42 protein-coding genes and 1 pseudogene are annotated in these 44,785 nt (G+C 67.5%); 18 read left to right on the top strand and 25 right to left on the bottom strand.

The features are described 5' to 3' along the window. Positions 1-69 precede the first annotated feature (69 nt). The 5 genes from RZ1_RS26555 to RZ1_RS26535 are packed head-to-tail and all read right to left on the bottom strand — an operon-like array spanning position 70 to position 3,576. Positions 70-1,083: an aromatic/alkene monooxygenase hydroxylase subunit beta gene (locus RZ1_RS26555; RefSeq protein ID WP_072815615.1), complete on the bottom strand. Its 1,014-nt coding sequence runs from the start codon at positions 1,081-1,083 to the stop codon at positions 70-72. 1 nt (position 1,084) lies between these two features. Beyond that, a complete protein-coding gene (locus RZ1_RS26550; protein ID WP_072815614.1) occupies positions 1,085-1,396 on the bottom strand; it encodes an MmoB/DmpM family protein in 312 nt (103 codons plus the stop codon). Positions 1,397-1,405: 9 nt separating this feature from the next. Further along, entirely contained in the window at positions 1,406-1,792 is a 387-nt protein-coding gene (locus RZ1_RS26545) for a Rieske 2Fe-2S domain-containing protein (protein ID WP_072815613.1), read from the bottom strand. Then, on the bottom strand, positions 1,792-2,037 hold the full coding sequence (locus RZ1_RS26540; RefSeq protein ID WP_072815612.1) for a toluene-4-monooxygenase system B family protein: 246 nt from the start codon (positions 2,035-2,037) through the stop codon (positions 1,792-1,794). The genes RZ1_RS26545 and RZ1_RS26540 overlap by 1 nt, the downstream gene beginning before the upstream one ends. A gap of 12 nt (positions 2,038-2,049) precedes the next feature. After that, a complete protein-coding gene (locus RZ1_RS26535) occupies positions 2,050-3,576 on the bottom strand; it encodes a ferritin family protein (protein ID WP_072815611.1) in 1,527 nt (508 codons plus the stop codon). A 448-nt stretch (positions 3,577-4,024) separates the two neighbouring features. On the opposite strand from RZ1_RS26535, the gene RZ1_RS26525 reads away from it, so the two are divergent. Further along, a complete protein-coding gene (locus RZ1_RS26525; RefSeq protein ID WP_072815609.1) occupies positions 4,025-4,693 on the top strand; it encodes a YoaK family protein in 669 nt (222 codons plus the stop codon). 109 nt (positions 4,694-4,802) lie between these two features. Further along, positions 4,803-5,205, top strand: a pseudogene (locus RZ1_RS26520) (thiamine pyrophosphate-requiring protein); the annotation flags it as partial. A gap of 322 nt (positions 5,206-5,527) precedes the next feature. Here RZ1_RS26520 and RZ1_RS26515 read toward each other — a convergent pair. The 3 genes from RZ1_RS26515 to RZ1_RS26505 all read right to left on the bottom strand — a co-directional run bounded on the left by RZ1_RS26515 (position 5,528) and on the right by RZ1_RS26505 (position 7,265). Beyond that, positions 5,528-6,028: a hypothetical protein gene (locus tag RZ1_RS26515; protein WP_072815608.1), complete on the bottom strand. Its 501-nt coding sequence runs from the start codon at positions 6,026-6,028 to the stop codon at positions 5,528-5,530. After that, the gene (locus tag RZ1_RS26510; protein ID WP_072815607.1) at positions 6,025-6,609 is read right to left on the bottom strand and encodes a hypothetical protein; all 585 of its coding nucleotides are present in this window, start codon (positions 6,607-6,609) and stop codon (positions 6,025-6,027) included. The genes RZ1_RS26515 and RZ1_RS26510 overlap by 4 nt, the downstream gene beginning before the upstream one ends. Positions 6,610-6,710: 101 nt before the next feature. After that, entirely contained in the window at positions 6,711-7,265 is a 555-nt protein-coding gene (locus tag RZ1_RS26505) for a COG4315 family predicted lipoprotein (RefSeq protein ID WP_072815606.1), read from the bottom strand. A gap of 210 nt (positions 7,266-7,475) precedes the next feature. Between RZ1_RS26505 and RZ1_RS26500 the strand changes: the two genes are divergently transcribed. From RZ1_RS26500 to RZ1_RS26470, 7 genes are all read left to right on the top strand, one after another. Next, positions 7,476-8,033 (top strand): TIGR03086 family metal-binding protein, encoded by a 558-nt coding sequence (locus RZ1_RS26500; protein ID WP_072815605.1) that lies wholly within the window; start codon positions 7,476-7,478, stop codon positions 8,031-8,033. A 103-nt stretch (positions 8,034-8,136) separates the two neighbouring features. Further along, the gene (locus RZ1_RS26495; protein ID WP_072815604.1) at positions 8,137-8,712 is read left to right on the top strand and encodes a TetR/AcrR family transcriptional regulator; all 576 of its coding nucleotides are present in this window, start codon (positions 8,137-8,139) and stop codon (positions 8,710-8,712) included. A gap of 10 nt (positions 8,713-8,722) precedes the next feature. Continuing rightward, complete coding sequence (locus RZ1_RS26490) at positions 8,723-9,382, top strand: hypothetical protein (RefSeq protein ID WP_072815603.1); 660 nt, start codon at positions 8,723-8,725, stop codon at positions 9,380-9,382. 76 nt (positions 9,383-9,458) lie between these two features. Further along, positions 9,459-10,448 carry a tRNA glutamyl-Q(34) synthetase GluQRS gene (gene gluQRS, locus RZ1_RS26485; RefSeq protein WP_072815602.1) on the top strand — a complete coding sequence of 330 codons (990 nt, stop codon included), beginning with the start codon at positions 9,459-9,461 and terminating at the stop codon, positions 10,446-10,448. A 45-nt stretch (positions 10,449-10,493) separates the two neighbouring features. Beyond that, positions 10,494-11,405: a hypothetical protein gene (locus RZ1_RS26480; RefSeq protein ID WP_072815601.1), complete on the top strand. Its 912-nt coding sequence runs from the start codon at positions 10,494-10,496 to the stop codon at positions 11,403-11,405. 93 nt (positions 11,406-11,498) lie between these two features. Continuing rightward, positions 11,499-12,437: an RDD family protein gene (locus RZ1_RS26475; protein WP_083583932.1), complete on the top strand. Its 939-nt coding sequence runs from the start codon at positions 11,499-11,501 to the stop codon at positions 12,435-12,437. 99 nt (positions 12,438-12,536) lie between these two features. Continuing rightward, complete coding sequence (locus tag RZ1_RS26470) at positions 12,537-13,289, top strand: queuosine precursor transporter (protein ID WP_072815600.1); 753 nt, start codon at positions 12,537-12,539, stop codon at positions 13,287-13,289. Here the strand turns inward: RZ1_RS26470 and tgt are convergent, their stop codons facing one another. Next, the gene (gene tgt / locus RZ1_RS26465) at positions 13,290-14,564 is read right to left on the bottom strand and encodes a tRNA guanosine(34) transglycosylase Tgt (protein ID WP_072815599.1); all 1,275 of its coding nucleotides are present in this window, start codon (positions 14,562-14,564) and stop codon (positions 13,290-13,292) included. It abuts the gene before it with no gap. An 85-nt stretch (positions 14,565-14,649) separates the two neighbouring features. Then, positions 14,650-17,373: a calcium-translocating P-type ATPase, PMCA-type gene (locus RZ1_RS26460; protein ID WP_072815598.1), complete on the bottom strand. Its 2,724-nt coding sequence runs from the start codon at positions 17,371-17,373 to the stop codon at positions 14,650-14,652. Between the two features lie 104 nt (positions 17,374-17,477). Between RZ1_RS26460 and RZ1_RS26455 the strand changes: the two genes are divergently transcribed. Both RZ1_RS26455 and RZ1_RS26450 read left to right on the top strand, forming a co-directional pair. Continuing rightward, on the top strand, positions 17,478-17,894 hold the full coding sequence (locus RZ1_RS26455) for a pyridoxamine 5'-phosphate oxidase family protein (RefSeq protein WP_072815597.1): 417 nt from the start codon (positions 17,478-17,480) through the stop codon (positions 17,892-17,894). Positions 17,895-17,927: 33 nt separating this feature from the next. Beyond that, positions 17,928-18,791 carry a cation diffusion facilitator family transporter gene (locus tag RZ1_RS26450; protein ID WP_072815619.1) on the top strand — a complete coding sequence of 288 codons (864 nt, stop codon included), beginning with the start codon at positions 17,928-17,930 and terminating at the stop codon, positions 18,789-18,791. A gap of 11 nt (positions 18,792-18,802) precedes the next feature. Here the strand turns inward: RZ1_RS26450 and RZ1_RS26445 are convergent, their stop codons facing one another. Beyond that, on the bottom strand, positions 18,803-19,405 hold the full coding sequence (locus RZ1_RS26445; RefSeq protein WP_072815620.1) for a LysE/ArgO family amino acid transporter: 603 nt from the start codon (positions 19,403-19,405) through the stop codon (positions 18,803-18,805). Between the two features lie 72 nt (positions 19,406-19,477). Between RZ1_RS26445 and RZ1_RS26440 the strand changes: the two genes are divergently transcribed. Next, positions 19,478-20,386 (top strand): LysR family transcriptional regulator ArgP, encoded by a 909-nt coding sequence (locus tag RZ1_RS26440; protein ID WP_072815596.1) that lies wholly within the window; start codon positions 19,478-19,480, stop codon positions 20,384-20,386. 163 nt (positions 20,387-20,549) lie between these two features. Continuing rightward, the gene (locus RZ1_RS26435) at positions 20,550-21,173 is read left to right on the top strand and encodes a class I SAM-dependent methyltransferase (protein ID WP_072815595.1); all 624 of its coding nucleotides are present in this window, start codon (positions 20,550-20,552) and stop codon (positions 21,171-21,173) included. Between the two features lie 18 nt (positions 21,174-21,191). Here RZ1_RS26435 and RZ1_RS26430 read toward each other — a convergent pair whose 3' ends face one another. From RZ1_RS26430 to RZ1_RS26405, 6 genes are all read right to left on the bottom strand, one after another. Then, on the bottom strand, positions 21,192-22,475 hold the full coding sequence (locus RZ1_RS26430) for an ROK family transcriptional regulator (RefSeq protein ID WP_083583931.1): 1,284 nt from the start codon (positions 22,473-22,475) through the stop codon (positions 21,192-21,194). Between the two features lie 71 nt (positions 22,476-22,546). Further along, the gene (locus tag RZ1_RS26425; protein WP_072815594.1) at positions 22,547-24,445 is read right to left on the bottom strand and encodes an ABC transporter ATP-binding protein; all 1,899 of its coding nucleotides are present in this window, start codon (positions 24,443-24,445) and stop codon (positions 22,547-22,549) included. Continuing rightward, positions 24,442-26,169, bottom strand: a complete 1,728-nt coding sequence (locus RZ1_RS26420) for an ABC transporter ATP-binding protein (protein WP_072815617.1) — start codon at positions 26,167-26,169, stop codon at positions 24,442-24,444. Before RZ1_RS26420 ends, RZ1_RS26425 begins: the two co-directional genes overlap by 4 nt. A 42-nt stretch (positions 26,170-26,211) precedes the next feature. After that, positions 26,212-28,551: an MMPL family transporter gene (locus RZ1_RS26415; protein WP_072815593.1), complete on the bottom strand. Its 2,340-nt coding sequence runs from the start codon at positions 28,549-28,551 to the stop codon at positions 26,212-26,214. Between the two features lie 39 nt (positions 28,552-28,590). Then, complete coding sequence (locus RZ1_RS26410) at positions 28,591-29,190, bottom strand: TetR/AcrR family transcriptional regulator (RefSeq protein WP_072815592.1); 600 nt, start codon at positions 29,188-29,190, stop codon at positions 28,591-28,593. An 87-nt stretch (positions 29,191-29,277) separates the two neighbouring features. Beyond that, positions 29,278-29,739 (bottom strand): RrF2 family transcriptional regulator, encoded by a 462-nt coding sequence (locus RZ1_RS26405; RefSeq protein ID WP_072815591.1) that lies wholly within the window; start codon positions 29,737-29,739, stop codon positions 29,278-29,280. A gap of 144 nt (positions 29,740-29,883) precedes the next feature. Here RZ1_RS26405 and RZ1_RS26400 point away from each other — a divergent pair, with 144 nt between their 5' ends. Further along, positions 29,884-30,816, top strand: coding sequence for a sterol desaturase family protein (locus tag RZ1_RS26400; protein ID WP_072815616.1), 933 nt, complete (start codon positions 29,884-29,886; stop codon positions 30,814-30,816). On the opposite strand, the gene RZ1_RS26395 is transcribed toward RZ1_RS26400, so the two are convergent. The 4 genes from RZ1_RS26395 to RZ1_RS26380 all read right to left on the bottom strand — a co-directional run bounded on the left by RZ1_RS26395 (position 30,797) and on the right by RZ1_RS26380 (position 33,630). Further along, the gene (locus RZ1_RS26395) at positions 30,797-31,483 is read right to left on the bottom strand and encodes a YceI family protein (protein ID WP_072815590.1); all 687 of its coding nucleotides are present in this window, start codon (positions 31,481-31,483) and stop codon (positions 30,797-30,799) included. The two genes, RZ1_RS26400 and RZ1_RS26395, sit on opposite strands and share 20 nt — an antisense overlap. 39 nt (positions 31,484-31,522) lie before the next feature. Continuing rightward, positions 31,523-31,738, bottom strand: a complete 216-nt coding sequence (locus RZ1_RS26390) for a hypothetical protein (RefSeq protein WP_139281997.1) — start codon at positions 31,736-31,738, stop codon at positions 31,523-31,525. Between the two features lie 14 nt (positions 31,739-31,752). Further along, on the bottom strand, positions 31,753-32,067 hold the full coding sequence (locus tag RZ1_RS26385) for a hypothetical protein (RefSeq protein WP_072815588.1): 315 nt from the start codon (positions 32,065-32,067) through the stop codon (positions 31,753-31,755). Between the two features lie 63 nt (positions 32,068-32,130). Further along, positions 32,131-33,630: an amino acid permease gene (locus tag RZ1_RS26380; protein WP_072815587.1), complete on the bottom strand. Its 1,500-nt coding sequence runs from the start codon at positions 33,628-33,630 to the stop codon at positions 32,131-32,133. Positions 33,631-33,764: 134 nt separating this feature from the next. Here RZ1_RS26380 and RZ1_RS30225 point away from each other — a divergent pair, with 134 nt between their 5' ends. After that, positions 33,765-34,076, top strand: coding sequence for a hypothetical protein (locus RZ1_RS30225; protein ID WP_139281996.1), 312 nt, complete (start codon positions 33,765-33,767; stop codon positions 34,074-34,076). A 601-nt stretch (positions 34,077-34,677) separates the two neighbouring features. Here the strand turns inward: RZ1_RS30225 and acnA are convergent. Genes acnA through RZ1_RS26350 form a run of 4 tightly spaced genes read right to left on the bottom strand, consistent with a single transcriptional unit; the run spans position 34,678 to position 40,107 of the window. After that, complete coding sequence (gene acnA, locus RZ1_RS26365; protein ID WP_072815584.1) at positions 34,678-37,272, bottom strand: aconitate hydratase AcnA; 2,595 nt, start codon at positions 37,270-37,272, stop codon at positions 34,678-34,680. Then, on the bottom strand, positions 37,272-38,132 hold the full coding sequence (locus RZ1_RS26360; RefSeq protein WP_072815583.1) for a citryl-CoA lyase: 861 nt from the start codon (positions 38,130-38,132) through the stop codon (positions 37,272-37,274). The genes acnA and RZ1_RS26360 overlap by 1 nt, the downstream gene beginning before the upstream one ends. Then, positions 38,129-39,334, bottom strand: coding sequence for a CaiB/BaiF CoA transferase family protein (locus RZ1_RS26355; RefSeq protein ID WP_072815582.1), 1,206 nt, complete (start codon positions 39,332-39,334; stop codon positions 38,129-38,131). Before RZ1_RS26355 ends, RZ1_RS26360 begins: the two co-directional genes overlap by 4 nt. After that, positions 39,331-40,107, bottom strand: coding sequence for an IclR family transcriptional regulator (locus RZ1_RS26350; RefSeq protein ID WP_072815581.1), 777 nt, complete (start codon positions 40,105-40,107; stop codon positions 39,331-39,333). The genes RZ1_RS26355 and RZ1_RS26350 overlap by 4 nt, the downstream gene beginning before the upstream one ends. Before the next feature lie 155 nt (positions 40,108-40,262). Here RZ1_RS26350 and RZ1_RS26345 point away from each other — a divergent pair, with 155 nt between their 5' ends. The 3 genes from RZ1_RS26345 to RZ1_RS26335 are packed head-to-tail and all read left to right on the top strand — an operon-like array spanning position 40,263 to position 44,590. Then, a complete protein-coding gene (locus tag RZ1_RS26345) occupies positions 40,263-41,666 on the top strand; it encodes an FAD-binding protein (RefSeq protein WP_072815580.1) in 1,404 nt (467 codons plus the stop codon). A gap of 25 nt (positions 41,667-41,691) precedes the next feature. Continuing rightward, positions 41,692-43,038, top strand: a complete 1,347-nt coding sequence (locus tag RZ1_RS26340; protein WP_072815579.1) for an MFS transporter — start codon at positions 41,692-41,694, stop codon at positions 43,036-43,038. A 28-nt stretch (positions 43,039-43,066) separates the two neighbouring features. Beyond that, the gene (locus tag RZ1_RS26335; RefSeq protein WP_072815578.1) at positions 43,067-44,590 is read left to right on the top strand and encodes an aldehyde dehydrogenase; all 1,524 of its coding nucleotides are present in this window, start codon (positions 43,067-43,069) and stop codon (positions 44,588-44,590) included. The last annotated feature ends 195 nt before the right edge of the window (positions 44,591-44,785 follow it).

Genomic DNA, 44,785 nt, shown 5'->3' with positions numbered 1-44,785 from the left:
CCGGGCCGGACGACGAACGAATCACCCGACGGCTCGACCGTCACGCGGTAGTGCCCGACCACCGCCGGGTCAGATAGCGGTGCCAATGATGAACTCATCGCGAGTCGCCACCGCCCTCTTCACGACAGCCGCCGGGTCGAGCGGGACCGGAGCCTGGCCGAGGGCCGGAGCCAGCGCGGCGACCGCCTCGTCGGCGACCGGGACCCACTTCGAGACCCACCCTTCGAGCACCTCGGACAACGAGGGGTCCCGCTCGAGCGCATAGGTCGTCAGCGCCTGCGTCCAGTCCCGGCTGCGGGCCGAGTCGCGGGCGAACTCCGCGGCCAGCTCGGCGACGAACCGGTCGCCGTTCTGTGCTGCGAGGTCGCTCAGGCAGTCGTTGAACAGCGTGTCCACCGTGGGCTTGACGACGACGCAGAGGGCCGTGAAGGCCTCACCCCAGTCATAGCTGATCAGGAGGGTTTCGAGTGCCTTGCGCAGGGGCTGCCAGGCGGGGTCGGACTCCCAGATGTCCCGGCTCCGCGCGGTCTCGGCGATGTCGTCACCGTGGGTGTTGGCGAGCACCTTGGTCCAGTAGGCGATCCGCTGGATCCGCCGCATCTCGTCAGCGGCCTGGAAGTGGGCGCAGTTGGTGATGTAGGACGACGGGGCCATCTGGCCGACGTACAGGCTCACCATCTGCAGCACGTGGATCGGGAAGCGCAGCGGTACGAAGACGTCCGCGAGAGTGGCGACCCACGCCGGGTCCAGGCCGCCGACGAGGCCGCTGGCCTCCGAGCGGTCCACCAGCGAGTCGACGAAGATCTCGCGCTCGTGCTGCATCGCGACGTAGTCGCGGTAGGTGAGCTTGTAGGGGTCGCGGAACGCCTCCCAGTCGTCGACCTGGAACGGCGAGCCCTCGCGGTTGTTCAGGTACCAGGTGTTGATCGGCGTCGCCGGGTCGAGCTCGAAGGGAGCCGGCTCGCGGCGGAAGTGGTAGTGGAACTTGCCGGTGACGGCTTCGTACGGGGTGGGCTTGCGCTTCACCTCGCCGAACTGGCTCCAGGTGCGCTGCTTGCGGCGGCCTGCAGGGGTGGTGGTCATGTCAGTTGTTCCTCTCCAGGTACCACTCGATGCTGTCGTCGGAGGTGAGGACGCGGCCCGAGAACGAGGCCAGCGCCTGCTCGAGTCGCGTGATCGGGTAGGTGTAGCCGAGCTCGTCCTCCAGGGTGGCGCGCGTGAGCACACACCGGCCGGGAGTGTGGATTCGGACGTAGCCGCCCTGGTCGTCGACGGTCACCGGCAGGTCGGGGTTGTCCCGCTCGACGGCGGCCATCACGGCCTCGGCCAGGTCCGGGTCGAAGCCGCGGATCACCGGGCCGACGAGATGTGTTGCGGCGCTGTGGTTGTCGGTCATGGGTGGCCTTCAGCTCTCGTAGGACTTGTTGTAGTGAGTTTCGCCGTCCTGCGGGATCCCGACCCGGACGACCCCGTCGTTCTCCTCGACCCGGTAGCGGTACAGCGTCGAACCCTTCGGGTTGATGCCGTCGCCACACTTCATGTCGAACTCCCACAGGTGGCCCGGGCAAGCCAGCACACAGGTCTCCTCGTCCCACTTGCCGTCGGCCAGGAGCACCTCCTGGTGCGGGCAGAGGCCCTGGAAGGCTGCGTACGTGCCGTCGAGGTGGTGCACGATGACGACCTGCTCACCCTCGACCTCGGCATCGACGATGTCGCCTTCCCAGATGTCGTGCGCCTCGGGAACTTCCACCCACTTGATGTCGACGTCTGCGGCGACGTTCGCCTCGGTCATCACAGGTACCCCACTTCCACGACGTCCATCGGACCGAAACCGGCGCCGGTGACGGTGACGTCCGGCGCGACGGGGACGGAGTTGTAGCGGACCTGCATGGGACGGTCCCGGGCGGGGACGCGACGTCCGACCACGTGGTAGGCCACCTTCTCGGCGACCTGGGTCATGGTGTCCTGGTCGTCGACCGGGACGAGCATCAAGACGAAGTCACCGTCGAACATGCCCTGCAGCGGGAAAAGTGCCATGTTCCGTCTCCCTCACTTGTCCGCGCCGACAGGCAACTTGCCAGGCACGTAGGCCTCGGCGGCCCATTCGTAGTTGGTCGCGTCCTGGCCGCATTCCTCGGGCGAGAGGCTCATGTAGGCGAGCGCGCCACCCAGGTCCGGCGGCTGGATCTCGCCGCCGAGGAACCGGTCGATCACGCTGGTGTGCCCCTTGAACCGGTCCGGGGACTCCTCGAAGATCCACTTGCAGGGCACCGAGCAGAAGTTGTACTGGCGTCCGTCGTGGACCAGCGTGTGCGGCAGCGGGCTGTCGAGTTTGCCCGCGTTGAAGCCGGCCGGCGTGCAGATCGGGATGTGGCACATGTTGCAGACCATCGGCAGGGTCTCGGGCAAGGTCGCCTCCGGCTTGCCCGCCCGGATGTTGTCGCCCATGACGTCCCAGTGCCGTCCGAAGTTCTCGTTCCAGCCCGGGTACTTCTGCTCCAGCCAGTCCCGCTCCTCCGGCGAGGCCCCGGCATCGGGGTTCCACCAGACCGTCGGACGCCAGTTGTAGACACCGAGGTGGTACGCGTGATGCAGCCAGTCGAGCTCCGGCAGGAAGTATTCGTCCCAGTACCACGGCTTCTCCAGGCCGAAGTCGCGGAACTGCTCCAGGAACTGCTTGACGATGAACTCGCTCATGAACTCCTTGAAGGAGTGGGCGCGGTGCTCCAGCGGCGTGTAGTAGTCCATCGACAGTCCGGTCAGCAGCGCGAAGACCTTCCACGAGCGCCAGAACATGTGGTCGACCAGCTTCTGGGCAACATCCTTGTGCCCCTGCTCGATGAGGATCTTCACCGTCGGCTCACCCTGCTGGGAGTGCCGTGCCTCGTCGGTCTGAATCGAGGAGATGAGCGAACCGAAGTCCACGTCGCCGACCCGCATCGCGTCGGCCGCCATGCCCAGGAACTGCAGGTTGGTGAAGCCGGTCTCGAAGGTGAAGGTCAGCTGGATCGCGGTGGACACCGCATCGTTCGCGCCGAACATGTCGTCGAACAGGCTGCGGGCGGCGAGCGCCCCCCACTCGTTGGTGTGGAAGGCCTTGTGGGCCCAGTCCGCCCGCGGTTCCTTCGCCAGAAGGCCGTAGGGGAAGTACGTCTGGATCTGGCCGTGCCGGGTCTCGTCGAGGGTGCCGTACAGCGCCATGTTGCGCCACGCGGCGGCGCGGCCGAAGCGTCCCATCCGGGATTCACCGATGCCGGCGGTGTACTCGGGGACTGCGATGGCGCCGTAGTGGGCGATGATCGCCGACTTCCAGCCGGGGTCGAGGGACTCGAAGATCTTGGAGCGGCCGACGACCGCGTTGACGGCGTAGACCGAGGCGTCCTTGCCGAACTGGTTGTGGACGTACTCGGTGTAGGTCACCTTGTAGGGCTCGTCCCAGGACCACCAGTCCTCGGCGGCAACGCCGTGGCTGTTGGAAAGCTCCTCGGGAAAGACGTCCTTTTCGTCGACGTAGGTGAACGTCCAATTCATATCTCGCGTGAGGTCGTACCACTGCGACCGCTCAAGGCTGGGCACCTGATGACTCCTTCGAATGGGGCCGACGCGCGCTGCGTTGGGGTTCCCGAATTAGAGCACCGGGTGATGGGCGTCACAACGACGCTCTTCCATTCAGCGGAAGTCGATTCCGCCGGCCCCGAACAGGGGCCCGCACACCGGGCCAAGCGCGGCCCAACGCGGGGTCGCGGGGTCGCACCTGCGGGGGTGCCGATCCGCCGGGTCGACGTCGGCGACGAGGCACCGGCCGAACGCGGACCGGTCGGCCTCGCCGCCGAAGCCGCCCTCGATCCGCGGACTGATCGAAAGAGGTTCTGCCGCAACAGAAGAGAATCCCGGTTGGCCGGACTGGGATGCTCGTCGATCCGCGGTGTGCACCCCCGGCGAATCCCGGCTCGATCAGGCTTCGAGGAAAGCGGAATCGGCGGTGTCGTGTGCCTCATCCCTGCCGAGTCACTAGCATTCGAGCGTGGTCGGATACGGAAGGAAACTCCAGGGGTTGGCAATCGCCCTGTCCGCCCTCGCGGGGTTCGTCGACGCGCTCGGTTTCGTCACCCTCGGCGGTGTGTTCGTCTCGTTCATGAGCGGCAATTCCACCCGCATGAGCGTGGGCATCGCCGACGGCAACTGGTCGCAAGCCGCACTCGTCGCGGGGATCATCGGACTGTTCCTCCTCGGCGTCGTGCTCGGCGGCGTCGTCGCGGAAGCCACCGGCCCGGACCGCCGCACCCGAAAAACGTCCGTTCTGGCCGCGGTGTCCACACTGCTGTTCGTCGGTGCGGTGGCCGCGGGGCTCGGCTGGACGCCGGTGGCGGTCGTCGCCATGACCCTGGCGATGGGTGCGGAGAACAACGTGTTCCGGCGCGACGGCGAAACCAGCGTGGCGCTGACCTACATGACCGGCGCGCTGGTCAAGATCGGACAGCGCCTCGCCGCAGCGATATTCGGAGGACCCCGGTGGACCTGGCTGCCCTACCTGGGACTGTGGGCCGGGCTCGTGTCCGGGGCCACTCTCGGCGCGCTCGCCCACCGCATGTTCGGTCTGCACGCGCTGTGGATCGCGACCGTGGGCGCGGTCACGCTAACCGTCGCCGTGCGATTCCTCCCCTACAGCACCGGGCCCACCCGGCCGATGTGAACATCGGGCCCCGCCCGCGAGGGTACGGGCCTTCGACTGCCGTGGGGCGGGTCGCGCAATGGTTGCGATGACGCAACAGTGGGGGACGATGAGCGGGTGAATCCGCCACGGCGTCCCCGGGGCCCACCGGGAGATCGAGCAGGTCGCAGACACTCTCGGCGCCTGAGCCGCCAAAGCGCTGCTGGGCAAAGACGTGCTGTCCGACGAAATGCCTTGGGTCACCGGATTCATCGGCCTCCCGGGTACCCGGCCCCAGCTACGAGATGATGCGTGAGTGCGACACCCTCCTGACGATCGGCTCGAGCTTCCCGTACACCCAGTTCCTGCCCGACTACGGCCAGGCCCGCGGGGTGCAGATCGACATCGACGACCGGTTGATCGGCATGCAATATCCCAACGAGGTCAACCTTGTGGCCAATTCACGCACCGCACTGACGGCCCTGATTCCGCACCTGCGACGCAAGGAGAATCGCGCATGGCGTGAAAAGATCGAGTCCGACGTCGCCCGATGGTCCCGTGGGTCGCTTCGTGCACGGCCATGTAGACCAGACACATGAGCAGGGTCACCGGGACGGTGACGACCGGGCTCCAACCGGAGGTCAGCGGCACATCGAGCAACAGGGCTGCCGCCACGGCGCAGAGCGCCACCAACACGAAAAGGCCCTGGACCGCGACGGCAAATTTCCTGTCCTTCTCGAGATCGACGGTTCGATGGATCCGGTAGCCGGAAGGGAGTTCCGCGGCGCTTCGCAACCCGCGCCGACCCCGCATGCCGTCTCCTTCGAGTTCGTCCCGCTCTCCCGGTGCCGGACCCGTCGTCCCGACCGGTCCCGTTCAGACCGAGAGCAACCGCTGGAAGAACTCACGGTAGCGCTTCAACGCGAGACGAAGATCCTCCGTGGACGCTTCGTCGCCCCGATCCCATTGCTCCTCGAGCCGCGACCGCGCGTCCGCGAAGCCGCTCGTGAGCCGCTCGACGACATCGGACACCAGACCGTCCGCCTTCCGGACGCAGTCCCTGGGATCGTCGACGAACCCCGCCTGGACCTCGTCCCAGCGGGACCTGAGCCCCGACAACTCGACCTCGGCGAAAAGTTCTTGCCGAGAATCGGATTCGGTCCCCGCGGACGTCGTCTCGGCGTGCGCGGTCGGCGCGCCGATGTCGCCGGTCGACGGACCGGCGCTCGCCGTCGCCGCAGCCGCCTCTCCTGCCGAGACTCCGCTTTTCCCTGGCGCAGAGTCGATTCGGTGCGTCGACGATCGGGCGCCCTCACTCGATGGTTCTGCTCCCCCGGCCGTTTCGGTGCTCCCGGGATGCGGATCCTGGGTGGTCATGCGCGCGCCTCCTTCGGGTTGTCCTGATCGTTTTCCCGCGCGAGTAGCGACTCGAAGAGCGTTCGATAGTGGACGAATGCCTCGCGCTGGTCCTCCGTGCGGACAGTGCCGTTCTGTTGCGTCAGATAGACGCCGTGCGCGGCGCGGTAGTTGTCGACGACCGTCGGGTGATCGACCGAGATGTCGGCCGCGCGCCTGTCGAAGTCGTCGACGGGGTAGCCACGCTGTCGCATGACGTCGGTGACGAGGCGGTCCGCAGCACCGACCGCACTCGAGGGATCGTCGATGAACGCGGTCTGCACCGTCCGCCAGGACTCCTGATACTTGTCGCGCGCCTCGGGCGAGAGCGACACGATGTCGAGGGCTTCCCGCTTCTTCTCACGCGCCGCGAGCTCGTTCTCCGCGGCGCGCTGTTCCCCGACCTCGCCGACGGTCCGCTCGTACTCGGGACCGAACCGCTCCTTCAGGTGCTCCGTCCGCGTGCGGCCGCGCGCCGCGCGCGCAGCGACGACCGCCGCAACGACCGCGACCACGGCGATCGCCGCAAGCACCCCGATCAAGATCCATCCCCACACAGGCATCTCGTCCGACCTCCTCGTCCCCGACCGGATACCCGAACGACGGATGCGGAAACGGAGAAGTATTTTCGGTCCCGTGTGCGGACCCGAGTCGAACTCCGGGGTCAGTTCTCCGTGGTGACCTTCTGACCGGCAGCGTCGAGAACCCACCACACGCCGCCCTCACCCTGACCGTCGACCTCACCGGGGGCGGTGTCGTCGACATAGAAGTAGAGCGGCCATCCGTTCACCGTGATCTGCTGGGTGCCGTCCGGCCCCGGAATCGTGCCGATCTCCCCGCCCACGCCGGCGACCTGCGGGGTGGACGTGTCGGTGGTGACCGGCGGCCACTCGACGAGGCACTCCCCGGTGCACGCGCTGGCCCCGGAGCCGGGTGTGTCGCGGTCGAAGATGTAGACGGTCATCCCGCGGCCGTCTACGACGATGTCGCCCAGTTCGGAGCCCGCGACCGCAAGCGCCGCGCCCGCCGTCTCTGCCGGTGCGGTGGGCGCGCTTTCCGTCGTGCGAGCACTCTCGGTGGTACGCGTCGCCTGGTCGTAGGCTCCGCTGTCGGTGTCGGTGTCGCCGCCGTCGTCGCTGCAGCCGGCCAGCACCAGGACGGCTGCGATCGCCACCGGCGCCGCGGCCCGCGCATATCTGTTCCGTGCGGATCTGCTCATGGGATCGGGTCCTTCTTCCTTGTCGGTGCCCGTACCTGCGACCGCGAGGCAGGGGCCGGAATCTGGCGGACGTACCGTCCACCGACCTCGACGAAACCCTGATGGAGGCCTGTCCATCCTCCCACCGGCACGTTCGGATCGGCGCGGATCGGGGACTGCCATCCGGAGATTTCGCCCCGGGGACGTGGCCCGCGGCGAACAATCGACCCCATGACGAACGCCGTGTCCCCTGCCGACCACTACCGCGATCTCGCCGCCAAGTTCACCGCCATCGTCGACGCGGTCCCCACCGACCGGTGGAGTTCGCCGTCGCCGTGCGACGGCTGGACCGCCCGCGACCTGGTGCAGCACGTCGTCGACACCCAACGCGAGATCGTCACGAGGGTCGGCCTCGAGTTGCCGCCCGGGCCGTCGCCGGAAGCCGACCCGGTCGGGGCGTGGGCCGCGACCCGCGACGGGGTACAGGAGATCCTCGACGACCCGGCCCGCGGAAACCTGGAATACGACGGCCATTTCGGGCGGACATCCCTCGCGGCGACGGTCGACACGTTCTACACCTTCGATCTGGTGGTGCACGGATGGGATCTGGCGCGCGCGACGGGACTCGATGAAACCATCGCCGCCGCCGACCTCGATTTCGTCGAGTCCGCGGCGGCCGGGATGGGTGAATCGATCCGTATGGAGGGCGTGTGCGGCCCGGCCCTCGAGGTACCCGAGGGCGCCGACCGCACCACCCGGGTCCTCGCGTTCCTGGGCCGGCAGGCCTGATCGTCACTTGCCGGCGTCGTGCCTGGTCGTCGTCGTGCAGACGGTCGCCGACGGGCGGCACCCATACCGTCGTATGTCCGATTGATGCAGGTACGGTGCATCCATGCGCGCCCGCCCGTACGCCACCACGAACCCCCACCGGCTCGCCGCTGCCTTGCTCCAGGTCGCAGCACGCAGCGGCCTGGACTCGGCGAGCGTGCGCGAGGTCGCGAGCGAGGCCGGGGTGTCGATCGGCGCGGTGCAGCACCATTTCCCGACGAAGGACGAGATGCTCGCGTTCGCCTTCCGGGCACTCGCCGACCGGGTCCTGGGGCGGCTGAGCAGCACCGATCCCGATATCGACCCCTCCCGGACCCTTTTCGCCGCGCTGAGCCAGCTGCTGCCGCTCGACGAGCAGCGAGCCAGCGAAGCGCAGGTGATGGCGGCGTTCGCGGTCCGCGCGGCCACGTCTCCGCCGCTCGGCGCGATCCGCCACGCGACACTGTTCACGATGCGCACGGGGTTGTCGGCGGTCCTGATCCGGATGGGCACCCCGGAGCCGGAGACCCGGGCGACCTTGTTGCTCGCGGCTGTCAACGGCCTCGCTCTCGACGCGATCGCGAGCCCGGCGCTGTATCCGCCGGAGTTCCTCACCCACTCCCTGCACACCCAGATTCAGCTGGCCCTCGCCGACGGGTGATGGCGCCGCGATGAGCGAGGATTCACGTTCCCCCCGCGCGGAACAACGCTGGACCGCCTCGGCGTTCGTGCTCGTGTCGATGTCCGTGCCGTTCCTGCTTCCGTCGCACTACTCGCCGGGTACCCCCTGGTTGCTTCCCGCGATCGAGGGGTTCGTTCTCGTCGCTCTCGTCATCGTTGACCCCGGTCGTATCGACCGGCCGGGGCGATGGGTGCGGGCGCTGTCCGTTGCATTGGTGGTCGCGATCGCGGCGGGGGCAGCGTGGAGTGCGGCGCGGCTGGTGTGGGATCTGCTGCACGGATCTCCGGCGACGACGGTCGCGACCGCCCTGCTGGTGTCCGGTGCGCTCGTGTGGATGCAAACCGTACTGGCGTTCGGCTTTCTGTACTGGGAACTCGACGGGGGCGGTGCCGTGAACCGGCACCTGCGACCACGGGCCCATCCCGACCTGGCGTTCCCCCAGCAGCTCGAGCCCGGACTCGCGCCCCGAGGGTGGCGACCCGTCTTCGTCGACTACCTGTTCCTCGCGCTGACCAACGCCACCACGTTCGGTCCCGCCGACGTCCTTCCCTTGGCTCGGTGGGCCAAGCTGACCATGGCCGTGCAGTCCCTGCTGTCGGTGGTGATCCTCGGTCTGGTCGTGGCGAATGCGGTGAACCTGCTGAATTGATCGTGTGCCTGTCTGGCGGTTCCGACCGCCCCCGAGGCTTACGGGCGGCAAAGCCGCACACCGATAGGGTGCACGAATGTCGTATTCGGACGCCGAGGCACCGGTGGGGGCCGGGCGGTTCGCGCCCAGCCCCTCCGGCGACCTGCATCTGGGAAATCTGCGAACCGCAGTGCTCGCGTGGTTGTTCGCCCGTAGCAGCGGACGCCGATTCCTGGTGCGCGTCGAGGATCTCGACCGCGTCCGGCCCGGCGCGGAGCAGGGCCAGCTCGCAGATCTGGCGGCGCTCGGCATCGATTGGGACGCCGAGGTCGTCCATCAGTCGCGGCGGCGTCGGCTGTACGACGACGCGATCGACCGTCTCACCCGGGCCGGGCTGACCTACGAATGTTTCTGCACGCGGCGCGAGATCCAGCAGGCGACCTCCGCTCCGCACGCGCCGGCCGGCGCCTACCCGGGCACCTGCCGCGCATTGTCGGCGACCGAGCGGGAGGAGAAGAAGGCATCGGGCCGCCCACCGGCCGTGCGACTGCGGGCCGCGACGGACTTCTTCACGGTGCACGATCTGCTGCACGGCGATTTCACCGGGATCGTCGACGACCTGGTGCTGCGCCGCGGCGACGGGACCCCCGCCTACAACCTGGCGGTCGTCGTCGACGACGCCGCACAGGGGATCGATCAGGTCGTGCGCGGCGACGACCTGCTCGCATCCGCACCCCGGCAGGCGTATCTGGCTGCGCTGCTCGACCTTCCGGCCCCCGTCTACGCGCACGTCCCGCTCGCGCTCAACGAGGAGGGCCAGCGGCTGGCCAAACGCGACGGCGCGGTGACCCTCGCCGATCAGCGCGCCCTGGGACACACCCCGGCCGAGGTGCTGGGCCGGATCGCGGTGTCCCTCCGCCTCGCGGACCCCGGAGAGCCGGTGACGCTGCCGCTGCTGCTGGATCGCTGGAACCCGTCTCTGCTACCCCGGCACCCGTGGGTGTTCGAGACCGAGCCCGCCCGACGCGACGACACCGGGACCTCGGACGAAGTTGATCTTCGTGCACAACGCCCGGATCGGACGTAGGGTGCGGAATTGACTTCCCGCTCAGCCGCCCCGAGAGGACGAGCCATGACGACCGGCGGTTTCGACCCCAATCAGGACCCGTACAGACCGGGCAACAGTCCCGACAACCCGGATCCGAAGAATCCACAGGGTGGCTACCCGCCACCTCCGTCCGGCGGCTATCCGCCGCCCGGGAACTACCCCCCGCCGCAGGGCAACTACCCGCCACCTGGGAATTACCCGCCCCCGCCCGGGAACTACCCGCCCCCGCAGGGGAACTATCCTCCGCCGGGGAACTACCCGCCTCCCCCCGGGAGCTTCTCGTCGCCGTCTCCCGGCTACTCCCCCGCCCCGACGCAACTGAGCGTGGGGGACGCGATCTCGTACGGATGGTCGAAGTTCAGCCAGAACGCCGGGGTGTGGATCGGCTTCATGGTCGTCGCCTTCGTGATCCAGGGTGTGATCAACCTCATCTTCGGCGGTTTCGACACCTCCGGCGAGTTCACGCTGTGGCGCGCGATCGGCGCTGTCGTCGGCGCGATCGTCGGCTATCTCATCCAGGCCGCCTACGTCCGTGGAGCGCTGCACGAGATCGACGGCAACAAGCCCGCGTTCGGATCCTTCTTCCAATTCACCAACGTCGCCGCGGTGATCATCGCGAGCGTGATCGTCGCCCTCGCCACGATCATCGGCTTCGTGCTTCTGATCATCCCGGGTCTGATCGTCCTGTTCCTGACCTGGTGGACGCTGCCGTTCGTCATCGATCGGAACCAGGATGCGATCGCCGCGATCAAGTCCAGTGTTCAAGCAGTCTCGTCCAACGTGGGCACGCTGCTGCTGCTCGCGCTGGCCGTCGTGGGCCTCAATATCGTCGGTGCGTTGCTCTGCGGCCTCGGATTGCTCGTCAGTGTTCCGGTGACGATCATCGCGTCGACCTATGCGTACCGAGTGACCACTGGGGGTCCTGTGGCACCCTGATCGTGCAGCGTGCGGACATATCGACCATATCGACGAGTGCTGCACGGCCGATGTACCGTGCAGCATCCGCACGCCCGACGACAAGGGAGACACATGACCACCGGGGGATATCCGCCTCAGTCCGATCCGCACAGTTCGGGGGCATACCCCGCACCCCAGTACGGCGGGCAGCCGGCAGCCGGGCAACCGGCGGATTACACCACGCACTTCCCGAACCCGATCACCTCCGGTTACGAGCCGCCGCAGCAGAACCCCCCGCAGTACGGCGCCCCCGCCGGCGGACAACAGTACGGTGCCCCTGCCGGGCAGCAGTACGGCGGCGGGCAGCAGTACGGCGGACAGCCCTCGACACCCCAGTACACCGCGCCGCCCGCCGGACCCCAGTACGGTGCGCCGCCCCAGTACGGCGACCCCCAGGCCCCGCAGTTCGGTAACCAGCCGACGCAGCAGTTCGGTGCACCGCAGCAGCCCGGCCAGCAGTTCGGCGCTCCGGCCGCCGGACCCCAGTACGGGGCCCCGCAGTACGGCGCTCCGCAATACGGCGCTCCGCAATACGGCGCTCCGCAACCCACCTTCGGCCCGGGTGCCGGGCAGCCGGGCGAGCTGCTCCCGCGGCTCGGCGCGCGCATCATCGACGCGCTCATCATCGGTGTCCCGTTCGGGATCCTCACCGGGATCGTCTCCCTCGCCGGCAGCACGTTCCTGACCGTGGTGCTCGGGCTGCTCACGGGCCTCGCGCTGCTCGGCTACGCGGCGTACTTCGAGTCCACGAAGGGCTGGACCCTCGGCAAGAAGGTGCTCGGCCTGTCGGTGACCGGCCCGGACGGCGGTCTCCCGACACTCGAGCAGGCAGTGAAGCGCAACGCCTACCTGGGACTGCAGGCATTCGCCGGCATTCCGGTCCTCGGCTGGCTGTTCAACATCGCCTCGCTCGCCGCGTTCATCGGCATCGCCGTCACGATCGGCCAGAGCCCGACCAAGCAGGGCTTCCACGACGCGTTCGCGGGCGGCACCCAGGTCGTCAAGTCCTGATCGCACCGCACCCGCCGCGGGCCTCGTCCAGCACGGACGGGGCCCGCGGCGTTTTGTCCGTACTTCGCGTTGCCGCGCCACGGATGCTTGGATGACCGGGTGACAGAGCACGCACCGACCCCGAAAATCCCTGCCTCCGGACCGGCCGCCGCACCCGATCATGCGGCGTTCGCGCACGTGGCCCGCAGCTACTACCCGGGGATCGTCGCGCTGTTCACGACGGTGCTCATCATCTCCAACATCTGCGCGACGAAGGGCGTCGCGTTCTTCGGCGACACCGACGTCGCGATCGGCTCACTGCAGGTCCTGCCGATCCTCACCGACGGCGGGTTCTTCCTGTTCCCGCTCGCCTACATCCTCGGCGACGTCCTGAGCGAGGTGTACGGGTTCGCGGCGACGCGACGCGCGGTGTTGTTCGGGTTCGGGGCGGTCGCCTTGGCCGCGCTGTGCTTCTGGATCACCGGTCTGCTGCCGCCCGCCGACTTCTACGAGAACCAGGCGGCGTTCGACGCCGTCCTCGGCGTCGTCCCGCGCATCCTGCTCGCCGGTCTCGCCGGTTACCTCGTCGGCCAGTTGCTGAACTCGTACGTGCTGGTGCGGATCAAGGAGCGCACGAAGGAGAAGCACCTGTGGGCCCGGCTGATCGGCTCCACGGTGGTCGGCGAGTTCGCCGACACGCTGATCTTCTGCGCGATCGCGGCGGGTGCGATCGGCATCTCGACGTGGAGGGACTTCGCCAACTACGTGATCGTCGGGTTCCTGTGGAAAACGCTCGTGGAGATCGTGGTCATGCCCCTCACATACCGGGTGATCGCGCACGTGAAGAAGCACGAACCGAGCTACTCGGCCTGACTACGGACGGGCGGCACCCGAATAGAACCGCCCGAGCGTGTCCGCCTTGTGCTCGGCGAAGTAGCCGCCCTCGATCGAGGCGCGGATCTCGTCGACGAGCCGGACGGTGAACCGCTCGTTGTGGATCGTGCACAACGTCGACGCGAGCATCTCCTTCGCCTTGAAGAGGTGGTGGATGTAGGCGCGGGTGTAGTTCGCGCACGTGTAGCAGTCGCAGTTCTCGTCGATGGGTGTGAAGTCCCGGCGGAAACGGCTGGTGTTGATGTTGAAGCGGCCGTCCGGATGGTAGATGGCGGCGTTGCGCGCGACCCGCGACGGATTCACGCAGTCGAACGTGTCGGCACCGTGTTCGATCGCGACGAACATGTCGTCGGGTTCGCTGATACCGAGCATGTGGCGGGGCTTGTGGGCGGGCAGTTCCTCGGTGCACCAGCGCACGATGGTTCCCAGGTTCTGTTTCTCGAGCGCCCCGCCGATCCCGTATCCGTCGAATCCTCGCCCGGATTCACCGACGATGGATTCCAGTCCCCGGCATGCCTGCCGGCGCAGATCCTCGTACTGCGCGCCCTGCACCACCCCGAACAGCGCCTGGTACGGACGGTGCGCGCGCTCGGCCGTGAGCTTCTCGTGCTCGGTGATGCAGCGCACCGCCCACGCCTGCGTCCGCGCGAGCGACTCCTCCTGATAGCGCCGGGTGTTCATCAGGGTGGTCAGCTCGTCGAACGCGAACATGATGTCGGCGCCGAGCTGATGCTGGATCTGCATCGACACCTCGGGCGTGAACCGGTGACGGGAGCCGTCCAGGTGTGATTTGAAGGTGACGCCGTCGTCGTCGACGTGCGCGAGCCGTTCCTTACCCTTCGCGATGACGTCGTCGGACCGCACCCCGACCGCCTCCATCGCCAGCACCTTCTTGAATCCCACGCCGAGCGACATCACCTGGAATCCGCCGCTGTCGGTGAACGTCGGGCCGTCCCAGTTCATGAACTTGCCGAGTCCGCCGGCCTCGTCGACGATGTCCGGTCCCGGCTGCAGGTAGAGGTGGTAGGCGTTGGCGAGAAGCGCCTGCGCACCGAGATCCTTCATCGCCTCGGGCAGCACTGCCTTGACCGTCGCCTTGGTGCCGACACCGACGAACGCGGGCGTGCGGATGTCGCCGTGCGGGGTGTGGATGGTGCCGGTGCGGCCCAGGCCGTTGTCCAGCCGGGCGCCGACGGTGAAGAACGGATCGGGCGGGGAGGGGACGGCCGGGTCGGTGCTGCGTGGGGCGTTCACCCGACGATTGTGCCAGCTCACCGTTGACCGGGCACCGACCGGCCGGGGCCGGCTCGGGTGCGTCGCGTGGACGCTTCCGCGACCGCTACGTCCGGGCATTCTCGGCGCTCCGCCGGCGCGACACGCGTCTGGCGACGGCCTTGCCGACCTCGTCGACCCACAGGACGATCGAACCCACCGCGACGGCCAGCGCCCACTGTGCCAGGGTCAGCGACGTGGTGTCGAAGAATCCTTGCAGCACAGCGGCCTGGACCACGCAGACCTGCAGCACGATCACGGCGACGATCGCGATCCAGACGGTGTGGTTGGTGAACGTCTGCAACGAGAAGACCGATCCCAGGTTCGATCGCACGTTGAACAGGTTGAACACCTGGAAGAACACGAACGTCGTGAACGCGAGAGTCGTCGCGAACAGCGGGTCGCCGGCGCTGTCCGGGAACAGGTCGGGCGCGAAGTGCAGCACCGCGATCGTGCCGGTGGCCATCACGATCCCCAGCCCCAGGATGCGCTGGACCCGGGCCCGGTTCAGCAGGGCCTCGCGGGCCGCTCTCGGCGGTCGTTTCATCGTGCCGGGCTCGGCAGGGTCGACGCCGAGCGACAGCGCCGGCGGGCCGTCCATGATGATGTTCACCCACAGGATCTGCAGCGCGGTGAACGGCGCGCCCCCGGCCAGCCCCAGCGCGCCGGCCGCGAGGAAGATCAGCACGAACCCCCACGCGGTGGTGAGCTGGAACTTCACGAACTTGACGATGTTGTCGTAGATGCCGCGACCCTCGGCGACCGCGGCGACGATCGTCGCGAAGTTGTCGTCGGTGAGGATCATGTTCGCAGCACCCTTGGACACGTCGGTGCCGGTGATGCCCATGGCCACGCCGATGTCGGCCTGCTCGAGGGCGGGGGCGTCGTTCACACCGTCGCCGGTCATCGCGACGATCTCCCCGCTGCTCTGCAAGGCCTTGACCACCCGGATCTTGTGTTCGGGCGCCACCCGGGCCAGCACACCGAACTCCGCCGCGCGGGCCTGCAGCGCCGCGTCGTCGAGCCCGTCGAGGTCCGCTCCGCTCGCCGCGCTGCCGGTGATGCCCAGTTGCCGCGCGATCGCCGACGCCGTCACCAGGTGGTCGCCGGTGATCATGTGCACGGCGATCCCGGCGCCGCGCGCGACCTCGATGGCATGCCTGGCTTCCGGTCGCGGTGGATCGACGATGCCGACGACCGCGTACAAGGTCAGGTCGGACACCCGCTGCTGCAGGGCGTCCGCGTCGCCGCGGGGCACCGCATCCAGGTCACGGCCCGCGATCATCAGGGTGCGCAGGCCCTCCGCGGCGAGGTCGTCGATCGCGGCCCTGATCCGGCCGTGGTCGCCGTCGCCGATCGGGACCGGCCCGTCGGCGCCGAGCATCGACGTGGCCCGGCCGAGCAGGGCGCCGGGGGCACCCTTCACGAAGACCCGGTAGCCGCCCTCGGGTACCGCGTGGAAGGTGGCCATGTACTTGTAGGCCGAGTCGAACGGCACCTCGGCGAGCCGCGGCAACGCGGCCCGCGCCCCGTCGACGTCGATGCCGCCCTTCTCCGCCAGCACCACCAGCGCACCCTCGGTGGGATCGCCGACCAGGGTGCCGTCGTGGACGGTCGCGTCGTTGCACAGCGCCATCCCCAGCAGCGCCGCGGTCATGTCCGGTGCGGGCAGGCCGTCGCCGACGAGGATCTTGCCGTCCGTGCCGTACCCGCTTCCGGTGACCCGGAAGCTGCGGCCGCGCACGAGCAACCGCTGCACCGTCATCTCGTTGAGGGTGAGGGTGCCGGTCTTGTCGGTGGCGATGTGGGTGGTGCTGCCGAGGGTTTCCACCGCGGACAGTTGCTTGACGATCGCGCCGCGCGCCGCGAGCCGTGACGCCCCCATGGCGAGGGTGAACGCGACCACGGCCGTGAGACCTTCCGGGATCGTGGCGACCGCGAGGGACACCGCGGTCAGGAGCAGATCCGACCAGGACTGCCCGCGCAGCAGACCCAGCACGAACACGAGGGCGACGGTGACCAGCGCAACGACCGTCAGCGTTCCGGCGAGCTGGCCGATGCGGCGTTGCAACGGGGTCTGCTCCACCCCGGCGGTGCCGAGCAGCGTGGCGATCGCGCCCATCTCGGTATGCATGCCGGTGGCGGTGACGATCATCGCGGCTCGCCCGCGGGTCACCTGCGTGTTCATGAACAGCATGCCGGTGCGGTCCCCGAGGGGCGCGGCCGGGTCCGCGACCTGGTCGATGTCCTTGTCGACGGGGTGTGATTCTCCCGTGAGCGCGGCTTCGGCGATCTGCAACCGCACGGCGGTGAGGAGCCGGCCGTCGGCGGGGACCGCGTCGCCGGCCTCGAGCAGCACCAGGTCTCCGGGGACCAGGTCGGCGCACGGCAGTTCCGTTTCCCGGCCGTCCCGGCGGACCCGCGCGGTCGAGACGGACATCTGCCGCAGTGCCTGCAGGCTGTTCTCGGCGCGGGACTCCTGCACGTAGTTGAGGATCGTGTTCAACGCGATGACCGCGAAGATGACGACGGGGGTTTCCCATTCGCGGGAGACGGTCGCGCTGACCACCGCGGCGATCACGAGCACGAGGGTCATCCGATCGGCGAGCAGGGTGATCACCTTGCGCCACACCGGAACACGTGGTGCCTCGGCGAGCAGATTGGGTCCGTTCCCGGCGCGGCGCCGCTCGGCCTCGGCGGCGGACAGCCCCGTCGCGGGGTCCACCCCGAGGGCCGCGGCGACCTCGGCGGGCACCCGGGTGTGCCACGGCGATTCGGCAACATCGGTCATGGGCTCCTACGCTATCGGTGGATCTTCCGGCGTGCTCTCCGTTCCACTGCACGGCCACGCTGTTCGTGATGTGCTGGACATGCCGGTACGTCGAAGGAGGAGTCATGAGCGAGCCGTCGGATGCGGACGTCGTCACCGTGCTCGGCGAGGACGAGTGCTGGGAGTTGCTGCGCACCGTGCAGGTGGGCCGACTGGTGGTCATCGCGGATGGCCGTCCCGACATCTTCCCCGTGAACTACGTCGTCGGGGACCGCAAGGTGCTGTTCCGTTCCGGCGAGGGCAGCAAACTGGCGGAGTTGGCGGTGCACGCGGAGGTCGCGTTCGAGTCCGATCTCATCGGCGAGCATGCCGCGTGGAGCGTCGTCATGCACGGCAGGGCACGAATCCTGACACATTTCAACGAGATTGAAGCGGCAGAGGAACTCGGCCCGACGCCGTGGGTGGCGACACCGAAGTACAACTTCGTCGAGATCACCGCGTCCGAGATCACCGGACGTCGCTTCACGCTCGTCGAGCACTGACCGGTGACCGAATCCGCGCAGCACCGCCTGCTCATGCGGTGCATGCTGCTGTCGGTCGCGACCGCCCTGACCACCATGGCGTTGAAGGCCGGGGCGGCGTGGATCACCGGTTCGGTGGGCCTGCTGTCCGACGCGCTCGAGTCGGCCGTCAATCTGGTGGCCGCGGTGGTGGGCGTCTTCGCATTGCGGGCGGCGGCGAGACCTCCGGACGAGAATCACGAATTCGGGCACGGCAAGGCCGAATACCTTTCCGCCGCAGTGGAAGGCGCGATGATCTTCGCGGCGGCCGGTGCGATCGTGTGGACGTCGGTGCAGCGGCTGATGGCGCCGGAACCGTTGACCGAGGTCGGTGTGGGCCTGTTCCTGTCGGCGGGATCGTCGATTCTCAATCTCGCGGTGGGACTGATGCTGCTGCGGGTCGGGCACCGACACCGTTCGATCACGCTCGTCGCCGACGGTAAACACCTGCTCACCGACGTGTGGACGTCGGTGGGGGTGCTCGCCGGCATCGGCCTGGTAGCGCTGTTCGGCTGGAACGTGCTCGACCCGATCGTGGCGTTGCTCGTCGGCGTGAACATCCTGCGGATCGGGTACGGGCTGGTGCACGAATCGGTCATCGGGTTGCTCGACGCGGCATTGCCCGACGACGATGTCGCGCAGGTGCAGCAGGTGCTCGATCGGTACCGTGACGGGTCGGTGACGATCCTGGCGCCCCGCACCCGGGCGTCGGGCCGGCAGCGCTTCGTATACCTCACGGTGCGGGTTCCCGGCGACTGGACGGTGCAGGCGGGACACGATCTGCTCGACCGGGTCGAGGCGGATGTGCGGTCGGCCCTACCGGGGACGTGGGTGTTCACCCACCTCGAGCCCACCGACGAGGCCGCGCGGCCTCGGTGACCTGGCCGCGGTCAGCTCCCGACCGCGAGACCCACGCCCAGGCTCACCATGACGAGGGCGACGACGCCGTCGAGGATGCGCCAGGCCCCCGGCCGCGCGAACCACGCCCGCAGGTAGCGCGCCCCGTAGCCGAGCGCCCCGAACCACACGATGCTCGCGGCGACGGCGCCGGTACCGAACCACCACTTGCCGGGATTGCCGTGGGTGTTGGCAACCGATCCGAGCATGAGAACGGTGTCGAGATAGACGTGCGGGTTCAGCCAGGTCAGCGCCAGGCAGGTCGCGAGGGCCGCGCCGATGGTGATCGTGCCGCCCGGCACCGCGCTCAACGCGGACGGCCGCAGGGCGCGGCGAGCCGCGAGCAGACCGTACGAAACGAGGAAAATCACTCCACCCCAACGGATCACCTCGAGCGCACCGGGGGCGCGGTCGAGGACGGTCGCGATGCCGGCGATACCGGCCGCGATGAGCACCGCGTCGGACAGGGCGCACACAACGATCACCGGCAGCACGTGCCGGCGGGCGATGGCCAGACGCAGGACGAATGCATTCTGGGCGCCGATCGCGACGATCAGCGAGAGTCCGGTGAGGAAGCCGGCGGCGACGAGGTTCACCTCGCTCACGCCAGGAAGGGTCACGGGATAAGAACAGTTGATTTTTCTTAAGGAACATTAGAGATTCTTCATATGGATCTGGACTTTGCTCAACTGCGCACGTTCGCCGCCGTGCTGGACGAGGGCACCTTCGACGGTGCCGCCGCGATCCTGCGGATCACCCCGTCCGCGGTGAGCCAGCGCATCAAGGCCCTCGAACAGCACGTCGGGCAGGTACTGGTGCGCCGGACCCGGCCGGTGACCGCGACCGGCCCCGGCGAGGCGATCATGCGGCTGGCCCGCCAGGTTGCCCGGCTCGAGCAGGACACGGCCGAGGCGCTCGGCATCACCGCGAGCCCGAACAGCTACGTGACGGTGCCGCTCGTGGTGAACGCCGACTCGATGTCCACCTGGATGCTGCGGGCGCTGGCCCGCATGCCGCAGCACCACCGCGCGCTGTTCGAGCTGCTGCGTGAGGACGAGTTCCATTCGACGGCGCTGCTGCGGGACGGCACGGCGATGGCGGCGGTCACGTCGGTGCCGGATCCGGTGCAGGGCTGCACATCCGAAAACCTCGGAGCCATGCGGTATCACGCGATGGCGAGCGTCGACTTCGCGGCGCACTGGTTCCCCGACGGCATGACGACGGCCGCGTTGCGCGAGGCCCCGATGCTGACCTTCGATCGCAAGGACGATCTGCAGAACCGCTTCCTGCAGCGGCACACCCGCAGCCGGTTCGACCCCCCGCGCAACTACGTGCCGGGGGCGCGCGAGTTCGTCGACGCCGCCCGCCTGGGACTCGGCTGGGGCATGCTGCCGGAACCGATGCTCGGCGATCCGGCGCTCGGGAGCGACGCCGATCTGGTGCCGCTCGCCCCGGACGAGCCGTTCGACGTGCCGTTGTACTGGCAGCGCTGGCGGCTGGAGTCGCCGGTTCTCGACGCGCTCACCGAGGCGGTCCGGCGCACGGCGCGTGAGGTGCTGCGCCGATCAGTCGGCTGACATCGAGCCCAGTCGGGCGAGCAGCGGGCGCCGCCCCCGTCGGCCCGTTTCCGCGCGGAGACGCGCAGCGCCTGACCCTCGCGGCTTGCCGACTCGGCAACAAGACTTGCCCTTGCGTCCCGGCGCCCCGCACAGTCGGAGCAGCACACGGAAGGACGCCGCCATGCCCGACGATTTCGGCAGGGAATTCTGGGAGGACCGCTACCGGGGTCGCTCCACGATTCACCGTCACCCCAATCCTCAGCTCGTCACCGAGGTCGCGGACCTGACGCCCGGGCGGGCGCTGGACGCGGGCTGCGGTGAGGGTGGAGACGCCCTGTGGCTCGCCGGGCACGGCTGGCACGTGACCGCGGTGGACATCGCCGAGGCGGCGTTGGACCGCGCACGGGCACACGCCGGATCGGCCGGGACCGATGTCGCAAACCGGATCGACTGGGTGCGCGCGGATCTGGCGGACTGGACCCCACCACAGGCCGAGTACGATCTCGTGACCTCCCACTACGTGCACACGCCCGGGCCGTGGGAGAAGCTCCTGCGACGCCTGGCCGACGCGGTCGCGCCGGGTGGAACGCTCCTCGTCGTCGGCCACGGCCATCCAGCCCACCCACACCCTAACGATCCATCGGCACCCGAATCACGAGTCACGACAGACGATCTCGCGGACGCACTGGATCCGGACCGCTGGGAGGTGGTCGTCGCCGAGTCACGCACCCGCACGGTGACCGGGCACGGTCGGCAGGCGATCGTGCTGCACGACGCGGTGCTCCGCGCCGTCCGGACGCCCTGACGCCCGCCCATTCGGCGTTCAGCCGCAGAAGCGGTCGATCGGGGGATCGTAGGACAGGCGTGCGGCCCGGCGACCCCAGGCTCGGCGACGCAGCGCGCCGACCGGGTCGGTGTACACCGCGGACAGCGACGCACCGAGCGCACCGGCGTCGCCGATCCGTTCGCCGAACGACGAGAAGGTCAGTGGCAGAGCGGGAAGCGCGCTCGCCCGCGCATAGCTGCGGGCGATGATGCGCCGGCCGGGAGGGTAGGCCGCCAGGCTCCGGCCCCCGACCGCGACGACGTCGGGGTTGACGATGTCGCGCATCACCGCGATCGCGCGTCCGATGGTGTCGGACCGTGAATCGAGCAGTGCCGCAGCTGCTCTCGATCCTCCTTCGGCCGCTTCGTACAGGTCGCCGACGCCCCTCGGCGCTGTGCCCGAACCGAGCACGCCGTCGCGGACCGCGGCGTCGAGCAGCGTCCGGTCCGCAACGGTGACCTCGAGGCACCCGACGCGACCGCACGGGCACGGCACGTCCGAACCCGTCGCGAGATGGCCGATCGTGCCTGCGCCCCTGCGTGGTACCGGGATGCGCCCGTCGACGATCCATGCGGCACCGAACGGTTCGTCGACATGCAGATACAGGTAGCTCGACGGGCTGGGCCGACCCGAGAGTTCCAGTGCCCACCGTTCCGCGTCGGCCATCGCCCCGACGTACGGGGCCACCGTGACCGGTACGGGGATCGCGGCGGACCACGCCGCGTCCGGCACGTCGTCCCATCCGAATGCGAGCCCACGGACGGCGCGGCGATCGGCGCGACCGTCACCGGCAACGCCGACCCACAGCGCGCACCGGGCCGGGAAGGCGAGACGGAAGCGGTCCAGCGCGGACCCGACCACCGGCACCGCGGCCCCTGCGGTGGCCGGGACGTCGAATTCGAGACAGTCGAGCACCCTTCCCCGGAGATCACCGGCGACACAACGGATCCCATAATCGTCGATGTGCACGCCTACGGCGAAGAACGCGTCGGTGTTCAGGTCGAGCGGAATCTGCGGTCGGCCGACCACCCCGCCGACCGTCAGCTCCGGACGGTCACGCAGCAGCGAACGCCCGAGAAGCTCACCGACCACCCGGTTGACGGCGGACAACGAGAACCCGGTCTGCCGTGACAGTTCACCGCGGGTCGCGGGACCGACCCTGCGCAGCACCCGCAGCACCTGCCCGGCCGGGGTGACCGCGTCGGACACCGGACGTCCCGGACGCGTCGCGGTCGGCGAGGTGGCGCGAGCGGCGATCCGGAGTTTCGACACGTCTGCCATGCGGTCATTGTCGACCGGTCGGCACCGTGAATGAACGCTTCCGCTCAGCGAGCGCAAAAGGGACGAGTCGTTCAGTCCACCAAGGCACGGAACTGCGCGTCGTACAACCGGGTGTAGGCACCGCCGGCGCGGAGCAGGTCCTCGTGCGTGCCCTGTTCGACGATGCGCCCGTCCTCCATCACCACGATCCGGTCGGCGTCGCGGATCGTCGAGAGCCGGTGTGCGATGACGAAACTCGTGCGGTCGTCGCGCAGCCGGGCGGTGGCCTGCTGCACGAGCAGTTCGGTACGGGTGTCGACGGAGCTGGTGGCCTCGTCGAGGATCAGGATGGACGGCTTGGCCACGAAGGCCCGCGCGATCGTGATGAGCTGGCGCTCACCGGCGCTGAGGCTGCCCGACTCCTCGTCGATGATCGTGTCGTAACCGTCGGGCAGTGCGCGCACGAACCGGTCGACATAGCTCATGCGGGCCGCGGACAGGATCTGATTCTCGGTGGCATGCGGGTTGCCGTAGGCGATGTTCTCCCGGATCGTGCCGCCGAACAGCCACGTGTCCTGCAGCACAATGCCGATACGCGACCGCAGCTCGGCCCGCGACATCGAGGTGATGTCGACCCCGTCGACGAGGATACGACCGGAGTTCAGCTCGTAGAACCGCAGGATCAGATTGATGAGTGTGGTCTTGCCTGCACCGGTCGGGCCGACGATCGCGACCATCTGGCCGGGTTCGGCGCGCAACGACAGGTGCTCGATGAGCGGACGGTCCGGGTCGTACGAGAACGACACGTCGTCGAACTCGACGCTGCCGTGGCGGCCCCACGGCAGTGTCGGCGCCGGAGACTCGGGCTCCTGCTCGGGCTCGTCGAGGAGCGCGAACACCCGTTCCGCGGACGCGGCGGCGGACTGCAGCAGGTTCACCATCGCACCGATCTGGGCGAGCGGCTGCGCCAGCTGACGCGAGTACTGGATCAGCGCCTGCACCTCGCCGAGGGTGATGGTGCCCGACGCGACGCGCAGCCCGCCCAGCACGGCGACACCCACGTAGCTGAGGTTGCCGAGGAACGTCACCAGCGGCATCACCGTGCCGGATACGAACTGGGCACGATAGGCGGACCGGAACAACTCCTCGTTGGTGTCGGCGAACCGGCGCTCGACGTCTGCGGTGCGCCCGTACGCGGTGACGAGCTCGTGACCGGTGAACACCTCTTCGATCTGACCGTTGAGTTTGCCGGTGGCCGCCCATTGTGACGCGAAGTGCTTCCGGGATCGGCGCGCCACCAGCGCCGTCGCGACGACGGACGCGGGCACCATGAACAGCGCCACGAGCGCGAGCAGCGGCGAGATCAACAGCATCATCACGACGAGTCCGATGAGGGTGAGCACGGCCAGCACGAGTTGACTGATCGATTCCTGCATACCGGTCGACACGTTGTCGATGTCGTTGCTGACGCGGCTGAGCAGGTCGCCGCGCGAGTGGGTGTCGAAGTAGCGCAGCGGCAGGTTGTGGATCTTTCGTTCGACCCGCGACCGCAGGTCCCGAACCACCCGCTGGACGATTTCGTTCAGACCGTACGCCGCCACCCAGATCAGCGCCGACGACAGCAAATACAGCGCCAGGACGATGATCAGGAGCCGGCCGAGCGCACCGAAGTCGACACCGACGCCGGGCACGGCCGCGGTTCCGGACACCATGTCGGCGAACTGGTCGCTGCCCTCGCTGCGCAACTGCGCGACCGCCTCGTCCTTCGTGAGTCCGGCCGGCAACTGCAGGCCGATGACCCCGTCGAAGATGACGTCGGTGGCGCGGCCGAGCAGCAGCGGCGCGACCGCCTGCGCGATCACCCCGAGCAGCACCATCACCAGCACGCCGTAGACGATGAAACGCTGCGGGCGCAGCAGCCCGAGGATCCGCTTGATCGACGCGAGTCCCTGCTGCGGCTGCGCCGGGACGGTCGGGGCCTGGGTGCTCATACGGCGGCCATCCGCTGGGATTCGACGATCTCGACGTACTCGCTGCAGTCCGACAGCAGCTCGAGGTGGGTGCCGGACCCGACGACGGCTCCGTCGTCGAGCACGATGATCCGATCGGCGTCCTGCACGGTCGAGACCCGCTGGGCGACGATGAGGACGCACGCGTCGCGGGTCTCGGGCACGAGAGCCTCCCGGAGTCGGGCATCGGTGGCGGGATCGAGCGCGGAGAACGCGTCGTCGAACAGGTAGATCGACGGCCGGCGGACCAGTGCCCGGGCGATGGCGAGGCGCTGACGCTGCCCACCGGACACGGTGGTGCCGCCCTGCGCGAGGACCATCTCGAGTTTGTCGGGCATCGCCGCGACGAAGTCGGCGCCCTGCGCGATCTCGAGGGCGTGCCACAGCTCGTCGTCGGTGGCATCGGGACGGCCGTACCGAAGGTTCTCGGCGATCGTGCCGGAGAACAGGTAGGCCTTCTGCGGAACGACACCGATCTCGCTGCGCAGCACCGCCGGGTCCAGGTTCCGGACGTCGATTCCGCCGACCTCGATCGAACCGGAGGTGACATCGATCAGCCGCGGGATCAGGCGCATCAGGGTGGTTTTGCCGGAACCGGTGCCGCCGATGATCGCCGTGGTGGTGCCCGGTTCGGCGCGGAATGTGATGTCGTGGAGCACGGGCGCATCGGCGCCCGGGTAGGAGAATCCGACGCCCTTCAACTCGACGGTGACCGGCCGGGACAGCGTCGACACGGCGTTCTCCGCGCGCGACACCGACGGCTCGGTGTCGAGGACTTCGAGGATACGGTCGGCGCAGACCGCCGCGCGCGGCGCCATCAACGCGACGAACGAGGCCATGAGCACGGCCAGGAGGATCTGGGTGACGTAGGTGATCAGCGCGGTCAGCGACCCGATCTCCATGTCGCCGTTGCCGATGCGGTGCCCGCCGACCCACAGCACGGCCACAGTGCTGGCATTCGCGATGAGGATCACCGCGGGGTAGAGCACCGCGTTGATCCGCCCGACACGCAGCGCCGTCGCGGTGAGGTCGGCGTTCGCCTCGTCGAATCGGGCGCGTTCGGAATCGTCGCGGACGAACGCGCGCACCACCCGGATACCGGTGATCTGTTCGCGCAGCACCCGGTTGACGTTGTCGATCTTGACCTGCATGACTCGGAACGACGGCAGCATCAGCGCCATCAGGCCCAGGATCGTGAGGATCAGGACGGGGACCGCCACGGCGACGACCACCGACGTTCCGCGATCCTCGCGCAGCGCCATGACGATGGCACCGACCCCCATGATGGGGGCGATGACGAAGATGGTGCAGGTCATCATGACCAGCATCTGGATCTGCTGCACGTCGTTGGTGTTGCGGGTGATCAGCGACGCCGCACCGAACTTGCCGTACTCGCGGGCGGAGAACTGCCCGACACGGCGGACCAGCGACAACCTGATGTCACGGCCCACGGACATCGCGGTCCGGGCCGCGAAGTACACGGCACCGATCGCGCATGCCACCTCGAACGCGGCGATTACCAGCATGATCCCGCCGGTGCGCATGATGTAGCCGATGTCGCCGCGGGCCACGCCGTTGTCGATGATGTCCGCGTTGAGGCCGGGCAGGATCAGCATCGCCACCGTGGACACCAGCTGCAGCACCACGACTGCAGCCAGTGCACCACGATGAGGCGTGAGGAACCGCCGCAGAAGCCTGACCAACATGAGGATCAACCTACCTGGGCGGACACGTCACGCCGCGATCGTTCACGCGTGAACCGTGTCCCGCTCGGACGTCGCGGCCAGTTCGCGGGTGAGCTTCTCGCCCTCGACGTCGACGTTCGGAAGGATCCGGTCCAGCCACTTCGGCAACCACCAGGCCTTGTCGCCGAGCAGCGCCATGACGGCCGGGATGATGACCATTCGCACCACGAACGCGTCGAAGAACACCGCGGCTGCGAGCGCGAAACCGATGGACTTGATGAACGCGTTGGGTTCGGCGACGAATGCCGCGAACACCGAGATCATGATGATCGCCGCGGCGCTCACCACCCGGGCACCGTGCCGGAAGCCGGTTCGGACCGCTTCCGTCGCGGTCGCGCCGTGCACGTAGTCCTCGCGCATGCGGGTGACGAGGAACACCTGGTAGTCCATGGCCAGGCCGAACACCACGCCGATCAGGAAGATCGGCATGAAGCTGACCAGCGGCTGCGGGTTGGAGATCAGACCGCCCCAGCCTTCCTGGAAGATCGCGACGGTCGCGCCGAACGTCGCCAGGACGCTGAGCAGGAAGCCGAGGGTCGCGGTGAGCGGCACCAGGATCGACCGGAAGACGAGCATCAGCAGGATGAACGCGAGTCCGACCACGACGGCGAGATACGGGACGAGTGCGCTCTGCAGGGTCTCGGAGACATCGCCTTCGAGGGCCGTCTGCCCGGTGATGCCGTAGGAGATGCCGGTGCGGGCGTTGAAGTCCGCTTCGCCGGCGCGCAGGTCGGCGACGAGATCCATGGTCGCGGCCTCGCTGGGTCCGGATCTGGGCGTGACCATGATCTGTGCGGTGTCGCCGGCCTCGTTCACCCCGACGATCTGCGCGTTGACGACCTCGTCGTGCTCGTAGAGGTCCTGCACGACCGCACCGAACGCGGCGGGCGACGACATGTCGGCGTCGCGGGCGTCGGCGACGACGAGCAGCGGGCCGTTGCGGCCGGGCCCGAAGGCCTCGTCGATCAGGTCGTAGGCCTGGCGGGAACTGGTCTGCGGATCGCCGGTGGCTTCGGTGGGCAGCGCGAGCCGCAGGTTCAGGGCCGGGACGGCGGCGATGCCGAGGATCAGGACGCCGGCCACGAGCGGGATCACCGGCTTGCGGGTGACCCAGCCGATGTAGCGCTGCGCGGCACCCGGCTTCTCCGAGTCCGCTTCCGGATCGTTCGCCTTCACACCCGGGAGGCGACCGGCGAACGCCTTACCGCCGAACAGGCCCAGGATCGCCGGCAGCAGGGTGATGGCGATGAGCACGGCGACGAACACGGTGAACGCTGCCGCGTAGCCCATCGCGGACAGGAACGGGATGCCCACGACGCTGAGCGCGACCAGGGCGACGATCACGGTGAGACCGGCGAACACCACGGCCGATCCTGCCGTGCCGACCGCGCGTCCGGCTGCTTCGGCGCGGTCGGCGGTGGCGGTGATTTCGTGGCGGAACCGGGAGACGATGAACAACGAGTAGTCGATGGCGACGGCCAGGCCGATCATGATGGCCAGCGTCGGGGTCATCGAGCTCAGGTCGGCGAAGCCGGTGGCGATGGTGATGCCGAGGCTGCCGATGCCGACGCCGATGATCGCGGTGATCAACGGCAGACCGGCGGCGACGAGCGAGCCGAACGTCAGCGCGAGGACGACCGCGGCGACACCGATCCCGATGAGCTCGGTGAGACCGCCGGGCATCTCGGCCTCGGCCGCGGCGGTGCCGCTGACCTGCACGTTCAGGCCGGCATCGCGGCCCACCTCCGCGGCGGCAGCGATCTGCTCACGCATCGTGTCGTCGACGTCGGTGAAGGTGCCGTCGAACGGGACGGTGACGAAACCGACGGTGCGGTCGGCGCTGAGCGGGGACAGCGCGGCGGCGTCGGCAAGCGCGGATTCCTCGGTACCGCCCTGCTGCTGCGCGGCGGCCTTCATCCGTTCGACGAGGCCCGCGTCGGCGGTGACGGGATCGACGAGGACACCCTGCTGCTGTTCGGGGGTCGCGGCGGCCGGATCGATCTTCGCGGCCTCGGTGACCCTGTCGATCCCGCGGGCGGCGGCGAGCACCTCGTCCATCGCCGCCTTGTTCTGCGGTTCGTCGAGGGTCTGGCCGTCCGGGGCGGCGAACACGAAGCGCGCGTTGAGCGCGCCCATCGGGTCGGCGGCGTTCGGGAAGCGCTCGGCGAGCAGGTCCTGAGCCTGCTGCGCCGGCGTGCCCGGGATGGAGAACGAGTCGGTGGTGGGTCCGGACAGAGTCGCCGCGCCCACGCCGAACAGGACGAGGACCGCGAGCCAGATGGACAGGACCGTGCCTTTCCGCCGGTAGGCGAATCTGCCGATCCGATACAGGTAGGTAGCCACAGGGCGCCTTTCTTTCGGATATGTCGCAGCGGAAGCCGGCTACGAGATTCCTTGCCGCAGCCGATCGAATGCGGCTCGGATGAGTTCTTCGGGGGATTGCGCGCCGGAGGTTCCGGCCATCCACAGGTCGATGGCTGCGCGGATCGCGGCCACTGCGCAGTAGTTGAGCAGCACCGGGTAGATGTCGGTGCCGGCGTCGTGGCCGCTGCGTTCGGCGATCGTCTCGACCAGCAGGGGTGCGGTGCGCGTCTGCATCTCGATGCTGCGCGAGACGAGGGAGGGGCTCTGCTCGACGAGTTCGAACATCGCGCACAGTTCGTCGAAGTCGTTGATCTCGGCTACGACCTCGATCGCCGCCGCCTCGATCGAATCCCACACGTGTTCGCCGGCCGGCCGGTTGCGTAGCCGGTCGAGCCAGTTCTGCAGCAGGGCCTCGAGGTGCCCGAGGACCGCTTCCTCCTTGCTCGCGAAGTAGTTGTGGAAGGTGCGCGTCGAGACGCCCGCTTCGGCGGCGATCGCGTCGGCGGTGACGGCTTCGATGCCCCGGGCGCGGGCGAGCCGGGCTGCGGCCGCGCCGAGGGCGGCCCGGGTGGCAGCCTTCTTGCGATCGCGCAGTCCGAGTTGGGTCACGTCATCCACGGTACCGAACTTGCAGAAGTCTGTAACTTTGCAGAGCTGTGCAGATTTATGCGCTTGGCCACACTCGCCGAGCAGCGGTGATGCGGCTCACACCTCGCGGCGCGTCCACGCTCCCGGATCGGCGATGAGATCGGCGACGAACGCGGGCAGGTCGTCGTCGACGACGTCGGCGAGCGTGACCTCCTCGAGGACCGCGCGCAGGTTCACCCGGACCGCGACCCACACATCCCGCAACCGCCGCGCCGGACCGGTGTAGGCCACGTCCTCGGGCCGCTCCCCGCGCACCGAGGCCAGCGGGCCCTCGACGGTGCGGATGATGTCCGCGATGGAGATCTCGTCGGCCGGGCGGGCGAGCCAGTAGCCGCCCTCCGGCCCGCGACGACTGCGCACCAGGCCGCCGCGTCGCAGATCGGCCAGCACTGCTTCGAGGAACTTGTGCGGGATCTGCTGCGACTTCGCCAGCCCCTCGGCCTTGGCCGGGGCGTCGCCCGCGGCCGCCAACTCGAGCAGCGTGCGCACGGCGTAATCCACCCTCGCGGTGATGTGCACTGCCGTCCCCCTCGCCGTACTCGTCTCGGGCGCCCACCCGATTTCCTATCGAACCAGGGGGAAAGTATGCCAGGAACCACATGGAGTGACCCTGGACACATTTCGGTAGATTGAATGTCTGCCGCGCGAAATTCGGAGGACGACATGTGGGAGACCCTGCTCCACTCGTGGGGTTCGCTGCTCGAACCACTACAGGATCCGGTGGCGCTCGCGATCCCGGCATTCCTGCTCTTCCTGATCCTGGAATGGACCGCCGCCCGCGCGCTCGAACACGTCGAACCCGGCCCGGACGGCAGGGCCCGGCCGCCGCGCGGCGGCTACGAGGCCCGCGACGCGCGCGCGAGCATCTCGATGGGACTGGTGTCCATCGCGACCAGCGCGATGTGGAAGATCCTTGCGCTCGTCGGCTACGCGGCGATCTGGGTGTACCTGGCGCCGTGGCACCTGCCCGCCGACGCCTGGTACACGTGGGTGATCCTGCTCGTCGGCGTCGACCTGCTGTTCTACTGGTATCACCGCATCGCGCACCGGGTCCGGATCGTGTGGGCGACCCACCAGGCGCATCACTCGAGCGAGTACTTCAACTTCGCGACCGCGCTGCGCCAGAAGTGGAACAACAGCGGCGAGATCCTCATGTGGATCCCGTTGCCGCTGATCGGAATTCCCCCATGGATGGTGTTCGTCGGGTTCTCCGTCAACCTCGTGTACCAGTTCTTCGTCCACACCGAGCGGGTGGGGACGCTCCCGCGGCCGATCGAGTTCGTGTTCAATACGCCGTCGCACCACCGGGTGCACCACGGGTGCGATCCCGACTACCTGGACCGCAACTACGCGGGCATGTTCATCGTGTGGGACCGCATGTTCGGCACGTTCCGGGCCGAAACCCACCGGCCCACCTACGGGCTCACCAAGCCCGTGGGCACCTACAACATCTGGGATCTGCAGACCCACGAGTACCGGGCGATCGCGCGGGACTGGCGGTCCGCGGCGTCGTGGCGCGACAAGCTCGGCTACACGTTCGGGCCGCCCGGTTGGGTACCCGACCGATCCGCGACGGTCAGCGCTTCACGAAGCTGACCAGGAAGTCCACGCTGCCGCGATCGTCGACGGTGACGAACCCGAGGCTCGGGGGCTCGACCCCGAAATCCGACCAGGTCACCGGGACACTGCCCGATGCCACGAGCTCGGCTCCCGAGCGCAGCACCTCGACGTCGACGGTCACCGGCAGCGACCGGTCCTTCAGCGTGAGCGTTCCGGTGACCGGCAGGGTCGCGGTCGTACCGTCGGTGGGCAGCGCGGACAGGTCCACCGGATCCGCGAGGACGAATGTGGCCGTCGGGTAGGCATCGGTGTCCATGACCCGGCCCCGGAACTGGCCGTCGCGCTGCGAACTGTCGGTGGTGATCGCGGCGACCTGCACGGATACGTCGGCGGCGGTGAGCTTGTCGGCCTCGATCGTCGCGGACCCGGCGACCTGGTCGGTGCTGCCCACGACGGTGACGTCGGCGCCGCGCAGAACTTCGTGGACGGTGTATCCGGCGGCGGTGCGATTGGTCGACGAGCCGGGCGTGATCGTCCATGCACCCGCCAGGTCACCGGTCGCGGCCTGCGCGCCGGACACGGACACCGACGCGGCGGGGGCGTCGTCCTCCGCGATGAACGTCCCGTACACCCACGGCGCGACGAAGAATCCGAACACCACGATCACCACGACCGCCGCAAGGGACCACCAGAGCTTGCGCATGGCCACGACCCTAATTGCGGCGTCGGTCCCGCGGGTGGATTACTTCGGTGTACCGGACCGGATGATGCGTTCGAGCGCCCGGTACAGCTCGTCGACATTATCGACGTCCTCGACGTGGGCGGGCACGTCGAGGACGAGGACCGACTGGCCGGGACCGGCGATCGGACCACCGGTGCCGGAACCCTCCTCGCCGTCGATGTGGTGAGCCGTCCCGACGACCTGCCCTTGCGGTCCGACGATGACGGTGATTTTCACGGCGCTCCCGTTCGTCATGCCGTGTCGCGGACCGGAAGGTCGTCGAGCAGCACGATCTCCAGCCGGAACGCCACGGTGATGTTGCTGTCGTTGCGGATCTTGAACTCGTAGAACACTTCCGACGGATGCGGCTCGTTGGGTCCGGCGCGGCACTTGGCGATGTCGTAGGTCACCAGCACCACCCGCTGGGGCGGGACGTCCTTCGGGTCCGCGACGAACAGGACGGGCCCGCGATCGGCGTCGGGTTCGCCGTGCCAGTTCCATGTCCAGCATTGGACGGCGCCCGCCCCGATGGTGAAACCCCGGTCGATTCTCAGACGCTGCGGCATGGTGGGCCTCCGGTCGGATGCGTCAAGAATATTCGATTCGCCCCGTCGGCCCGCCCGTTCCCGTCAAGGCGACGACGTCGGTGTTTCGGGCAGGGTCTGTTTCGCCAGCACCGAATGCCGGCGGCTGTAGGTGAAGTAGACGACGACACCGAGGGCCATCCACACCACGAACCGCAGCCACGTCTCCACCGACAGATTGATCATCAGCCACAGGCACGCGATCACCGCGAGGATCGGCACGAACGGAACGAGAGGCACCCGGAAACCGCGCTCGAGATCCGGACGCATGCGCCGCAGCACGATCACCCCGAGCGACACCAGGACGAACGCGAACAGCGTGCCGATGTTCACCATTTCTTCCAGGGTGCCCAGCGGAATGAAACCGGCGAGAACCGCGACGACCACGGTCACCACCACCGTCGTGCGCACCGGGGTGCCGCGACGACCGGTATGCGAGAGACGCTTCGGCATCAGGCCGTCGCGGGCCATCGCGAACAACACGCGCGTCTGACCCAGCATGAGCACCATGACGACGGTGGTCAGGCCGGCCAGAGCACCGATCGAGATCAGGTTCTTCGCCCAGTCCATGCCGTTCAGCGCGAACGCCGTGGCCAGGGTCGACTCGTCCCCGGCGAGGTCGGTGTAGTTCACCATGCCGGTGAGGACGAGGCTGACCGCGACGTACAGCACGGTAACGATCGCGAGCGAGCCGAGGATGCCGATCGGTACCGCCTTCTGCGGGTGGCGGGTCTCCTCCGCGGTCGTGGCGACCACGTCGAACCCGATGAACGCGAAGAACACCAGGCTGGCCGCGGCCAGCAGTCCGTACCACCCGAACGTGTCGCCACCGGCACCGGTGAAGAACGAGAACAGCGACTGATGCACACCCTCACCGGTCTCGCCGACCTCCGCGGGCGGGATGAACGGCGAATAGTTCTCGGCCTTGATATAGAACGCGCCGAGGACGACGACGAACACCACGACCGCAATCTTGATGGAGGTGATCACCAGCGACACCCGCGACGAGAGCTTCGTTCCCGTCGCGATGAGCACGCCGATCACCACGGTGATGAGGACGGCACCCCAGTCGACCTTCACCGATCCGAGCATGAACGACGACGACAGACCGCCCATCACCTCACCGAGGTACAGCGACCAGCCCTTGGCGACGACCGCGGCGGCCAGCGCGAACTCGAGGATGAGGTCCCAGCCGATGATCCAGGCGACGAATTCACCGAACGTCGCGAACGAGTACGTGTAGGCGCTACCGGCAACCGGCACGGTCGACGCGAACTCGGCGTAGCACAGGGCAGCGAGGGCACACGCGATCGCGGCGAAGACGAACGCGAGCGACACCGACGGGCCCGCGACGTTGCCGGCGGTACGGGCCGTCAACGTGAAGATGCCGGCACCGATGACGACGGCGACACCGAAGACGATCAGGTCCCACGCGGTGAGGTCCTTGCGTAGCTTCGAATCCGGTTCGTCGGTGTCACGAATGGATTGCTCGACCGATTTGGTGCGGAACAGTCCGCTCCCCCGTGCGTCGCCGACCTGAGTCATCCCGACTCCTCTCCTTGCGAGGAAACGTACCGCTGCGGCTACCCCCGTGAGTGGAACTTCATACAGACGCCTCTGAGGGATTCGAACGTGTTCGGAAACCCGGGTCATGTTTCCGGCAGGGCTCCTACCGTTCGATGATCGGCGCAGGCGGCGGCGACCGCCGCTGGTGCTGTTTCCGGCCAGGTGACCCTGTCACAGCCTTCCCCGGGCCAAGGACTCTGGGCGATCCCCGAACCGGCCGGCTCGAGAATTTGCCGAACGACGACATCGTCGAGGTCCTGCAACGCCTGGAAACATCCCTGCGCAAGACCACTGCGGTCGGGCACCGGCTGATCGTCGAAACCACCGAACGGATGATCCCGGCCCGTCTCGGCTGCCGGCGACTTCCTCATCGGCACCCTGCGGATCTCCGCCCGCCGACGCCGCCCGGCGAGTCAAGGGCGTGAAGAAGGCCGGCACCTGGCACGGCTCCGACGGCGGCAACGTGGAGGAGGAACTCCCGGCGACCGCCGCCGCCCAACGTGCCGGGGCTATCGGGCGCTTCGGTGACGCGGGCCCGACGACGAATTTCACCCCCGAGCGAAAGCCCTCTCGAACGGCACAGCTCCGCGGTCTCCGCGGCGGTGAAACACGACTGTGACGCGCAGATGTGTCCCTGCGGCATCGCCACGAGTACGCCGTAGACCTTCCTCGTGGCCTCCCAGCCGGCTTCCATAAACCGACCCAGGAGTTCCTGCGCACCGCGTCCTGCCCAGCTCCGCCAGGTTCGACCAGGTGGCGCATTGAGGGACGCAGGCAACGCTGGCTCCTCGCGTACTCCTCTTCATCTCGCTTGCCGGACCCGCACCATCTGGCAGTACTGGCCACGTCCCGGCGTTGTCAGGGCTGCTCCAGCCCTCTCCGGCACCACCCGGATCGGGCTGCCCTCAACTCCACCGACCTGCTACGACAGGTCAGCGGTGAAGGTCTCTCACCTCCACCCGAATCACAGCGCCTCACGGCGCAGACGGGAAGTGCGCCAGATCCACATCACGATGGTCATGGACATCACTTGGCTGCGAGGCCTCGGGAATGAGCGATCAAACCCCCGGCACGAATCCACTCTGCTTCGACCGAGGTGTCGATTCGGGCTCGCGCATCGAACATTCGTTCACCACCTGTCGCGTCGCGAATCTTCACCAGCACGGGGGTCCGCACTCCGAGGCCCGCGGTGAGACCGATGATCTCGATCTCTTCGTCACCGATCAGGTCGACGGGTGACAGTTGTGGACACTCGACTGGCAACACACCCAGGGCGACGAGATTTGTGCGGTGGATGCGTTCGAAGCTCTGGGCGATGACCGCTTGAATGCCAAGGAGGCGAGTGACTTTCGCTGCCCAGTCCCGGGCAGATCCGGCCCCGTAACAGTGCCCTGCGACGACCACGGTAGGTACTCCCCTGTTCGCGTAGACGTCGGCTGCCTCATGAACGGGAAGGATCTCTCCGTCAGGGAGCAGCCTCGTCCATGGGCCGGCCTTGCCGGGAGCGAGTTTGTTCTCGAGTCGCGGGTTGGCGAAGCCGCCGCGGAGCATGACGTCGTGGTTGAGGCGGCGGGCGCTGTAGCTGCCGAAGTCGTCGGGTGCTACTCCTCGCTCGGTCAGCCATTGGCCGGCCGGTGAATCGGGCAGTATTCGTGCTACCGGTGAGATGTGGTCAGTCGTGATTCCATCACCGAGCACGAGTAGTGGTCTCGCCGCGAGGATGTCACCGTTGACGACCGGGCGCGTCAGTGCCGGATCGGTGAACGGTGGGCGCCGGATCATGCCGGCCTCGCCGTCCCAGGTGTAGGTGTCGTCGACCGGGTGCGGTAGAGATTGCCATTTCGCTGTCGTGAGTGGCAGCGGTTTCACGTGGTTGCGGGCGCGCTCGGCGTTGCGTCGGACGACTGCTTCGATGGCTCCGTCCGTCGGCCAGATTTCTTCCAGGAGAACAGGGTTCCCATCGCGGTCGGTCGCGATCGGCTCGTCCTGAAGTGAGATCGAGGTACGTCCGGCGATTGCCATGGCCACGACCATCGGCGGTGACGCAAGGTAGGAGTGAGCGACGTCGGGGTGAACGCGCCCCGGGAAGTTGCGATTTCCGGACAGCACGGCAGCCACGGAGAGGGCGTGCTGATGGATTTGCTCGGTGACCCCAGCGTCGAGTGGGCCGGAGTTTCCCATGCATGTTCCGCATCCGAACCCGGTGACGTGGAATCCGAGTTGGTCGAGCGCATTCTGGAGTCCTGCGGATTGAAGTAGGTCGGCAGTTTCGCGGGAGCCCGGTGTGAGTGAGGTTTTGGTCCACGGCGCCCGGGTGAGGCCACGTTCGACCGCGTTGCGGGCAAGAAGTCCTGCGGCGATCATCGCCTTGGGGTTGGAGGTGTTCGTGCAGCTGGTGATGGCGGCGATGACGACGTCACCGTCTCGTAGGGCGCCACTGTCGGTGGATCTGGAAATCGGAGCGTTGGCGGGAAGCTCGGATACAGCGAAGGTCTGGTGGGGTCGTGATGGCCCGGCCATCGTCCGCTCCACCTCCGCGAGGTCGAGGTGAAGGAGTTCGTCATACCTGGGCGGTGAAAGCTCCGGCGTGTGCAACATGTTCTGCGCGGTCAGGTAGGCCCGTGCGATCGTGAGTGTCGACTCGCGCCGGCCTGTGGTGGCGAGATATGCGAGGGTGCGTTCGTCGGCCGGGAAATAGGCCATCGTGGCACCGTACTCGGGAGCCATGTTCGCGATGGTGCCTCGGTCGGGCACGGACAGATCGGCCAGGCCGGGGCCGTGGAATTCGACGATGCTCTGTACCACGCCATGGTCGCGGAGCATCGAAGCGAGCGTGAGCGCGACGTCGGTTGCAAGGACTCCAGGTTGCAGAGTTCCGGTGAGACGCACCCCCACAACGGCCGGGACCGGCAGCAGGATGGGCTGGCCCAGCGCCGCCGCAGTGGCCTCGATTCCGCCGACACCCCACCCGACGACGGATAGCGCGTTGATCATCGTGGTGTGACTGTCGGTTCCGACGACCGAGTCGAACCGTGCGATATCGGGGCGCTCGTGGCCGCCGACGCAGACGACGTCGGCGAGAACTTCGAGGTTGAGTTGGTGGCAGATCCCGATGCCCGGCGGAACGACGCGCAACGTCGGGAACCGCGACTGTGCCCACCGCAGGAACCGGTAGCGGTCCGCATGACGGTGGTACTCGAGATCAAGGTTTCTCACCGCCGCATCGGGTCTGCCAGCCACATCGACTTCGAGTGCGTGGTCGACCACCAGGTCCAGGCGTTGTCGCGGCGAGACCGAAGCGGGATCGATCCCGTCCTGCTCCGCTCTCTCGTGCAAGGTGATCATGTCGGCGAGGACTGGGATTCCGGAAGCATCCTGGAGCAGCACCCGTTCTGGGGTGAACGGAATCGTGGCCCCGTGCTCGCCGTTCGCTAGTGCGCGGACGTGGTCGGCGAGCACGGCGCGTGCGTCCTCGTGGCGCAGGATGTTCTCCACGAGTACCCGGATCGAAAACGGGAGCTGGTGTAGGGGACCGGCGCCCGCTTGCTCGGCAGCGCTGAGGTCGTAGAACCGTGCCGACGTTCCTGCAAGTGGGCGAAGTGCGTTGAAGGAGTCCACCATCACGACAGATCCACCGACAGCTCGGTGGGGACCGCGCGCGGCGCGATTCCGAGGTAGGTGGGAAGCAACGGCGGTGGCATCGGGCCCTTGATCCGGCGGCCCCCTTCACGTTCCTCCCAGGAATGCGCGAGAATCCCGACGGAGCGAGACAGGATGAACAACCCTCGCCCGAGTTCTGGGGCAAAGCCGAGTTCGGCGTAGATCACCGCGGTGGCCCCGTCGATGTTCATCGGGACGGGTCGGTCTCGTCCGGCCGCGAGTTGCCGTTCGATTTCCTGCGCGACTTCGAGGTAGTGCCCGTCGATCGCGCCTGCCTCCACGTGGGTGTGGACGGCATCCAGCAGCGGGTCGCGGCGTGGATCTCGCGGGTGGAAGCGGTGCCCGAACCCGGGGATGTACTTTCCCGCAGCGCGGTGTTCGGCGATGGTCTGCGCGACAGCAGCTTCCAGACCAGTCTCGTTCACCCGGTCGCGGATCCGTTCGAGCAGTTGCATGCACTGTTGACCGGCGCCACCGTGTACGTCACCGAGCAGCCCGACGCCGGTGGACATTGCTCCGTGCATGCCCACACCACAGGTCGCGGCCATTCGTGCGGCGGCGATCGACGGCGCCTGCGGCCCATGATCCACAGCGGCCACGAGTGCCTTCTCGAGCAGCGCGGCCTGACCAGCGGCGGGGAGCTCTCCCCGAACCATCAGCCAGATCATCTCGGCGAAACCGATGTTGCCGATCAGCTGCTCGACGGGGTAGCCCCTGAATCGAATCACTCCGGGCTCGATGTCGGAGATGGCGGTAGACCACCAATCGGTGACGTCGCGGCTTGATGTCCGCTCGATCGCGTCCTCACGGGCGGTGCTCATATTGCGTTCTCCTCGCGCAAGCGGGCAATGTCGGCCGGGCCGTAGCCCAGCTCGGTGAGAATCTCTTCGGTGTGCTGGCCCAGAGTCGGTGGTGGAGAGGTCGGTGAGACTCGTCGGCCGTCGACATGAGTGGGAAGACCCAGTACTCGTACGGATCCGCCAGAAGTTGCCGGCGAGTCGACCGATGTGACGAGCTCACGGTGCGCGATCTGCGCGGAGGTCAGAGCTGCGGGTACCGAGACGACCGGGGCAGCGGGCACACCGGTGTCGAGCAGGATGGTGTCCCATTCGGCTGCGGACCTCGCCTTCAGAGACGCCTCGAGTTCGTCGCGCAGGAGGTCGCGGTTTCGTTTGCGGTCCTCGCGAGTGCGGAAGCGTAGATCGTCGATCAATTCCTCTCGTTCGAGGACTTTGCACAGTTCTTCGAACTGCTCCTGCTTGTTTGCCGCGATGTTGAGTGCGCCATCACCGGTATCGAAGGTGCCCGATGGGGCGGAAGTGATGTTCTCATTGGCCATCGGAGTCGGCTCCCGGCCAGCAATGAGGTGATCGGAGACGACCCATCCCATCGATGTCACGGCGGCGTCGAGCATGGACGTGTCGAGGTACGCGCCTTCCCCGGTCCTGCGCTGACGCAACAGCGCGGCAGTGATGGCGAAGGCCGCGGCAAGCCCGCCGAAACTGTCGCAGACCGGGTACCCGACCCGAAGTGGCGCCGTTTCCGGTGTGCCGGTCACGCTCATGATCCCGGACAAACCTTGGATAACTTGGTCGTAGGCGGGGCGGCCGCGCATCGGTCCGGTGGAACCGAACCCGGATACAGCGCAGTACACCAGCCGGGGGTTGATCTGCCGCAGTCTCTCCCACGGGAACCCGAGACGTTCGAGGACACCAGGCCGGAAGTTCTCGACGAGCACGTCGGCTTCGGTGACCAGCTTCTCGAACACCCCCTTGCCGCCCGGAGACTTGAGATTGACTGTGACCGAACGCTTTTCCGAATTCTGCGCAAGGAAGGACACGCCGAGGAATTCGGCACTCAGTTGAGGATCGGCGCCCAGCTGGCGAGCCAAGTCACCGGTTCCGGGAGTTTCGATCTTGATCACATCGGCGCCCATCAGCGCCAGCTGGTAGCCGGCGAACGGGCCGGCAAGCACATTGGTGAGGTCGAGAACGCGGACGCCTTCGAGCAGGTTGGCGGTCACAGGAACACCTCCACATTGCCGAGACCAGCGGCGGTGATGCTCGCCGCCGCTTCTGTCACGGCATCCACATAGCGGCCCACCCGATCGGCGGTGAACCGCGAGGTGGGTCCGCTCGCCGACAGTGCAGCGATGACGCGGCCGTCGGAGGAGAAGATCGGTGCCGCCACCGCCGATGCTCCGAGTTCCCGTTCCCCATGCGTGACGGAGTAGCCCGCCTCCTTGATGCTGGCGACTTCACGCATCAGGTGTTCGAAGTCCAAGTCTGGTCGCGTGTGAACCAGGTTGTGGATCACAGCTTCCGATGCGCCCGTCAGCAGGATCTTCGCCGCGGCCCCGGAGGCGAGCGCGTACGGCACGCCGACCTCGACCACGCTGCGAACAGTCGTCGTTCCTTCGACCTGCGCGATCGACACGCGGTTGAGGTCCTGGCGGATGTAGAGATTGACGGTTTCACCGCAGGTGTCGACCAGCTGCGTCATCTTCTGCCGCGTGTCCGCGCTGACCTCCCACAGGGACTGAGCGAGTGTCACCCAACGCAAGAATCCAGCTCCCAGCCCGTAGGTCGAGTCTCCGCGGTCGAGAATCAGTCCGAGCGAGTCGAGTGTCGCCAGCAGCCGTACAACGGTGGTCTTCGGCAGTCCGGTCAATGTGACCAGTTCACGGAGCGTGCGGGTTGGGTGCTCCTTGTCGAAGAGTTCAAGCATCTCCACTGCGCGCGCAATGCTCCGCACGCCTCCGTCTGCCCGTGGGGACGTGGTGTCAGTCTCAGCCATGACTCGAAGCTAAACCATTGTATGGACTCTGTAAACCGCACAACGGGTTGACGCGGCGATCTGTTCGTGTTTCGATTCGTGACACGGGGCACATGAACTATCTGGTGGTCGTTGTGAACCACACAGTGGGTACAGATGTAGAAAGAAGGACGTCCGTGAGTGACGAACAGCTTGATCTTCTCGTCGTGGGATGCGGTGCGGGCGGTTTGGCAACTGCACTGCAGTTCCTCCAATCCGCTCCGAGCGGACGAGTAGTCATCCTCGAGCGCGCTCCCAAGAACGGTCGGGGAGGCAACACTGCATGGACCGGCGCGTTCTTCCGCCTGGAGGAGGACGGGTCGCCGGCCGCAGACTTCACCACACGAATGATTGAGCTGAGCAGGGGCAAGACCGACGAGGCAATCATCACCCGTCTGGCTGAGCTTGCACAGCCGACGATGCACTGGCTCAACCAGAACGGTGTCGCTACGAAGTCGGACCTCACCTACTTCCTGACTTCGAAGGGCCCGCGGCTGATGCCGGCTGGTGGAGGGGCGTCCATCGTCGAGACCCTCTCTGCACGGATCGAAGAGCTCGGCGGCACCATCGAATACGGAGTCACCGCAAAGGAGTTGATTCAGGGCGACGCCGAACGTGTAGTCGGCGTCGAAGCCGTCGACAGCTCCGGACAGCCGCGACGATTCCTTGCCCGCACCGTCGTTCTGGCCTCAGGTGGCTTCGAGGGGAGCGGTGAGCTGCTCGACCGCTACCTCGGCGATCGGGGCCACGAACTCGCCCCCATCGCTCCCGGAGGACGCTCGAACAAAGGGGAGGGCATCGAGATGGGAATCCGTGCAGGCGCCGACACCGACGGACAGTTCGAACGCTTTCACGGCGAACCGGTCGACGCCCGAACCCGCTGTGCTGAAGCCCTGGTGATGGTGTACCCGTACGGCATCCTCGTCGACCATCACGGCAAGCGCTTCGTCGACGAAGGTGCCGATACCCCAGACAACACCTTCGAATCGGTGGCATACCGTATCTGGCGCGACGCCGACCAGTTCGCCTACGTCATTGCCGATCAAAAGCTCATGCGCCACAACATTGCTCGCGCTGTGCTGACTGACCGTGAGCCCGAGACCGCCGAAACCATCGACGCCCTGGCCCGCCGTCTCGACCTCGATCCGGACGCCCTGGCAGATACTGTCGCGAAGTACAACGCCGCCACGACGGCGGGGCCACTGGATGTGACTGCCCTCGACGGAGTCGCCACCGAGGGGCTCGAACCACCCAAGTCGAACTGGGCCCGCCCCCTCGACGAGCCGCCCTACGTCGCCTGGCCGGTGACGTGTGCGATCACCTTCACCTTCGGAGGCCTCAAAACCGACGAGCAGGCCCAGGTGATCAATCGGGAAGGCGTGCCCATCCCCGGCCTGTACGCGGTCGGCGAGGTCGCCGGCGTCTACCACCACAAGTACCCCGGGGCGACCTCCGTTCTCCGTGCCCTGGTCTTCGGCCGGATCGCCGGCAAGTCCGCAGCACATCGGATCGAGACCTCCACCGACCCTGCGTTCCTGTGAGCGCACCAACCCCTCAAGAGGAATTATGGCCACGACCTCACCAGCCCAGGCTGGTTCGAGTACACCCCGCCGGGCTGCGTTAGCGAGTCTGGTCGGTACCACAATCGAGTGGTACGAGTTCTTCATCTACGGCCTTGCCGCGGCCCTCGTATTCGGAGACCTGTTCTTCCCCGGCGTGGGCGAGCACACCGGTCGACTCGCCTCCTTCGCTACCCTCGGCGTCGCGTTCGTCGCGCGGCCACTCGGGGCAGCCATCTTCGGCCACTTCGGCGACAAACTCGGTCGAAAAACCACGCTCATCGCAACTCTCGGGATTATGGGCACCGCCACCGGGTTGATCAGTCTGCTCCCGACCTACGACTCGATCGGAATCTGGGCACCCGTGCTGCTGGTGGTCCTCCGGCTATTCCAAGGCTTGGCCGTTGGCGGCGAATGGGGTGGGGCCGTGCTGATGTCGGTCGAACATGCCCCGGCGTCGAAGCGCCGCTTGTACGGCTCTGCGCCCCAGATGGGCAGTCCCCTCGGACTTGTCCTTGCCACAGCCGTGATGTCTGCAGTGGCGACCCTTTCCGACGAACAACTCTTCGACTGGGGATGGCGCATTCCCTTCCTCGCAGGTTTCGTCCTGGTGCTCATCGGACTGGCAATCCGACTCGGCGTCGAGGAATCCGAACAGTTCCAACAGATCAAGGACGCCGGGGAGACGGCGCGCCTCCCGATCCGAGACGTGTTCGCCCGCGCAAAGAAGAGCCTCGCAATCGGGATCGGACTGCAGGCCTCGGTCAACGTCGTCTTCTACATCATCTCCGTCTACTTTCTCAGCTACGCCACCAAGTCACTCGGACTCGAACGCAACACCGCCCTACTCATGGTGATGATCGCCGCTGTGATCGACCTGGCCGCACTTCCCTATCTCGCATCGCTCAGTGACCGCATCGGCGCCCACCGAATCTTCATCGCCGGCATCATCTTCACGACCCTCGCGGCCTTCCCCTTCTTCTGGCTGCTCCGCGGTGAGCACACGGTTCTGACGGGCGCCGTCATCGTCGTCATGATGGTCGGAGCGCACGCCACGACCTACTCCGTGGTCTCGAGCTTGATCGCCGACCAGTTCGACACCAAGGTCCGCTACAGCGGCACCGCACTGAGCAACGCCCTTGGCGGACTGCTCTTCAGCGCACCGACCCCATTCATCGCCGAAGCTATCGTCGGCAATGGAGGAAGCACCTGGTGGCCGCTGGCACTGATGATCATCATCGCCTCGGGCGTCTCCCTCGTGGCCATCGTCGTCGCACCACAGGATCACCACGTGGCGCACAAGCCGGACAACGATCTCGTTCCGTCAACGGCACGCTCCACCACCCCCGCCTGACCAACCCACAACAACTGGAAGGACCCTCATGACTGCCACCGATTCGAGCACCGCGACTCGGCCAGACGGTGAGACAGAACGCTACGAAATGCTGATCGGCGGCGGCTGGAAAGCGTCATCCGACGGTGCCACCTTCAACTCGATCAACCCCTTCGACGCACAACCGTGGGCGCAGGTTCCCGCCGCGACCACCGCCGACATCGACGAGGCCGTCGGGGCAGCGCGGCGCGCATTCGATAAAGGACCGTGGGCTCAATCCACACCCCTCCAGCGCGCGACCCTCCTGCGTAAGTTTGGCGATCTCATCCGCGACAACGCCGACGAACTCGCCCGCATCCAGGTCCTCGAGAACGGCAAACTGATCAGGGAGGTCCATGGTCAGACCCTCGCACTCGCGAATCACTGCTACTTCTTCGCTGGAGTCGCCGAAAGCCCCACCGGCGAGACCCTCGCAAGCAGCGTGCCCAACATGCAGGTCTTCACCGTGCGGGAACCGATCGGTGTCGTCGCCGCGATCACGCCGTGGAACAGTCCACTCGCGCTGCTGATGTGGAAGCTGTGCCCCGCGCTCGCCGCAGGCAACACAGTGGTCATCAAGCCCTCCGAGATCACCCCGGTATCCACCCTCGTCCTTGCCCGGATCGCCCAGCAGGCCGGCTTCCCAGACGGAGTGATCAACGTCGTCACCGGCGCCGGACCCGCTGGCGCAGCACTGGCCGCTCATCCAGGCGTCGACAAGATCGCGTTCACCGGCTCCACCGCCGTCGGCAAGAAGATCGCTGTCACCGCCGCCGAGCGCCTCGCCCGGGTCTCCCTCGAACTCGGTGGCAAGTCCCCGAACATCGTTTTCCCTGATGCCGACCTACCGAACGCCATCAACGGCGTGATCTCGGGCATCTTCGCTGCCACCGGGCAGACGTGCATGGCCGGTTCGCGAGTACTCGTCCATGCGGACATCTACGACCAGTTCGCCAAGGACCTCGTCGAACGGACCGCGCAGATCAAGCTCGGCAACCCCCTCGATCCAGCTACAGAGATGGGTACTGTCGCCTGCCAGTCACAGTTCGACAAGGTCCTGCATTACATCGAGGTCGCCAAGGAGGACGGCGCCACCCTCGCCACCGGCGGATCACGCCCCTCCGATCCCGAACTGAGCCGCGGCCTGTTCGTGCAACCGACGGTCTTCACCCATGTCACGAACGAGATGCGCATCGCCCAGGAAGAGGTCTTCGGCCCCGTCGCCGTCGTTATCAAGTTCACCGACGAGGACGACGCAGTCCGGATCGCCAATGACACTTCGTTCGGACTAGCTGCAGGAGTCTGGACCCGCGATGTCGCGCGGGCACTTCGGATGGTCAAGCGACTCCGCGCCGGCAGCGTGTGGGTCAACAACTACCGCAAGACCAACCACGTAGCCCCGTTCGGCGGCTTCAAGGAGAGCGGACTCGGCCGCGAGAACGGATTCCACGCAATCGAGGAATACACCGAGGTCAAAACTGTCTGGATTGACACCGGCAACACCATCACGGACCCGTTCAACCCGCGCGCCTGAGTGATCAGATCGGCCGCTTCGTCGGTCGACCAGAACTCGAATAGCCCGCGGGACCACTGCCGGTGAGATGGCACCAAGCCGCCGTCTCCATCGCTCAGGGCCGGGGTGGCGTACCTGGGATCACGAGCGCCCGCTCCCGATCACCGATCCCGAGTACGTCACCCACCTCGCTCTATCAAACAGTCGGGCGAGATT

This window comes from Rhodococcus zopfii NBRC 100606 = JCM 9919 (assembly GCF_001895025.1).
Lineage (GTDB): Bacteria > Actinomycetota > Actinomycetes > Mycobacteriales > Mycobacteriaceae > Rhodococcus > Rhodococcus zopfii.
Note: the sequence above shows the minus strand (reverse complement) of the source record. Positions and strands in the feature narration are given on the sequence as shown.

Coding starts and splice junctions, on each gene's coding strand:
- RZ1_RS26555 (WP_072815615.1), bottom strand. CDS start 1,083: ATGACCACCACCCCTGCAGGCCGCCGCAAGCAGCGCACCTGGAGCCAG.
- RZ1_RS26550 (WP_072815614.1), bottom strand. CDS start 1,396: ATGACCGACAACCACAGCGCCGCAACACATCTCGTCGGCCCGGTGATC.
- RZ1_RS26545 (WP_072815613.1), bottom strand. CDS start 1,792: ATGACCGAGGCGAACGTCGCCGCAGACGTCGACATCAAGTGGGTGGAA.
- RZ1_RS26540 (WP_072815612.1), bottom strand. CDS start 2,037: ATGGCACTTTTCCCGCTGCAGGGCATGTTCGACGGTGACTTCGTCTTG.
- RZ1_RS26515 (WP_072815608.1), bottom strand. CDS start 6,028: ATGACCACCCAGGATCCGCATCCCGGGAGCACCGAAACGGCCGGGGGA.
- RZ1_RS26510 (WP_072815607.1), bottom strand. CDS start 6,609: ATGCCTGTGTGGGGATGGATCTTGATCGGGGTGCTTGCGGCGATCGCC.
- RZ1_RS26505 (WP_072815606.1), bottom strand. CDS start 7,265: ATGAGCAGATCCGCACGGAACAGATATGCGCGGGCCGCGGCGCCGGTG.
- RZ1_RS26500 (WP_072815605.1), top strand. CDS start 7,476: ATGACGAACGCCGTGTCCCCTGCCGACCACTACCGCGATCTCGCCGCC.
- RZ1_RS26495 (WP_072815604.1), top strand. CDS start 8,137: ATGCGCGCCCGCCCGTACGCCACCACGAACCCCCACCGGCTCGCCGCT.
- RZ1_RS26490 (WP_072815603.1), top strand. CDS start 8,723: ATGAGCGAGGATTCACGTTCCCCCCGCGCGGAACAACGCTGGACCGCC.
- gluQRS (WP_072815602.1), top strand. CDS start 9,459: ATGTCGTATTCGGACGCCGAGGCACCGGTGGGGGCCGGGCGGTTCGCG.
- RZ1_RS26480 (WP_072815601.1), top strand. CDS start 10,494: ATGACGACCGGCGGTTTCGACCCCAATCAGGACCCGTACAGACCGGGC.
- RZ1_RS26475 (WP_083583932.1), top strand. CDS start 11,499: ATGACCACCGGGGGATATCCGCCTCAGTCCGATCCGCACAGTTCGGGG.
- RZ1_RS26460 (WP_072815598.1), bottom strand. CDS start 17,373: ATGACCGATGTTGCCGAATCGCCGTGGCACACCCGGGTGCCCGCCGAG.
- RZ1_RS26455 (WP_072815597.1), top strand. CDS start 17,478: ATGAGCGAGCCGTCGGATGCGGACGTCGTCACCGTGCTCGGCGAGGAC.
- RZ1_RS26450 (WP_072815619.1), top strand. CDS start 17,928: ATGCGGTGCATGCTGCTGTCGGTCGCGACCGCCCTGACCACCATGGCG.
- RZ1_RS26440 (WP_072815596.1), top strand. CDS start 19,478: ATGGATCTGGACTTTGCTCAACTGCGCACGTTCGCCGCCGTGCTGGAC.
- RZ1_RS26435 (WP_072815595.1), top strand. CDS start 20,550: ATGCCCGACGATTTCGGCAGGGAATTCTGGGAGGACCGCTACCGGGGT.
- RZ1_RS26430 (WP_083583931.1), bottom strand. CDS start 22,475: ATGGCAGACGTGTCGAAACTCCGGATCGCCGCTCGCGCCACCTCGCCG.
- RZ1_RS26425 (WP_072815594.1), bottom strand. CDS start 24,445: ATGAGCACCCAGGCCCCGACCGTCCCGGCGCAGCCGCAGCAGGGACTC.
- RZ1_RS26420 (WP_072815617.1), bottom strand. CDS start 26,169: ATGTTGGTCAGGCTTCTGCGGCGGTTCCTCACGCCTCATCGTGGTGCA.
- RZ1_RS26400 (WP_072815616.1), top strand. CDS start 29,884: ATGTGGGAGACCCTGCTCCACTCGTGGGGTTCGCTGCTCGAACCACTA.
- RZ1_RS26395 (WP_072815590.1), bottom strand. CDS start 31,483: ATGCGCAAGCTCTGGTGGTCCCTTGCGGCGGTCGTGGTGATCGTGGTG.
- RZ1_RS26385 (WP_072815588.1), bottom strand. CDS start 32,067: ATGCCGCAGCGTCTGAGAATCGACCGGGGTTTCACCATCGGGGCGGGC.
- RZ1_RS26380 (WP_072815587.1), bottom strand. CDS start 33,630: ATGACTCAGGTCGGCGACGCACGGGGGAGCGGACTGTTCCGCACCAAA.
- RZ1_RS30225 (WP_139281996.1), top strand. CDS start 33,765: ATGATCGGCGCAGGCGGCGGCGACCGCCGCTGGTGCTGTTTCCGGCCA.
- acnA (WP_072815584.1), bottom strand. CDS start 37,272: ATGGTGGACTCCTTCAACGCACTTCGCCCACTTGCAGGAACGTCGGCA.
- RZ1_RS26360 (WP_072815583.1), bottom strand. CDS start 38,132: ATGAGCACCGCCCGTGAGGACGCGATCGAGCGGACATCAAGCCGCGAC.
- RZ1_RS26350 (WP_072815581.1), bottom strand. CDS start 40,107: ATGGCTGAGACTGACACCACGTCCCCACGGGCAGACGGAGGCGTGCGG.
- RZ1_RS26340 (WP_072815579.1), top strand. CDS start 41,692: ATGGCCACGACCTCACCAGCCCAGGCTGGTTCGAGTACACCCCGCCGG.
- RZ1_RS26335 (WP_072815578.1), top strand. CDS start 43,067: ATGACTGCCACCGATTCGAGCACCGCGACTCGGCCAGACGGTGAGACA.